This window comes from Enterobacter sp. WP_7_1 (genome assembly GCF_003688535.1).
Taxonomy (GTDB): domain Bacteria; phylum Pseudomonadota; class Gammaproteobacteria; order Enterobacterales; family Enterobacteriaceae; genus Enterobacter; species Enterobacter asburiae.
Window position 1 is genome coordinate 1 of the sequence record NZ_REFK01000007.1, and the last position, 57,671, is coordinate 57,671.

The 57,671-nt window shown below is 57.4% G+C and carries 52 protein-coding genes (1 of these 52 running past the window's edge); 38 read left to right on the forward strand and 14 right to left on the reverse strand.

Annotated elements, in window-relative coordinates; all coding sequences use genetic code 11:
• Nucleotides 1-221 precede the first annotated feature (221 nt).
• From metA to aceK, 4 genes are all read left to right on the forward strand, one after another.
• Nucleotides 222-1,151, forward strand: a complete 930-nt coding sequence (metA, locus tag BJ885_RS21000) for a homoserine O-succinyltransferase (protein WP_024906663.1) — start codon at nt 222-224, stop codon at nt 1,149-1,151.
• A 270-nt stretch (nt 1,152-1,421) separates the two neighbouring features.
• Nucleotides 1,422-3,023, forward strand: a complete 1,602-nt coding sequence (gene aceB, locus BJ885_RS21005) for a malate synthase A (protein WP_121932757.1) — start codon at nt 1,422-1,424, stop codon at nt 3,021-3,023.
• A 31-nt stretch (nt 3,024-3,054) separates the two neighbouring features.
• Nucleotides 3,055-4,359 carry an isocitrate lyase gene (gene aceA, locus BJ885_RS21010; protein WP_029742132.1) on the forward strand — a complete coding sequence of 435 codons (1,305 nt, stop codon included), beginning with the start codon at nt 3,055-3,057 and terminating at the stop codon, nt 4,357-4,359.
• Between the two features lie 51 nt (nt 4,360-4,410).
• A complete protein-coding gene (gene aceK, locus BJ885_RS21015; RefSeq protein ID WP_121932756.1) occupies nt 4,411-6,150 on the forward strand; it encodes a bifunctional isocitrate dehydrogenase kinase/phosphatase in 1,740 nt (579 codons plus the stop codon).
• A gap of 130 nt (nt 6,151-6,280) precedes the next feature.
• On the opposite strand, the gene iclR is transcribed toward aceK, so the two are convergent.
• The gene (iclR, locus tag BJ885_RS21020) at nt 6,281-7,111 is read right to left on the reverse strand and encodes a glyoxylate bypass operon transcriptional repressor IclR (RefSeq protein ID WP_038417708.1); all 831 of its coding nucleotides are present in this window, start codon (nt 7,109-7,111) and stop codon (nt 6,281-6,283) included.
• Nucleotides 7,112-7,304: 193 nt separating this feature from the next.
• Between iclR and metH the strand changes: the two genes are divergently transcribed.
• The 5 genes from metH to rluF all read left to right on the forward strand — a co-directional run bounded on the left by metH (nt 7,305) and on the right by rluF (nt 14,369).
• A complete protein-coding gene (gene metH / locus BJ885_RS21025; protein ID WP_121932755.1) occupies nt 7,305-10,988 on the forward strand; it encodes a methionine synthase in 3,684 nt (1,227 codons plus the stop codon).
• Nucleotides 10,989-11,104: 116 nt separating this feature from the next.
• The gene (locus BJ885_RS21030; protein WP_023309990.1) at nt 11,105-12,736 is read left to right on the forward strand and encodes a Na/Pi cotransporter family protein; all 1,632 of its coding nucleotides are present in this window, start codon (nt 11,105-11,107) and stop codon (nt 12,734-12,736) included.
• Between the two features lie 95 nt (nt 12,737-12,831).
• Nucleotides 12,832-13,125: a type II toxin-antitoxin system CcdA family antitoxin gene (locus tag BJ885_RS21035; RefSeq protein ID WP_032662656.1), complete on the forward strand. Its 294-nt coding sequence runs from the start codon at nt 12,832-12,834 to the stop codon at nt 13,123-13,125.
• The gene (locus tag BJ885_RS21040; protein ID WP_121932754.1) at nt 13,125-13,442 is read left to right on the forward strand and encodes a CcdB family protein; all 318 of its coding nucleotides are present in this window, start codon (nt 13,125-13,127) and stop codon (nt 13,440-13,442) included. The genes BJ885_RS21035 and BJ885_RS21040 overlap by 1 nt, the downstream gene beginning before the upstream one ends.
• A 54-nt stretch (nt 13,443-13,496) precedes the next feature.
• Nucleotides 13,497-14,369: a 23S rRNA pseudouridine(2604) synthase RluF gene (rluF, locus tag BJ885_RS21045; RefSeq protein WP_023309993.1), complete on the forward strand. Its 873-nt coding sequence runs from the start codon at nt 13,497-13,499 to the stop codon at nt 14,367-14,369.
• Here the strand turns inward: rluF and BJ885_RS21050 are convergent, their stop codons facing one another.
• From BJ885_RS21050 to lysC, 3 genes are all read right to left on the reverse strand, one after another.
• Complete coding sequence (locus BJ885_RS21050) at nt 14,370-14,642, reverse strand: DUF3811 domain-containing protein (RefSeq protein ID WP_023309994.1); 273 nt, start codon at nt 14,640-14,642, stop codon at nt 14,370-14,372.
• Nucleotides 14,643-14,692: 50 nt separating this feature from the next.
• The gene (panS, locus tag BJ885_RS21055) at nt 14,693-15,637 is read right to left on the reverse strand and encodes a ketopantoate/pantoate/pantothenate transporter PanS (protein ID WP_121426209.1); all 945 of its coding nucleotides are present in this window, start codon (nt 15,635-15,637) and stop codon (nt 14,693-14,695) included.
• Between the two features lie 93 nt (nt 15,638-15,730).
• Nucleotides 15,731-17,080: a lysine-sensitive aspartokinase 3 gene (gene lysC, locus BJ885_RS21060; protein WP_023334126.1), complete on the reverse strand. Its 1,350-nt coding sequence runs from the start codon at nt 17,078-17,080 to the stop codon at nt 15,731-15,733.
• A 374-nt stretch (nt 17,081-17,454) separates the two neighbouring features.
• Here lysC and pgi point away from each other — a divergent pair, with 374 nt between their 5' ends.
• The 5 genes from pgi (at nt 17,455) to BJ885_RS21085 (ending at nt 23,246) form a co-directional block, all read left to right on the forward strand.
• Complete coding sequence (gene pgi / locus BJ885_RS21065) at nt 17,455-19,104, forward strand: glucose-6-phosphate isomerase (RefSeq protein WP_048977787.1); 1,650 nt, start codon at nt 17,455-17,457, stop codon at nt 19,102-19,104.
• 367 nt (nt 19,105-19,471) lie between these two features.
• On the forward strand, nt 19,472-19,714 hold the full coding sequence (yjbE, locus tag BJ885_RS21070) for an exopolysaccharide production protein YjbE (protein WP_008503423.1): 243 nt from the start codon (nt 19,472-19,474) through the stop codon (nt 19,712-19,714).
• A 63-nt stretch (nt 19,715-19,777) separates the two neighbouring features.
• Nucleotides 19,778-20,416 (forward strand): YjbF family lipoprotein, encoded by a 639-nt coding sequence (locus tag BJ885_RS21075; RefSeq protein ID WP_121932753.1) that lies wholly within the window; start codon nt 19,778-19,780, stop codon nt 20,414-20,416.
• The gene (locus BJ885_RS21080; protein ID WP_121932752.1) at nt 20,413-21,150 is read left to right on the forward strand and encodes a capsule biosynthesis GfcC D2 domain-containing protein; all 738 of its coding nucleotides are present in this window, start codon (nt 20,413-20,415) and stop codon (nt 21,148-21,150) included. The genes BJ885_RS21075 and BJ885_RS21080 overlap by 4 nt, the downstream gene beginning before the upstream one ends.
• On the forward strand, nt 21,150-23,246 hold the full coding sequence (locus tag BJ885_RS21085) for a YjbH domain-containing protein (RefSeq protein ID WP_029740624.1): 2,097 nt from the start codon (nt 21,150-21,152) through the stop codon (nt 23,244-23,246). The genes BJ885_RS21080 and BJ885_RS21085 overlap by 1 nt, the downstream gene beginning before the upstream one ends.
• 77 nt (nt 23,247-23,323) lie before the next feature.
• On the opposite strand, the gene BJ885_RS21090 is transcribed toward BJ885_RS21085, so the two are convergent.
• Nucleotides 23,324-23,776: an acyltransferase gene (locus tag BJ885_RS21090; protein ID WP_121932751.1), complete on the reverse strand. Its 453-nt coding sequence runs from the start codon at nt 23,774-23,776 to the stop codon at nt 23,324-23,326.
• Between the two features lie 96 nt (nt 23,777-23,872).
• Between BJ885_RS21090 and psiE the strand changes: the two genes are divergently transcribed.
• Complete coding sequence (gene psiE, locus BJ885_RS21095; RefSeq protein ID WP_000202963.1) at nt 23,873-24,283, forward strand: phosphate-starvation-inducible protein PsiE; 411 nt, start codon at nt 23,873-23,875, stop codon at nt 24,281-24,283.
• A gap of 97 nt (nt 24,284-24,380) precedes the next feature.
• On the opposite strand, the gene malG is transcribed toward psiE, so the two are convergent.
• The 3 genes from malG to malE form a co-directional block, all read right to left on the reverse strand.
• Entirely contained in the window at nt 24,381-25,271 is an 891-nt protein-coding gene (gene malG / locus BJ885_RS21100; protein WP_008500077.1) for a maltose ABC transporter permease MalG, read from the reverse strand.
• A gap of 14 nt (nt 25,272-25,285) precedes the next feature.
• Nucleotides 25,286-26,830, reverse strand: coding sequence for a maltose ABC transporter permease MalF (gene malF / locus BJ885_RS21105; RefSeq protein ID WP_121932750.1), 1,545 nt, complete (start codon nt 26,828-26,830; stop codon nt 25,286-25,288).
• Between the two features lie 125 nt (nt 26,831-26,955).
• Nucleotides 26,956-28,146, reverse strand: coding sequence for a maltose/maltodextrin ABC transporter substrate-binding protein MalE (gene malE, locus BJ885_RS21110; RefSeq protein WP_121932749.1), 1,191 nt, complete (start codon nt 28,144-28,146; stop codon nt 26,956-26,958).
• A 370-nt stretch (nt 28,147-28,516) separates the two neighbouring features.
• Between malE and malK the strand changes: the two genes are divergently transcribed.
• The 5 genes from malK to ubiA all read left to right on the forward strand — a co-directional run bounded on the left by malK (nt 28,517) and on the right by ubiA (nt 33,639).
• Nucleotides 28,517-29,626 carry a maltose/maltodextrin ABC transporter ATP-binding protein MalK gene (gene malK, locus BJ885_RS21115; protein WP_023310005.1) on the forward strand — a complete coding sequence of 370 codons (1,110 nt, stop codon included), beginning with the start codon at nt 28,517-28,519 and terminating at the stop codon, nt 29,624-29,626.
• A 71-nt stretch (nt 29,627-29,697) separates the two neighbouring features.
• Nucleotides 29,698-31,011 (forward strand): maltoporin, encoded by a 1,314-nt coding sequence (locus tag BJ885_RS21120; RefSeq protein ID WP_029740620.1) that lies wholly within the window; start codon nt 29,698-29,700, stop codon nt 31,009-31,011.
• Between the two features lie 114 nt (nt 31,012-31,125).
• Nucleotides 31,126-32,079 carry a maltose operon protein MalM gene (malM, locus tag BJ885_RS21125; protein ID WP_023334135.1) on the forward strand — a complete coding sequence of 318 codons (954 nt, stop codon included), beginning with the start codon at nt 31,126-31,128 and terminating at the stop codon, nt 32,077-32,079.
• 180 nt (nt 32,080-32,259) lie between these two features.
• Entirely contained in the window at nt 32,260-32,757 is a 498-nt protein-coding gene (gene ubiC, locus BJ885_RS21130) for a chorismate lyase (RefSeq protein WP_023334136.1), read from the forward strand.
• Nucleotides 32,758-32,769: 12 nt separating this feature from the next.
• On the forward strand, nt 32,770-33,639 hold the full coding sequence (gene ubiA / locus BJ885_RS21135) for a 4-hydroxybenzoate octaprenyltransferase (protein ID WP_032662636.1): 870 nt from the start codon (nt 32,770-32,772) through the stop codon (nt 33,637-33,639).
• 88 nt (nt 33,640-33,727) lie between these two features.
• Here ubiA and zntA read toward each other — a convergent pair whose 3' ends face one another.
• The gene (gene zntA, locus BJ885_RS21140; RefSeq protein WP_121932748.1) at nt 33,728-35,899 is read right to left on the reverse strand and encodes a Zn(II)/Cd(II)/Pb(II) translocating P-type ATPase ZntA; all 2,172 of its coding nucleotides are present in this window, start codon (nt 35,897-35,899) and stop codon (nt 33,728-33,730) included.
• Nucleotides 35,900-35,975: 76 nt separating this feature from the next.
• A complete protein-coding gene (locus tag BJ885_RS21145; protein ID WP_029741976.1) occupies nt 35,976-36,602 on the reverse strand; it encodes a lysoplasmalogenase in 627 nt (208 codons plus the stop codon).
• Between the two features lie 129 nt (nt 36,603-36,731).
• Between BJ885_RS21145 and BJ885_RS21150 the strand changes: the two genes are divergently transcribed.
• Nucleotides 36,732-37,088, forward strand: coding sequence for a DUF2500 domain-containing protein (locus tag BJ885_RS21150; RefSeq protein WP_121932747.1), 357 nt, complete (start codon nt 36,732-36,734; stop codon nt 37,086-37,088).
• A gap of 60 nt (nt 37,089-37,148) precedes the next feature.
• On the opposite strand, the gene BJ885_RS21155 is transcribed toward BJ885_RS21150, so the two are convergent.
• Nucleotides 37,149-37,430, reverse strand: a complete 282-nt coding sequence (locus BJ885_RS21155) for a DUF1145 family protein (protein ID WP_121932746.1) — start codon at nt 37,428-37,430, stop codon at nt 37,149-37,151.
• On the reverse strand, nt 37,414-38,016 hold the full coding sequence (rsmD, locus tag BJ885_RS21160; RefSeq protein WP_029741819.1) for a 16S rRNA (guanine(966)-N(2))-methyltransferase: 603 nt from the start codon (nt 38,014-38,016) through the stop codon (nt 37,414-37,416). The genes BJ885_RS21155 and rsmD overlap by 17 nt, the downstream gene beginning before the upstream one ends.
• A 127-nt stretch (nt 38,017-38,143) precedes the next feature.
• Here rsmD and ftsY point away from each other — a divergent pair, with 127 nt between their 5' ends.
• The 6 genes from ftsY (at nt 38,144) to livJ (ending at nt 45,129) form a co-directional block, all read left to right on the forward strand.
• Nucleotides 38,144-39,604: a signal recognition particle-docking protein FtsY gene (ftsY, locus tag BJ885_RS21165; RefSeq protein ID WP_121932745.1), complete on the forward strand. Its 1,461-nt coding sequence runs from the start codon at nt 38,144-38,146 to the stop codon at nt 39,602-39,604.
• 2 nt (nt 39,605-39,606) lie between these two features.
• A complete protein-coding gene (gene ftsE, locus BJ885_RS21170) occupies nt 39,607-40,272 on the forward strand; it encodes a cell division ATP-binding protein FtsE (protein WP_025758973.1) in 666 nt (221 codons plus the stop codon).
• Nucleotides 40,265-41,320 carry a permease-like cell division protein FtsX gene (ftsX, locus tag BJ885_RS21175; protein WP_032662628.1) on the forward strand — a complete coding sequence of 352 codons (1,056 nt, stop codon included), beginning with the start codon at nt 40,265-40,267 and terminating at the stop codon, nt 41,318-41,320. The genes ftsE and ftsX overlap by 8 nt, the downstream gene beginning before the upstream one ends.
• 251 nt (nt 41,321-41,571) lie before the next feature.
• A complete protein-coding gene (rpoH, locus tag BJ885_RS21180) occupies nt 41,572-42,429 on the forward strand; it encodes an RNA polymerase sigma factor RpoH (RefSeq protein ID WP_023334143.1) in 858 nt (285 codons plus the stop codon).
• A 136-nt stretch (nt 42,430-42,565) separates the two neighbouring features.
• Nucleotides 42,566-43,831 (forward strand): 4-aminobutyrate--2-oxoglutarate transaminase, encoded by a 1,266-nt coding sequence (locus BJ885_RS21185; protein WP_121932744.1) that lies wholly within the window; start codon nt 42,566-42,568, stop codon nt 43,829-43,831.
• Between the two features lie 197 nt (nt 43,832-44,028).
• Nucleotides 44,029-45,129 carry a branched chain amino acid ABC transporter substrate-binding protein LivJ gene (gene livJ, locus BJ885_RS21190; protein WP_072163886.1) on the forward strand — a complete coding sequence of 367 codons (1,101 nt, stop codon included), beginning with the start codon at nt 44,029-44,031 and terminating at the stop codon, nt 45,127-45,129.
• 177 nt (nt 45,130-45,306) lie between these two features.
• On the opposite strand, the gene panM is transcribed toward livJ, so the two are convergent.
• Nucleotides 45,307-45,690, reverse strand: a complete 384-nt coding sequence (gene panM, locus BJ885_RS21195) for an aspartate 1-decarboxylase autocleavage activator PanM (protein ID WP_023334145.1) — start codon at nt 45,688-45,690, stop codon at nt 45,307-45,309.
• Nucleotides 45,691-46,114: 424 nt separating this feature from the next.
• On the opposite strand from panM, the gene livK reads away from it, so the two are divergent.
• The 10 genes from livK to ugpQ all read left to right on the forward strand — a co-directional run bounded on the left by livK (nt 46,115) and on the right by ugpQ (nt 56,195).
• A complete protein-coding gene (gene livK, locus BJ885_RS21200; protein WP_039264148.1) occupies nt 46,115-47,224 on the forward strand; it encodes a high-affinity branched-chain amino acid ABC transporter substrate-binding protein LivK in 1,110 nt (369 codons plus the stop codon).
• A 46-nt stretch (nt 47,225-47,270) separates the two neighbouring features.
• Nucleotides 47,271-48,197 carry a high-affinity branched-chain amino acid ABC transporter permease LivH gene (livH, locus tag BJ885_RS21205; RefSeq protein WP_008500099.1) on the forward strand — a complete coding sequence of 309 codons (927 nt, stop codon included), beginning with the start codon at nt 47,271-47,273 and terminating at the stop codon, nt 48,195-48,197.
• A complete protein-coding gene (gene livM / locus BJ885_RS21210; protein ID WP_121932743.1) occupies nt 48,194-49,471 on the forward strand; it encodes a branched chain amino acid ABC transporter permease LivM in 1,278 nt (425 codons plus the stop codon). The genes livH and livM overlap by 4 nt, the downstream gene beginning before the upstream one ends.
• On the forward strand, nt 49,468-50,235 hold the full coding sequence (gene livG, locus BJ885_RS21215) for a high-affinity branched-chain amino acid ABC transporter ATP-binding protein LivG (RefSeq protein WP_023310024.1): 768 nt from the start codon (nt 49,468-49,470) through the stop codon (nt 50,233-50,235). The genes livM and livG overlap by 4 nt, the downstream gene beginning before the upstream one ends.
• Nucleotide 50,236: 1 nt before the next feature.
• Complete coding sequence (gene livF / locus BJ885_RS21220) at nt 50,237-50,950, forward strand: high-affinity branched-chain amino acid ABC transporter ATP-binding protein LivF (protein ID WP_008500102.1); 714 nt, start codon at nt 50,237-50,239, stop codon at nt 50,948-50,950.
• Between the two features lie 256 nt (nt 50,951-51,206).
• Nucleotides 51,207-52,523, forward strand: a complete 1,317-nt coding sequence (gene ugpB / locus BJ885_RS21225; protein WP_121932742.1) for a sn-glycerol-3-phosphate ABC transporter substrate-binding protein UgpB — start codon at nt 51,207-51,209, stop codon at nt 52,521-52,523.
• Nucleotides 52,524-52,650: 127 nt separating this feature from the next.
• A complete protein-coding gene (gene ugpA, locus BJ885_RS21230; protein ID WP_023310026.1) occupies nt 52,651-53,538 on the forward strand; it encodes a sn-glycerol-3-phosphate ABC transporter permease UgpA in 888 nt (295 codons plus the stop codon).
• Nucleotides 53,535-54,380, forward strand: coding sequence for a sn-glycerol-3-phosphate ABC transporter permease UgpE (gene ugpE / locus BJ885_RS21235; protein ID WP_013099125.1), 846 nt, complete (start codon nt 53,535-53,537; stop codon nt 54,378-54,380). Before ugpA ends, ugpE begins: the two co-directional genes overlap by 4 nt.
• 1 nt (nt 54,381) lies before the next feature.
• Nucleotides 54,382-55,452 (forward strand): sn-glycerol-3-phosphate import ATP-binding protein UgpC, encoded by a 1,071-nt coding sequence (locus tag BJ885_RS21240; protein WP_029742187.1) that lies wholly within the window; start codon nt 54,382-54,384, stop codon nt 55,450-55,452.
• Complete coding sequence (gene ugpQ, locus BJ885_RS21245; protein WP_121932741.1) at nt 55,449-56,195, forward strand: glycerophosphodiester phosphodiesterase; 747 nt, start codon at nt 55,449-55,451, stop codon at nt 56,193-56,195. Before BJ885_RS21240 ends, ugpQ begins: the two co-directional genes overlap by 4 nt.
• On the opposite strand, the gene BJ885_RS21250 is transcribed toward ugpQ, so the two are convergent.
• Nucleotides 56,179-56,556 (reverse strand): DUF2756 family protein, encoded by a 378-nt coding sequence (locus BJ885_RS21250; RefSeq protein ID WP_121932740.1) that lies wholly within the window; start codon nt 56,554-56,556, stop codon nt 56,179-56,181. The genes ugpQ and BJ885_RS21250 overlap by 17 nt on opposite strands.
• Nucleotides 56,557-56,679: 123 nt before the next feature.
• On the opposite strand from BJ885_RS21250, the gene ggt reads away from it, so the two are divergent.
• Nucleotides 56,680-57,671: the 5' portion of a gamma-glutamyltransferase gene (gene ggt / locus BJ885_RS21255; protein WP_183128644.1), read on the forward strand. The gene runs 754 nt beyond the window's last position; the window shows 992 of its 1,746 coding nt (coding positions 1-992); it begins with the start codon at nt 56,680-56,682; its stop codon lies off the right edge, out of view.

The window sequence follows — 57,671 nt, forward strand, 5'->3', positions numbered from 1 at the left end:
CGATGGTAGTGTGGGGTCTCCCCATGTGAGAGTAGGGAACTGCCAGGCATCAAATAGAAGAACCCCGTACCGTAAGGTGCGGGGTTTTTTGCTTTTGTCTTTCCCCTTCCTTGAAACTTTCTCACCTTCTGCTTGCAGACTCGACATTCAAACCATTTCTGGGTATCGTTAGCTGTCTGGATGTCTAAACGTTTATACGTATGCTGTGAGGATATAAAGTTATGCCGATTCGGGTGCAGGACGAGCTACCAGCCGTCAATTTCTTGCGTGAAGAAAACGTCTTCGTGATGACGGCTTCGCGTGCGACAGGTCAGGAAATTCGCCCGCTGAAGGTGCTTATTCTCAATCTGATGCCAAAAAAGATCGAAACAGAAAACCAGTTCCTGCGTCTTCTGTCGAACTCCCCTCTGCAGGTTGATATTCAGCTTCTGCGAATTGATGCCCGTGAGTCACGTAACACGCCTTCTGAGCATCTGAACAACTTCTACTGTAATTTCGATGATATTCAGGGGGAAAACTTCGACGGACTGATCGTGACCGGCGCGCCGCTCGGTCTGGTTGAATTTAACGATGTCGCCTACTGGCCGCAGATCAAACAGGTGCTAGAGTGGGCAAAAGATCACGTTACGTCCACATTGTTTGTCTGTTGGGCGGTACAAGCCGCGCTGAATATTCTTTATGGCATCCCCAAGCAAACCCGCACTGAAAAGCTCTCCGGCGTATACGAACACCACATTCTTCACCCACATGCGTTGCTGACGCGTGGTTTCGATGACTCCTTCCTGGCCCCGCATTCGCGCTACGCCGATTTCCCGGCCCAGTTGATTCGTGATTACACCGATCTGGAGATCCTGGCCGAAACGGAAGACGGGGATGCTTACCTGTTTGCCAGCAAGGATAAACGCATTGCTTTTGTGACCGGGCATCCTGAGTACGATCCGCATACCCTCGCGTCAGAGTATTTCCGCGATGTCGAAGCGGGTCTTAATCCGGATGTACCGTACAACTATTTCCCGAAAGACGATCCGCAAAACAAACCGAGAGCAACCTGGCGCAGCCACGGGAATTTGCTTTTTACTAACTGGCTCAACTATTACGTCTACCAGATCACGCCATACGATCTGCGACACATGAATCCGACGCTGGAGTAATCTTCTGCACTAAACGATCCTAAAGCGTTTCAGCTATTCAAATCAGGCACCTTCGGGTGCCTTTTTTATTTCCGAAATGTCGCTCACCATTCAATAAAACTTTAATTCCAATAAAATCAGACAATTAATTGCAATTGGAAATTAAAATGGAAATTGTTTTTGATTTTAGAAAAAATATAGATAGTCTTAATTCTGCTGAGCGAAAACTACCCAACGATCTTTCGTTCGCATCGGGGGCGTGATTTTGGATCTTTGATGAGGAGCAGAGTAATGACTCAACAGGCAACGACGGTCGATGAACTGGCCTTTACCCAGCCGTATAGCGAGCAAGAACAGCAGGTTTTGACGGCGGAAGCGGTAGAATTTCTGACTGAACTGGTGACCCGCTTTACGCCGCAGCGTAATAAGCTGCTGGCAGCACGCATTCATCAGCAGCAGGAAATTGACGATGGCAAGTTGCCTGGCTTCATTTCGGAAACCGCTTCCATTCGTCGCGGAGAGTGGAAAATCCGCGGCATCCCTGAAGATTTACAGGATCGTCGCGTTGAGATCACCGGTCCGGTAGAGCGCAAAATGGTGATCAACGCCATGAACGCCAACGTTAAAGTCTTTATGGCCGATTTTGAAGACTCACTGGCGCCGGACTGGCGTAAGGTCATCGAGGGGCAGATCAACCTGCGCGACGCCGTGAACGGCACCATCAGCTATACCAACGAAGCCGGCAAAATTTACCAGCTCAAACCGAACCCGGCGGTGCTGATCTGTCGCGTACGCGGCCTGCACCTGCCTGAAAAACATGTCACCTGGCGTGGGGAAGCCATTCCGGGCAGCCTGTTTGATTTCGCACTCTATTTCTTCCACAACTACAAGAACCTGCTGGCAAAAGGCAGCGGCCCTTATTTCTATCTGCCAAAAACACAGGCCTGGCAGGAAGCGGCCTGGTGGAGCGAAGTGTTCAGCTACGCGGAAGATCGTTTCAACCTGCCGCGCGGCACCATCAAAGCCACGCTGCTGATTGAAACGCTGCCAGCCGTGTTCCAGATGAATGAAATTCTGCACGCCCTGCGCGACCACATTGTCGGCCTGAACTGCGGACGCTGGGACTATATTTTCAGCTACATCAAAACCCTGAAAAACTATCCTGACCGCGTGTTGCCGGATCGCCAGGTCGTGACCATGGATAAACCGTTCCTGAGCGCCTACTCGCGTCTGCTGATCAAAACCTGCCACAAGCGCGGCGCCTTTGCGATGGGCGGCATGGCGGCATTTATCCCGAGCAAAGACGCAGAGCGGAACAATCAGGTGCTCAACAAGGTGAAAGCCGACAAAGAGCTTGAAGCCCGTAACGGTCACGACGGCACGTGGATTGCCCATCCCGGCCTGGCCGATACGGCGATGGAGGTCTTTAACCGCGTTCTCGGCGACAACAAAAACCAGCTGTTTGTCACGCGTGAAGACGATGCCCCAACGGCTGAAGAACAGCTGCTGGCACCGTGCGCGGGCGAGCGTACGGAAGAGGGCATGCGTGCCAATATCCGCGTCGCGGTCCAGTACATCGAAGCGTGGATCTCCGGCAACGGCTGCGTACCTATCTACGGCCTGATGGAAGATGCCGCGACGGCGGAGATCTCACGTACCTCCATCTGGCAGTGGATCCACCATCAAAAAACGCTCAGCAACGGCAAACCCGTGACCAAATCTCTGTTCCGCCAGATGCTGGCCGAAGAGATGCGGGTGATCCAGGACGAGCTGGGCGAACACCGCTTCAGCAGCGGACGTTTTGACGACGCTGCGCGCCTGATGGAGCAAATCACCACATCAGATGACTTAATCGACTTCCTGACCCTGCCGGGCTACCGCTTCCTGGCGTAACTCACCACATAACAATATGGAGCATCTGCACATGAAAACCCGTACCCAACAAATCGAAGAGTTGAAGAAAGAGTGGACACAGCCTCGCTGGGAAGGTATCCGCCGTCCTTACAGCGCGGAGGAAGTGGTGAAATTACGCGGCTCGGTCAATCCGGAATGCACGCTGGCACAGAACGGTGCGGCGAAAATGTGGAAGCTGCTGCACGGTGGCTCCAAAAAGGGCTATATCAACAGCCTCGGCGCGCTGACCGGCGGTCAGGCGCTGCAGCAGGCGAAGGCCGGTATTGAAGCTATCTACCTCTCCGGCTGGCAGGTTGCGGCGGACGCAAACCTGGCGTCCAGCATGTACCCGGATCAGTCGCTCTATCCGGCTAACTCCGTGCCGTCGGTGGTGGATCGGATCAACAACACCTTCCGCCGTGCGGATCAGATCCAGTGGGCTGCCGGTATCGAACCTGGCGATCCGCGCTTTACGGACTACTTCCTGCCGATCGTCGCGGATGCGGAAGCAGGCTTCGGCGGCGTGCTGAATGCCTTCGAGCTGATGAAATCGATGATTGAGGCCGGTGCAGCGGCCGTTCACTTCGAAGACCAGCTGGCGTCAGTGAAGAAATGCGGACACATGGGCGGTAAGGTGCTCGTTCCGACTCAGGAAGCGATTCAGAAGCTGGTTGCCGCGCGTCTTGCTGCTGACGTGCTCGGCGTGCCGACGCTGGTCATTGCCCGTACCGATGCAGACGCGGCGGACCTGATCACCTCTGACTGCGACCCGTACGACAGCGAGTTCATCACCGGCGAGCGCACCAGCGAAGGTTTCTACCGTACCCATGCCGGCATTGAACAGGCGATCAGCCGCGGCCTGGCGTACGCGCCTTACGCGGACCTGGTCTGGTGTGAAACCTCCACGCCGGATCTGGCGCTGGCAAAACGCTTTGCCGACGCCATCCACGCGAAGTATCCGGGCAAGCTGCTGGCCTATAACTGCTCGCCGTCATTCAACTGGCAGAAAAAGCTGGATGACAAAACGATCGCCAGCTTCCAGCAGCAGCTGTCCGATATGGGCTACAAATACCAGTTCATTACCCTGGCAGGTATCCACAGCATGTGGTTCAACATGTTCGACCTGGCGCACGCCTACGCGCAGGGCGAGGGCATGAAGCACTACGTTGAGAAGGTGCAGCAGCCGGAGTTTGCCGCGGGCAAAGACGGCTACACCTTCGTGTCTCACCAGCAGGAGGTGGGAACCGGCTACTTTGATAATGTGACCACGATTATTCAGGGCGGTACCTCCTCCGTCACCGCCTTAACGGGTTCAACGGAAGAAGCACAGTTCTAATCTTTTCCCCCTCTCCCCTCTCGGGGAGAGGGTTGGGGTGAGGGGGAATATATGTCGCGTGGCCTGGAATTGCTGATTGCCCAAACTATTTTGCAGGGCTTCGATGCCCAGTATGGTCGTTTTCTTGAAGTGACATCCGGCGCGCAGCAGCGCTTCGAACATGCAGACTGGCATGCGGTTCAACAGGCCATGAAGCAGCGTATCCATCTCTACGATCACCACGTGGGTCTGGTGGTGGAGCAGCTGCGCTGTATTACCGACGGTAAAAGTCCCGACGCGGATTTTTTACTGCGCGTGAAGGAGCACTACACCCATTTGTTACCCGACTACCCGCGCTTCGAAATTGCGGAGAGCTTTTTCAACTCCGTCTATTGCCGGTTATTTGACCACCGCTCACTATCTCCTGAGCGGTTATTTATCTTCAGCTCCCAGCCCGAGCGACGCTTTCGAACCATTCCACGCCCGCTGGCGAAAGATTTCTTTCCCGACCGCGGCTGGGAAAAGCTCCTGCACCGCGTGCTAACGGATCTGCCGCTGCGCCTGCCCTGGGAGAATAAAGCCCGGGATATCGACTATATTCACACCCATCTCAACGAAAACTTCGGCGCGGAGGTGCTTAGCCACAGCCATTTGCAGGTGGCCAACGAGCTTTTCTACCGTAATAAAGCCGCCTGGCTGGTGGGCAAACTGGTTACGCCGACCGCCATTGTGCCGTTTCTGCTGCCCATTCACCGTACCGACGACGGGGAACTGTTTGTCGATACCTGCCTGACCACCGGCGCCGAGGCCAGCATCGTGTTTGGCTTCGCCCGGTCCTATTTCATGGTGTACGCCCCGCTGCCTGCCGCCCTGGTGGAGTGGCTGCGCGAGATCCTGCCGGGCAAAACTACCGCCGAGCTGTATATGGCGATTGGCTGTCAGAAGCACGCCAAGACGGAAAGCTACCGGGAGTACCTGCGCTATGTCACCACGGCCGACGAGCAGTTTATCGAAGCGCCAGGCATTCGCGGTATGGTGATGCTGGTCTTTACGCTGCCGGGTTTCGATCGGGTCTTTAAGGTGATTAAAGACAGATTCGCGCCGCAGAAAGAGATGACCGCCGCGCACGTCCGCGCTTGCTATCAGCTGGTCAAAGAGCACGATCGCGTCGGGCGCATGGCGGATACCCAGGAATTCGAAAATTTTGTGCTGGATAAACAGCAGATCGACCCGGCGCTCATGACGCTTTTGATGCAGGAAGCGCCCGCGAAAATCACCGATCTGGGTGACAAAATCGTGATTAGCCATCTTTACATTGAGCGCCGCATGGTGCCGCTGAATATCTGGCTTGAGCAGTCTGAAGGCCAGGCGCTGCGGGATGCCATTGAAGAATACGGCAACGCGATTCGCCAGCTTGCCGCCGCCAATATTTTCCCGGGCGACATGCTGTTTAAAAACTTCGGCGTCACCCGTCACGGGCGGGTGGTGTTCTACGATTACGACGAAATTTGCTACATGACCGAAGTGAATTTCCGCGATATACCACAGCCCCGCTACCCGGAAGATGAGCTTTCAGGTGAGCCGTGGTACAGCGTCTCGCCGGGCGATGTGTTTCCTGAGGAGTTTCGCCACTGGCTGTGTGCCGACCCGCGCATCGGGCCGCTATTCGAAGAGATGCATGAGGATCTGTTCCGCGCCAGCTACTGGCGCGGACTGCAAACGCGGATCAAAAATGGGCATGTCGAAGATGTGTACGCTTACCGCCGCAAGCAGAGGTTTTGCATTAGGTTTACACCCTCTCTCGCAGGATGAGGACATCATGTTTTCTCCCTCTCCCTGTGGGAGAGGGCCGGGGTGAGGGCATCAGGCCGCAGTGCAACCCCATCGCCCGGTGGAGCTGCGCTTACCGGGCCTACGGTCCGAATATCCGCCGGAACCCAACTTAGCGAATCCCACCGTACGCCAGCGTCACCTCTTTCGCCGCCTTAATCACCAGCGCACCCAGCTCGGTCACGCGGTCATCGGTCATCCGCGAAATCGGACCGGAGATGGAGATCGCGGCAAACGGCTCGCGGTGCTCGTCAAAAATGCAGGCCGCGAGGCAGCGCAGGCCCAGGGCATGTTCTTCATCATCAAACGAATAGCCGCGCTTGCGGGTCAGGGCCAGATCTTCTTTCAGATGCACGGGCGACACCAGCGTGGCGTGGGTATAAGCGTGCAGCCCTTTACGGTGCAGCAGCCCCGTCACCTGCTCCTCGCTCAGTTGGGAGAGAAACGCTTTCCCCGCCCCGGAGGCGTGCATCGGCAGCTTGCCGCCAATCGGTGCGGACATGCGCATCAGCTGCGTACACTGCACCTGGTCGATGATAATCGCCTGGTGGTCGCTCTGGTCCAGCACCGCCAGGTTTACGGTCTCGCCGGACTCCTCCATCAGCTTGCGCAGAATCGGGTGCACAATCGCCAGCAGGTTGCGGCTCTGCAGGAAGCTGCTGCCGACGATAAACGCATGCGCGCCCACCGCCCAGTGCCCCAGCTCGCCGACCTGGCGGACAAAGCCCAGCTGTTGCATGGTGGTCAGCAGGCGGTGCGTCGTGGAGTTCGGCAGTCCAGCCTGCTGGGCCAGCTCCGTCAGGGCCACGCTGCCGTGCGACTCGGCTATCCACTCCAGCAGCTTCAAACCGCGCGTGAGCGATTGAACCTGTCCGCCCTGTTGTGCGGCGGCGGTGGTGGCAGCAGGTTTTCTGCCGCGTTTAGCGGGAACGGTCGCGACCATGACGATCTCCTTTTTCTGTATCGTGGAAATCATTTTCGTTTTATTTGGTGAATTTGCAACCGTTATCCTGACTGATCGGAGGAGTGATGGTGAACATGTCTCATGTTACAGCTGTGCGACTTTTCCACCCTGCGAGATTGTGCCAGTATGGAACGCAGCCTTTTGGCCTTGTTGAGCGTTGTCGGGAGCAAGTGTGAGCAGCAAAGTAGAGCAACTGCGTGCGCAGTTAAATGAACGAATTCTGGTGCTGGACGGCGGCATGGGCACCATGATCCAGGGGTATCGTCTGAGTGAAGACGATTTCCGCGGCGAACGCTTTGCCGACTGGCCCTGCGACCTGAAAGGGAACAACGACCTGCTGGTGCTCAGCAAGCCGTCCGTTATTAAGGATATCCACAACGCCTACTTCGAAGCGGGTGCGGATATCGTTGAGACCAACACCTTTAACTCGACAACCATCGCCATGGCGGATTACCAGATGGAATCCCTGTCGGCGGAAATCAACCTGGAAGCCGCGAAGCTGGCGCGCGCCTGCGCCGACGAGTGGACGGCCCGCACGCCGGACAAGCCTCGCTACGTTGCCGGGGTGCTTGGCCCGACGAACCGCACCGCGTCGATTTCACCAGACGTCAACGACCCGGCGTTTCGTAATATCACCTTCGATCAGCTGGTTGCGGCCTACCGTGAATCGACCAGGGCGCTGGTGGAAGGCGGTTCCGATCTGATCCTTATTGAAACCGTATTCGACACCCTCAACGCCAAAGCCGCGATTTACGCGGTGAAAGAGGAGTTTGAGGCGCTGGGCGTTGACCTGCCGATCATGATTTCCGGCACCATCACCGACGCCTCCGGCCGTACCCTGTCCGGTCAGACAACCGAAGCGTTTTATAACTCCCTGCGTCACGCCGAAGCGCTCTCCTTTGGCCTGAACTGCGCGCTGGGGCCGGATGAGCTGCGCCAGTACGTGCAGGAGCTTTCCCGCATCGCGGAATGCTACGTCACCGCCCACCCGAACGCCGGTCTTCCGAACGCGTTCGGTGAATACGATCTCGATGCCGACACCATGGCGGCGCAAATCCGCGAGTGGGCCGAGTCTGGCTTCCTGAACATCGTTGGCGGCTGCTGCGGCACCACGCCGGAGCACATCGCGGCTATGAGCAACGCCGTGGCCGGACTGCCGCCGCGCAAGCTGCCCGAGCTTCCGGTTGCCTGTCGCCTTTCCGGTCTTGAGCCGTTGACCATCGGCGACGACAGCCTGTTTGTGAACGTGGGTGAGCGTACTAACGTCACCGGTTCCGCAAAGTTCAAGCGCCTGATCAAAGAAGAGAAATACAGCGAAGCGCTGGACGTTGCCCGCCAGCAGGTGGAAAGCGGCGCGCAGATTATCGATATCAACATGGACGAGGGGATGCTCGACGCCGAAGCGGCGATGGTGCGTTTCCTCAACCTGATCGCCGGCGAGCCGGACATCGCCCGCGTGCCGATCATGATCGACTCCTCCAAGTGGGAGGTCATCGAAAAAGGGCTGAAGTGCATTCAGGGTAAAGGCATCGTCAACTCTATCTCGATGAAAGAGGGCGTTGATATCTTTATCCACCACGCGAAGATGGTCCGCCGCTACGGAGCCGCCGTGGTGGTCATGGCCTTCGACGAGGTGGGTCAGGCGGATACCCGCGAGCGTAAAATTGAGATATGCCGCCGCGCGTACAAGATTTTGACCGAAGAGGTGGGCTTCCCGCCGGAAGACATTATTTTTGACCCGAACATTTTCGCCGTCGCGACCGGGATTGAAGAGCACAACAACTACGCCCAGGACTTTATCGGCGCATGTGAGGACATCAAGCGCGAGCTGCCGCATGCGCTGATCTCCGGCGGCGTGTCGAACGTGTCGTTCTCGTTCCGCGGCAACGACCCGGTGCGCGAAGCGATCCACGCCGTGTTCCTCTACTACGCCATCCGCAACGGAATGGACATGGGGATCGTTAACGCCGGCCAGCTGGCGATTTACGACGATCTCCCTGCCGAGCTGCGCGACGCCGTCGAGGACGTGATCCTTAACCGCCGCGACGACGCCACCGAGCGCATGCTGGACCTGGCGGAGAAATACCGCGGCAGCAAATCGGATGAGGCGGCAAACGTTCAGCAGGCCGAGTGGCGTTCCTGGGACGTGAAAAAGCGTCTGGAATACTCGCTGGTCAAAGGCATCACCGAATTTATCGAGCTCGATACCGAAGAGGCGCGCCAGCAGGCAGCCCTCCCGATTGAGGTGATCGAAGGCCCGCTGATGGACGGCATGAACGTGGTCGGCGATCTGTTCGGCGAGGGTAAAATGTTCCTGCCGCAGGTGGTGAAATCCGCCCGCGTAATGAAGCAGGCAGTGGCGTATCTGGAACCCTACATCGAAGCCAGCAAAGAGAAAGGCTCCAGCAACGGCAAGATGGTTATCGCCACCGTTAAGGGAGACGTGCACGACATCGGCAAGAACATCGTTGGCGTAGTGCTGCAGTGTAATAACTACGAGATTATCGACCTCGGCGTGATGGTCCCGGCGGACAAAATCCTCAAGACCGCGCGCGAGGTGAACGCCGACCTGATTGGCCTCTCCGGCCTGATTACGCCGTCGCTGGACGAAATGGTCAACGTGGCAAAAGAGATGGAGCGACAGGGCTTCACCATTCCGCTATTGATTGGCGGGGCGACCACCTCGAAAGCGCACACGGCGGTGAAAATCGAGCAGAACTACAGCGGCCCGACGGTGTACGTGCAGAACGCCTCGCGCACCGTGGGCGTGGTCTCCGCGCTGCTCTCCGACACCCAGCGCGACGATTTTGTGGCGCGCACCCGCAAAGAGTACGAAACCGTCCGCATCCAGCACGGCCGTAAGAAGCCGCGCACCCCGCCTGTTTCGCTACAGGCGGCGCGCGACAACGATCTGGCCTTCGACTGGTCCAGCTACACGCCGCCGGTGGCGCACCGTCTGGGCGTGCAGGACGTGACGGCCAGCATCGAGACGCTGCGCAACTACATTGACTGGACGCCGTTCTTTATGACCTGGTCGCTGGCGGGCAAATATCCGCGCATCCTGGAAGATGAGGTGGTCGGCGAGGAGGCGAAGCGCCTGTTTAAAGACGCCAACGACATGCTCGACACGCTGAGCGCAGAGAAAACCCTCAATCCGCGCGGCGTGGTGGGCCTGTTCCCGGCGAACCGCGTGGGCGACGACGTAGAAATCTACCGCGATGAAACCCGCACCCACGTGCTGGCGGTCAGCCGCCACCTGCGCCAGCAAACGGAGAAAGTGGGCTTTGCCAACTACTGTCTGGCCGATTTCGTCGCGCCGAAGCTGAGTGGTAAAGCCGACTATATCGGCGCCTTTGCGGTAACCGGCGGTCTCGAAGAAGATGCGCTGGCGGACGCGTTCGAAGCGCAGCACGATGATTACAATAAAATCATGGTAAAAGCGATTGCCGACCGCCTGGCGGAAGCCTTCGCCGAGTACCTGCACGAGCGCGTGCGCAAGGTGCACTGGGGCTACGCGGCGAATGAGAACCTCAGCAACGAGGATCTGATCCGCGAAAACTACCAGGGGATTCGCCCGGCGCCGGGCTATCCGGCCTGTCCGGAACACACCGAAAAAGGCACCATCTGGAAGCTGCTGGATGTGGAAGCCCATACCGGCATGAAGCTCACCGAGTCGTTCGCCATGTGGCCCGGCGCGTCAGTTTCCGGCTGGTACTTCAGCCATCCGGACAGCAAGTACTTTGCCGTGGCGCAGCTGCAGCGGGATCAGATTGAAGATTACGCCCTGCGCAAAGGGATGAGCGTGTCTGAAGTGGAGCGCTGGCTGGCGCCAAATCTCGGCTACGACGCCGACTAAAATCACTTTTCCTTACAACAAACAGGGCGCTCATTGGGCGCCCTGTCTCTTTCTTACGTTTAAACCCTTATACTGAACCTATGGAAAACGAATAACGATAAGGAGGAAAAGCTTCCGTGCTGACGTTGTTACACCTGCTCTCTGCAGTCGCACTGCTCGTATGGGGCACCCATATCGTCCGTACCGGCGTGATGCGCGTATTTGGCGCGCGCTTACGTACCGTTCTCAGCAGCAGCGTTGAGAAGAAGCCGCTCGCCTTCTGCGCGGGCATTGGCGTAACGGCACTGGTTCAGAGCAGTAACGCCACGACCCTGCTTGTCACCTCCTTTGTGGCGCAGGATCTGGTCGCGCTCGCCCCGGCGCTGGTGATTGTGCTGGGGGCGGATGTAGGTACCGCGCTGATGGCGCGTATCCTGACCTTCGATCTCTCCTGGCTGTCGCCGCTGCTGATTTTTATCGGCGTCATCTTCTTCCTTGGCCGCAAGCAGACGCGCGCCGGACAGCTCGGGCGCGTAGGGATAGGCCTGGGGCTGATCCTGCTGGCGCTGGAGCTGATTGTGCAGGCGGTCACCCCAATCACCGAGGCCAACGGCGTGCAGGTCATCTTTGCCTCCCTGACCGGGGACATCATGCTTGACGCCCTCATTGGCGCGGTGTTTGCCATCGTCAGCTACTCCAGCCTGGCGGCGGTTCTTCTGACGGCGACCTTAACCGCCACAGGGGCGATCTCCTTCCCGGTGGCGCTGTGTCTGGTAATCGGGGCCAACCTCGGCTCCGGCCTGCTGGCGATGCTCAATAACAGCGCGGCCAACGCCGCCGCCCGCCGCGTGGCTCTCGGCAGCCTGCTGTTTAAGCTGGTGGGCAGCCTGATTATTCTGCCGTTCGTTCACCCGCTGGCGAACCTGATGGACAACCTTCCGCTGCCGAAGGCGGAGCTGGTGATCTACTTCCACGTGTTCTACAACCTGGTGCGCTGCCTGGCAATGGTGCCTTTTGCCGCGCCGATGGCCCGCTTCTGCGAACGCCTCATTCAGGACGAACCGGAGCTGGATGCGCGCCTGAAGCCGAAGCACCTGGATACCTCCGCGCTGGATACCCCGGCGCTGGCGCTGGCGAATGCCGCGCGCGAGACGCTGCGCATGGGCGACGCAATGGAAACCATGCTCGAAGGCCTGCAAAAGGTGATGCACGGCGAGCCGCGTGAAGAGAAAGAACTGCGCAGACTGGCGGACGATATCAACGTGCTCTATACCGCCATTAAGCTTTACCTGGCGCGTATGCCGCAGGACGAGCTGGCGGAAGAGGAGTCCCGCCGCTGGGCGGAAATCATCGAAATGTCGCTTAACCTTGAGCAGGCCTCGGATATCGTTGAGCGTATGGGCAGCGAGATCGCTGACAAATCCCTTGCCGCGCGTCGTGCATTTTCAGGTGAAGGCCTGAAGGAGCTGGAAGCGCTGCACGAACAGCTGGTCAGCAACCTCAAGCTGGCGATGCTGGTCTTCTTCTCCAGCGACGTGCCGAGCGCGCGCCGCCTGCGTCGCAACAAGCATCGTTTCCGCATTCTGAACCGCCGCTACTCGCACGCCCACGTTGAGCGTCTGCACCAGCAGAACGTGCAGAGCATCGAGACCAGCTCCCTGCATCTGGGGCTGCTGGGGGATATGAAGCGTCTCAACTCGTTGTTCTGCGCGGTAGCGTACAGCGTGATGGAACAGCCGGATGAAGACGACGAGCGGGATGAGTATTAATCTCTGAAAGCGCCTCGCAAAACCGTTTTGCGGGGCGTGACACCTTATAAAGCGCCATTTACTCTTCAGACCTTACATTTTGAAGGGAATAGAAAATGCTCGTTTATTACGCTACACTTCGCCAATTCATGCGCATTCCGATGGGGGTTCTCATGCGCGCTACTCATGGCATCAAAAAATCAGTCAATGTGTCGTTAGCACCAGAAATCCTTGAAGAGGCGCGTCGGCTTAAACTTAATCTCTCTGCTGTACTCACGGCTGCGCTGCAGGAGCAGTTTCGGGCGCATCAGCGCGCAGAGTGGTTAGCAGAAAATAAAGCTTCTATTGAGGCCATTAACCAGTGGGTTGATGAAAACGGCTCCTTTAGTGATTCTCAGAGATCGTTCTGATGGAACAATATTTTGCTTATGAGAATGAGGGTAAGGGGAAAACTGCCTATCCCTGGCTAATCAATATGCAGCATCCCGTGGCCAATGTGATGAAGCATGTCCTGGTCGCACCAGCAGTTGAGCTTAGCCATCTGGGAGGCATTCAGCCGCCTGCGAAAGTGTGCCCTGTCGTTGAGATAGCGGGTAAGCCCTGCGCGGTCATGATGCACATGATGGCTGGCATATCGCCAAAAGAGTTAGGTGAGCGTGTTGCCGATCTTACGCAAAACCGGGCTTCATTGCGGGATGCACTCGATTTTTTGATCAACGGCTACTAACACTTTTTTGTCAGCCGCAAGGTAAGGTATATTTCGCCCTTCACAGGAGAAACTATGCTGCCAACTCAATCAACCCGATTAAACAAATACATTAGCGAGAGCGGGATCTGCTCACGTCGCGAGGCTGACCGTTACATTGAACAGGGTAACGTGTTTCTTAACGGCAAACGCGCCACCATCGGCGACCAGGTGGTCCCTGGCGATGTGGTTAAAGTGAATGGTCAGGTCATCGAACCGCGTGATGCTGAAGACCTGGTGTTTATCGCGTTGAACAAACCGGTTGGGATTGTCAGCACCACGGAAGACGGTGAGCGGGACAACATCGTTGATTTCGTGAACCACAGCAGCCGTATCTTCCCGATTGGCCGTCTGGATAAAGACTCACAGGGGCTGATTTTCCTCACCAACCACGGCGATCTGGTCAACAAAATTCTGCGTGCCGGTAATGACCACGAGAAAGAGTACATTGTGACGGTGAATAAGCCGGTCACGGACGAATTTATTCGCGGCATGGGCGCCGGGGTGCCGATCCTCGGTACCGTCACGAAAAAGTGTAAGGTGAAGAAAGAAGCGCCGTTCGCGTTCCGCATTACGCTGGTGCAGGGCCTGAACCGCCAGATCCGCCGCATGTGTGAACACTTCGGTTATGAAGTGACGAAGCTGGAACGCACGCGCATCATGAACGTCAGCCTGTCCGGCATCCCGCTGGGCGAGTGGCGCGATTTAACGGATGACGAGCTGATTGAACTCTTCAAGCTTATCGAGAACTCCTCGTCCGAAGCGAAGCCGAAGGCCAAAGCAAAACCGAAAACCCAGGCGATTAAGCGCCCGGTGGTGAAGGCGCCGCAGGCGGAAGATAAGGGGCGAGGCAAGCCGGGTAATGGAAAACGCTTTACCCAGCCGGGGCGCAAAAAGAAAGGGCGCTGATTAGCGCCTTCCACGGGTAGACGTTGTGGCCGACCAGGAAAAGGTCGCCTCTGCATCGGGTTTATAAGCCTGCTCTTTTTTCAGCTTGCGGGCTTTTTTCGCCGCGGCGTCACGCTGCGCCATCAGCTTATCGATGTACTCTTTTTTCACCTGATTGGTTTCGGCGTTCGTCAGCGTGCGGCCATGGGCGATACGGGCGCGGTCGAGAAGCGTTTTCAGTTCGCGCTGCTCGGCTTCCGTCATGTCTTTCTGGGTCAAACGTGGTGTAGCCATTGCTGAAGCCTCCTGATAGAGAGGCTTCAGTGTAAAGCAAGCCGCGTAAATTAACCCTGCTTCACCGCATCTTTTTTCGTTTGTTCATCAATCGGTTTGCCGGACCAGTAGCCCGCCAGCAGCGAGCCGGAGAGGTTATGCCAGACGGAGAACAGCGCGCCAGGCAGGGCCGCCAGCGGGGAGAAGTAAATTTTGCCGAGCGCCGCCGCCAGGCCGGAGTTCTGCATGCCTACCTCGATTGCCAGCGTGCGGCAGGTCGATTCGTCAAAACCAAACAGCTTCCCGCCCCAGTAGCCGCCCAGCAGGCCAATCGTGTTATGCAGCACCACCGCGATGATCACCACAAAGCCCACGGAGGCGATGTGCGATGCGGAACCCGCCACCACGGCGCTGATGATCGCCAGAATGCAGACCATCGAAAACGCGGGCAGATACGGTTCAACGGCCTTCACCACGCGCGGGAAAAGATGGTGAATGACCAGCCCCAGCGCAATCGGGATCACCACAATTTGCAGAATGCTGAGCAGCATGCCCATCACGTCCACCTGAATATGCGCGTCCACGTAAAGGCGGGTTAACAGCGGCGTGGCAACGACGCCAACCAGCGTGGAAACGGACGAGATCGTGACGGAGAGCGCCACGTCGCCTTTCGCCAGGTAGATCATGACGTTGGACGCCGTGCCGCTGGCCACGCTGCCTACCAGTACCATCCCGGCGGAGAGATCGGGCGGCATCTTAAAGGCCATCGCCAGCAGCCACGCCGCAAGCGGCATCACCAGGTAGTGCAGGAAGATCCCTGCTGCGACGGGCGCAGGGCGAGACAGCACGCGTTTAAAGTCGTCGATTTTCAGATGCACGCCCATACCGAACATGATCAGCATCAGCAGCGTGGCGACCCACGGACCAATGCCCGTGAAGGTGGCGGGGGTGTAATACGCGAGTACGGAGAGCAGCAGCGCCCATAACGGGAACAGCCGTGTGATGACGGATAACATAGTGGATTCCTTGCAGTATTGTCGTGTTGTTTAGTTATGAAAAAGCCGGGTCTGTGCCCGGCTTATAGGTATTGTTTATCGTGCTAACGAATTTTATTCAAACAAATTCTGATGAAGTTTCTGCACCACCTGCTCAGCCTGATCGGCAGGCACCAGGAAGCAGAGGTTGTAGCTGGATGCGCCGTAGCAGATCATGCGGATGCTGAACGGGTCGAGCACGCCGAACACCTCTTTACCCACGCCGCAGGCGCGCGACAGCTTGTTGCCAATGATGGCAACCAGCGCCAGATCTTCTTCCACTTCCACGCGGCACAGCTCAGAAAGCTCAATCAGCAGAGACTGCGTCAGCAGCGTGTCGCCGGTGGAGGTAGAGCCGGTGGTGTCCAGCGTCAGCGCAATGCTCACTTCAGAGGTGGTGATCAGATCCACCGAGATATTGTGGCGCGCCAGAATGCCAAACACTTCCGCCAGGAATCCGCGGGAATGCAGCATATTGTGGCTGTGGAGCGTCACCAGCGTCTGGCGACGGCGCAGGGCCAGGGCGCGGAACAGCGGTGGGTTTTCGGTTTTCTTGCAGACCAGCGTCCCGCCCGCTTTCGGATCTTTGCTGGAACCCACGAAGACCGGAATATCGCTGCGTACGGCCGGCAGCAGCGTTGCCGGGTGCAGCACTTTCGCGCCGAAGGTGGCCATTTCCGCGGCTTCTTCAAAGGCGATCACATCAATACGTTTAGCCGCAGAAACGACGCGCGGGTCGGTGGTGTAAATGCCCGGAACGTCCGTCCAGATATCCACGCGCGTTGCATGCAGGGCCTCGCCCAGCAGCGCGGCGGTGTAGTCGCTGCCGCCGCGACCAAGCGTGGTGGTGCGGCCTTTCGCTTCACTGCCGATAAAGCCCTGGGTGATCACGATACCGTCGGCCAGGCGTGGTGCCAGCTGCTGATTGGTCAGCTCCGCCAGCGCCTCAACGTCCGGCTCGGCGCGACCAAAGCGATCGCTGGTACGCATCACTTTACGCACGTCAAACCACTGCGCCTGAATGTTACGCTCGCGCATGATTTCCACAAACAGCAGGGTGGACATCAGCTCGCCGTGGCTGACCAGTTCGTCGGTCAGGGCGGTGGAGGTGGCCAGAGAGGCAGCTTCTGCCAGGGTGGTGATATTTTCCAGCAGACGTTCCACTTCCTCGCGGATGACGTTCGGGTTCTGCAGACGCTCAAGAATGTCGAACTGAATTTTGCGCAGTGCATCCAGCTTCACGAAACGTTCTGTCGCTTCCAGTCCTTCAGACAGAGAAACCAGCAGGTTCGTCACGCCGGCGGATGCTGAGAGCACCACCAGGCGGGTATTCGGATCGGCCAGCACCACATCGGCGCTGCGGTTCATGGCATCGTAATCGGCCACACTGGTGCCGCCAAATTTGGCGACCACAAAACTCGTCATAACAACCTCGTGTCAGGGAATGAATAAGCGACCTTGGCACAAGAGTGAAACGAAAACAGGTGCAGGCGCAAAATACGGCCCTATAAATAAAATGCGGGGGAGGTCCTGTCAATGCTGGGATTATGCGGATTTTTTATGGGGGGGTACCCCTGAGAAACAGGACTTATAACAGGGCCATATTTTATGCTCCATTTTAGCCTGTTTTGGGCGACATTTCGCCGCCCCAGGAGGGCACTTCAGCAGCTATACTTTTCGGGTCTTTTCACCTGTGTTTGATGCAGGCCAGGGCAATGGCATAAAAACCATCACAATTTTTATTTGCAGGCGCTACAATCGACCGCAGTCACAATTCTCAAATCAGAAGAGTATTGCTAATGAAAAACATCAACCCAACGCAGACCGCTGCCTGGCAGGCACTCCAGAAACATTTTGATGAAATGAAAGACGTCACCATCGCGGATCTGTTCGCGAAGGATGCCGATCGTTTCTCTAAGTTCTCCGCGACCTTCGACGACCTGATGCTGGTGGATTTCTCCAAAAACCGCATTACCGAAGAGACGCTGGCAAAACTGCAGGATCTGGCGAAAGAAACCGAGCTTGCCGACGCCATCAAATCCATGTTCTCCGGTGAGAAAATTAACCGTACCGAAGACCGTGCCGTGCTTCATGTGGCCCTGCGTAACCGTAGCAATACGCCAATCATCGTTGACGGCAAAGACGTCATGCCGGAAGTGAACGCGGTGCTGGAAAAGATGAAAACCTTCTCCGAAGCGATCATCTCCGGTAGCTGGAAAGGCTACACTGGCAAAGCGATCACCGACGTGGTTAACATCGGTATCGGCGGCTCTGACCTCGGTCCGTTCATGGTGACCGAAGCGCTGCGTCCGTATAAAAACCACCTCAATATGCACTTTGTGTCTAACGTCGATGGTACCCACATCGCCGAAGTGCTGAAGAACGTGAACCCGGAAACCACCCTGTTCCTGGTTGCCTCCAAAACCTTCACCACTCAGGAAACCATGACCAACGCCCACAGCGCGCGCGACTGGTTCCTGAAAACCGCGGGCGACAACAAGCACGTGGCGAAACACTTCGCGGCGCTGTCTACCAACGGTAAAGCGGTCAGCGAGTTCGGCATTGATACCGCGAACATGTTCGAGTTCTGGGACTGGGTTGGCGGCCGCTACTCCCTGTGGTCTGCGATCGGTCTGTCCATCATCCTGTCCGTGGGCTTCGACAACTTCGTTGAGCTGCTCTCCGGCGCGCACGCGATGGATAAACACTTCTCCACGACCGCACCAGAGAAAAACCTGCCGGTGCTGCTGGCGCTGATCGGTATCTGGTACAACAACTTCTTCGGCGCTGAAACCGAAGCGATCCTGCCTTACGACCAGTACATGCACCGCTTCGCAGCCTACTTCCAGCAGGGCAACATGGAATCCAACGGTAAATACGTTGACCGTAACGGCAACGCGGTGGATTACCAGACTGGCCCAATCATCTGGGGCGAGCCGGGCACCAACGGTCAGCATGCCTTCTACCAGCTGATCCACCAGGGCACCAAAATGGTACCGTGCGATTTCATCGCCCCGGCTATCACCCATAACCCGCTGTCCGACCACCATCCGAAGCTGCTGTCGAACTTCTTCGCGCAGACCGAAGCGCTGGCGTTCGGTAAATCCCGCGAAGTGGTTGAGCAGGAATACCGTGACCAGGGTAAAGATCCTGCAACTCTGGATCACGTTGTGCCGTTCAAAGTGTTCGAAGGCAACCGCCCAACCAACTCCATCCTGCTGCGCGAAATCACGCCGTTCAGCCTGGGCGCGCTGATTGCCCTGTACGAGCACAAGATCTTCACGCAGGGCGCCATCCTGAACATCTTCACCTTTGACCAGTGGGGCGTTGAGCTGGGCAAACAGCTGGCAAACCGTATTCTGCCAGAGCTGGGTGATGATAAAGCGATTGCCAGCCATGACAGCTCGACAAATGGTTTGATCAACCGTTATAAAGCATGGCGCGCGTAATTAAAACGTCATGAAAACGTGCCGGCTTAATGCCGGCATTTTTTTATCGGATAATTCCTGATGTCTGTTAGTTAACTCAAATTCTGAATCTGAGTTTAATCCGAAAAAGACGCTTAACCCGTTAATTGCTGCGGTTTATTTTAAGAAAATACGTAGTGGTCCATTAATATGCTTATATTATAACATATTGATTTATATCCATAATATATTTATGTTATTTGTCTTTCATTTCCATTTTAACCATTAATCCGAAAACTCCATCCCTATTTCCCCTTACGGCAAACCCACGGCACTAGTTGTGTATACTCGATTCCGCCTGAAATTCTTTTCGGGCAAATCTCCATTCATTCATTGAAGGGAAATTGTTATGAAGAAAGTACTGTATGGCATTTTTGCCATATCTGCGCTTGCGGCGACATCTGTCTATGCAGCTCCGGTTCAGGTCGGGGAAGCGGCAGGTTCGGCTGCGACGTCTGCGTCTGCGGGTAGTTCTACCGCAGCCAGCGCCAGCACCGTAAGTTCAGCCGTGGGTGTCGCGCTGGCGGCAACCGGTGGCGGTGATGGCTCCAATACCGGAACCACGACCACCACGACAACCAGCACCCAGTAATAGCGGGTGTTTTAATCATAACCACACTTCGGTGTGGTTATTTCGCCCCTTCGGAGAAGAGTCGTGAAGCGACCTGCAATCATTCTGATTTGCCTGCTGCTGCAGGCGTGCTCGGCCACCACTAAAGGGCTGGGAAACTCACTGTGGGAAAGCATGTTCGGTACACCGGGCGTACATCTGACCGATGAAGAACTTCAAAACATGCCCTATGCCAGTCAGTACATGCAGCTAAACGATGGCCCGCAGCTGTTTGTGGTGCTCGCTTTCGATGAAAACGGGCAGCAGAAATGGGTGACGCAGGATCAGGCCACCATCGTGACGCAGCATGGCCGTATCGTGAAAACCCTGTTGGGCGGCGACAACCTGCTGGAAGTGAATAACATCGCTGCCGATCCGCTGATCGAGCCGAACCAGATCGTCGACGGCGTGAGCTGGACGCGCACGATGGGCTGGACTGAACATAAGCAGGTGCGTTACGCCACGGCACGCTCGACCTTCCGCTGGGACGGCACGGACAGCGTGAAAGTCGGCAGCGACGAAACCCATGTTCGCGTGCTGGATGAAGAAGTCACCACCGACCAGGCCACCTGGCACAACCGCTTCTGGATCGACGAGGAAGGGCAGATCCGCCAGTCCCTGCAGTATCTCGGTGCCGGATTCTTCCCGGTGAAAACCACCCTGATCAAGGCGGCGAAATCATGAAAACGCTCATCCACGTTGCGCTTCTCGCCAGCCTTGCCGCGCCGCTGGCATGGTCCGCAGGAACTGTGAAGGTCTACACGCCGGACAGTGAAAAACCCAAAACCTTAACCCACGCCGAGCATCTGCTCGATCTCGTCGGACAGCCAAGACTCGCCAACAGCTGGTGGCCGGGGGCAGTCATCGCTGAACGTCAGAAGACAGCTGAAGCGGAACAACAGCACAAGGCGCTCCTTGCCAGGCTGACGGGGTTAGCGGAGCAGGAAGATGGCGACGACGCGGCGGCCATTAACAGCGTACGCCAGCAGCTGCAGGCGCTGAAGGTGACGGGCCGTCAGAACGTGAATCTTGATCCCGATGAAGTGCGCGTCACGGAAAAGGGCAACCCCACGCTTGAAGGGGAGTATACGCTCTGGCTGCCGGTGCAGCCGACGACGGTGACCGTGATGGGGCTTATCAGCAGCCCGGGTAAAAAGCCCTTTACGCCCGGTCGTGACGTGGCGAGCTACCTCGACGAGCAGAGCCTGCTTAGCGGTGCCGATAACAGCTACGCCTGGGTGGTTTACCCTGACGGGCACACACAAAAAGCCCCCGTCGCTTACTGGAATAAACGGCATATCGAACCTATGCCGGGCAGCATCATTTTTGTCGGTTTTGCCGACCATTTCTGGACGAAGGCGTATGACGGGCTTAACGCCGATATCCTTCACTCCCTGATTCAGCGGATACCGGAATAATGAAAAAAACCTATCTCTACAGCATGCTGGCGCTCTGCGTGAGTGCCGCCTGCCATGCAGAAACGTATCCGGCACCCATTGGCCCGTCTCAGTCAGACTTCGGCGGCGTCGGTTTACTGCAAACGCCCACCGCGCGTATGGCGCGCGAAGGGGAAATTAGCCTTAACTACCGTGATAACGACCAGTATCGCTACTACTCCGCCTCGGTACAGCTGTTCCCGTGGCTTGAAACCACGCTGCGCTATACCGACGTGCGTACGAAACAATACAGCAGCGTTGAGGCGTTCTCCGGCGATCAGACCTACAAAGATAAAGCCTTCGACGTCAAGCTGCGCCTGTGGGAAGAGAGCTACTGGATGCCGCAGGTGTCCGTGGGCGCCAAAGATATCGGTGGTACCGGTCTGTTTGATGCGGAATACATCGTGGCCAGCAAAGCCTGGGGCCCGTTCGACTTCTCGCTCGGCCTGGGATGGGGCTATCTCGGCACCAGCGGTAACGTGAAAAACCCGTTTTGCTCCTACAGCGACAAATACTGCTATCGCGATAACAGCTACAAAAAAGCCGGTTCCATCAACGGGGATCAGATGTTCCACGGCCCGGCATCGCTGTTTGGCGGCGTAGAGTATCAAACGCCCTGGCAGCCATTACGCCTGAAGCTGGAGTATGAAGGGAATGACTACTCGCACGACTTCGCCGGGAAGATTGAGCAGAAGAGCAAGTTTAACGTCGGCGCCATTTATCGCGTCACCGACTGGGCCGACGTTAACCTCAGCTACGAGCGCGGCAATACGGTGATGTTTGGCTTTACGCTGCGCACCAACTTTAACGACATGCGGCCGCACTACAATGATAACGCGCGCCCTGCATACCGGCCGGAGCCGCAGGATGCGATTCTGCAGCACTCCGTGGTGGCAAACCAGCTGACGCTGCTGAAATACAATGCCGGTCTGGCGGATCCGAAGATTCAGACCAAAGGCGATACGCTTTACGTCACCGGCGAGCAGGTGAAATACCGCGACTCGCGCGAAGGGATCGAACGCGCCAACCGGATCGTTATGAACGATCTGCCGGAGGGGATCCGCACGATCCGCGTGACGGAGAACCGTCTCAACCTGCCGCAGGTCACAACCGAAACGGACGTTGCCAGCCTCAAGCGCCATCTGGAAGGCGAGCCGCTCGGGCATGAAACCGAGCTGGTGCAAAAACGCATCGAGCCCGTGGTGCCGGACACCACCGAGCAGGGCTGGTATATCGACAAATCGCGCTTCGATTTCCATATCGATCCGGTGCTGAACCAGTCCGTCGGCGGGCCTGAAAACTTCTACATGTATCAGCTGGGCGTGATGGCGACAGCGGATCTGTGGGTCACCGACCACCTGCTGACCACCGGCAGCCTGTTCGGCAACATCGCTAACAACTACGACAAATTCAACTACACCAACCCGCCAAAAGACTCGACGCTGCCGCGCGTGCGTACCCGCGTGCGTGAGTACGTACAGAACGATGCCTACGTGAATAACCTGCAGGCCAACTACTTCCAGTACTTCGGCAACGGCTTCTACGGCCAGGTGTACGGCGGGTATCTGGAAACCATGTACGGCGGCGCGGGGGCGGAAGTGCTTTATCGTCCTGTCGACAGTAACTGGGCGTTCGGGGTGGATGCCAACTACGTCAAGCAGCGCGACTGGCGCAGCGCGCAGGACATGATGAAGTTCACCGACTACAGTGTCAAAACGGGCCATCTGACCGCCTACTGGACGCCGTCGTTTGCCCCTGACGTGCTGGTGAAAGCCAGCGTCGGCCAGTATCTGGCGGGCGATAAGGGCGGTACGCTGGATATCTCTAAACACTTCGACAGCGGCGTCGTGGTGGGCGGCTACGCCACCATCACCAACGTCTCGCCGGACGAATACGGGGAAGGGGACTTCACCAAAGGGGTCTACGTGTCGATTCCGCTGGATCTGTTCTCGTCAGGCCCAACCCGCAGCCGCGCGGCAGTGGGCTGGACGCCGCTGACGCGTGACGGGGGTCAGCAGCTTGGACGTAAGTTCCAGCTGTATGACATGACGAGCGATAAGAACATTAACTTCCGCTGATGCTTCACGCCGGGCGGCACTGCGTTTGCCCGGCCTGCTATTTTGTAGGCCCGGTAAGCGCAGCGCCACCGGGCGAATCACAAGCGGCGCAGTAGCCTCGCCGGGTTCCCGGCATAGACACCTTTCTCGACGATCGATTTTGTTACCACGCTCCCTGCACCAATCACCGCACCGTCGCAGATGGATACCGCCAGAATGGTCGCTCCACTGCCTATCGAAACATCATTCCCCACGGTAATATGGCCCCAGCTCTCTCGGTCGGCGTTCGGTTTTCCCTCCCGAAACATATCGTTGGCAAACATCACGCCATGGCCAATAAAGCAACGCTTACCAATAGTGACATACTCGCAGATGAAGGTGTGCGACTGGATTTTGCAGTCGTCACCGATGCGCGTATTGCCCTGGATTTCAACAAACGGGCCGACGAATACGCCATTGCCCAGCACACAGTCGTAAAGGTTAGCAGGTTCATATACGATCACATTGTCGCCACAGCTCACGTTGCGAACCCCGGTTTGTTTACGCTCCATCGGTTTTCTTCCTACATAAAACATAATTAAAAAATATAGATCCCCGTCACATTTTTGCGTTATACAGGAACCTCGCCCTGGAGAATGAGGTGCTGTATGACATCCCTGACTCGCCCGCGCGTTGAGTTTATCTCAACTATCCTCCAGACCGTGCTGAACCTCGGTCTGTTGAGCCTTGGCCTGATACTGGTCGTCTTTTTGGGTAAAGAGACGGTGCATCTGGCGGATGTACTGTTCGCCCCTGAACAAACCAGCAAATATGCGCTGGTGGAAGGCCTGGTGGTCTACTTTCTCTACTTTGAATTTATTGCCCTGATTGTGAAGTACTTTCAGTCCGGCTTTCACTTCCCGCTGCGTTATTTTGTCTACATTGGGATCACTGCGATAGTTCGGCTGATCATCGTCGATCATAAATCCCCGCTCGACGTGCTGATCTACTCGGCGGCGATCCTGCTGCTGGTGATCACCCTCTGGCTGTGCAACTCGAAGCGGCTGAAACGCGAATAAAAAAATGGCGCTCCGAAGAGCGCCTAACAACAGTCACAAGTTGGGTCAATACAATACGTCTAAAGTTGAGGGTTGCAGTGGTATAACAAAATGAAACTTAACCTTTCACACCGCCCGCCGTCAGGCCGTTGACCAGCCAGCGCTGCGCCAGCAGGAACACCACGGTAATCGGGATGGCGGAAAGCACGGCCGCCGCGGCAAAGTCGCCCCACAGGTAGTTTTGCGGGTTGAGGTATTGCTGCATACCTACGGCCAGGGTGTAGCTGTTCACATCACGCAGTAACAGTGAGGCAACCGGTACTTCGGTGATCGCAGCGATAAACGACAGGATAAATACTACCGCCAGAATTGGCACCGACAGCGGCAGCAGCACCAGGCGGAACGCCTGCCACGGGGTTGCGCCATCCAGCGCGGCCGCTTCTTCCAGCGAGCCGTCGATGGTTTCGAAATAGCCTTTGATGGTCCAGACATGCAGTGCGATACCGCCAAGATAGGCGAAGATCACGCCGCCGTGGGTGTTCAGACCGATAAAGGGTATGTACTGGCCCAGACGGTCAAACAAGGCATATAACGCCACCAGCGACAGCACGGCCGGGAACATCTGGAAAATCAGCATCCCTTTCAGGAGCGTCGCTTTGCCCGGGAAACGCATGCGGGCGAAGGCGTAGGCGCAGGTGGTGGACAGCGCCACGATACCAATGGCGGTAATGCCTGCAATTTTCACCGAGTTCCACAGCCACAGCAGCACCGGGAACGGCGGCGGCGTGACGCGGCCATCCGCATGTTCCACGCTGAAGCCCAGCGCGAGCTTCCAGTGCTCCCAGGAGATTTCGTCCGGGATCAGGCTCCCTGTCGCGAAGTTACCCGAACGCAGGGAGATGGCGATAACCATCAGCAGCGGGAACATGATCGCCGCGATGAAAATCAGCAGGCCTAAGTGCGTCGCCAGGAGGCGCAGTTTCTGAGATTTGGGTTGTACCATTGCCATGATCGATGCCCTCCTTAGTCGAATTTCATACGTGTGGCTTTCAGGTTCACAATCGCCAGAGCGCCTACCAGCAGGAAGATCAGGGTGGCAATCGCTGCCGCCAGACCGAAGTCCTGGCCGCCGCCGCCTTCGAAGGCGATACGGTAGGTGTAGCTCACGAGCAGGTCGGTATAGCCTGCTGGCGTCGTGGTGCCAAGGCGGTCCGGGCCGCCGTTGGTCAACAGCTGAATCAGCACGAAGTTGTTAAAGTTAAAGGCGAAGCTGGCAATCATCAGCGGCGTCAGCGGCTTAATGAGCAGCGGCAGCGTAATCCTGAAGAAGTTCTGGAACGGGCCCGCGCCGTCCATCGCCGAGGCTTCGTACAGATCGTCCGGGATAGCCTTCAGCAGGCCCATGCACAGGATCATCATGTACGGATAACCGAGCCAGGTGTTCACGATGATAATCATCGAGCGAGCGGTGGTCGGGTCGCTGAACCAGGCCGGTTTGATACCGAACAGGGCGCTCAGCATCATGTTGATTTCACCGAAGCTCTGGTTAAACAGCCCTTTGAAAATCAGAATCGAGATAAACGACGGTACGGCATACGGCAGGATCAGCAGCACGCGGTAAATCGCTTTGCCTTTCAGGGATTCCCACTGGACCAGACAGGCCAGCACCATGCCCACGGCCACGGTCAGGATCACCGTCAGCACCGAGAAGACCACCGTCCACACGAAGATGGCGAAGAACGGTTTCTGAATGCCTTCGTCGGTAAACACGCGGGTAAAGTTGTCCCAGCCAATGGTGACGGTATAGCCAGGGCTGAGCTTGTCATCACCCCATTTGCCGTCGGCAGTAATGGACTGATAGAAACCAATGTCGTTATTCGGACGATATTTTACGCCGCTCTGGTTGTTGGTCAGCGTGCCGTCGTCCGCCAGGGTATAGAGTGGCTGCGTACCGGAGAACTGGCGCAGCGAGCTCATGGTCACTTTGCTTTCGTCTGGCAGCACGGCGGTGAGCTGGGTCAGCGCCTGACGGTTCTGGGTAATAACGCGCAGGTTGGCACGTTCACCTTCCGGCAGGGCCTGTGCCTCTTTTAAGGCCAGCTTCTGCTCGCCGCCAAATTTGAACGCGTCGGAGACATAGTATTTGCTGCTTGCTTCGTCAGTAAGCGCTAACTTCCACTCGTTACCAGCAGGATACAGGCCGAAGTTAAAGGTCTTGCCTGCCTGATAGGAGCGATCCATCAGAACCTGCTGCGCGCGTTCCTGCGCAAGCTGGTTGGTGCTGCTGTAGTTGGTAAACGCAATGGCGATGGTACAAATCAGCGGGAACAGGACAAACAGCCCCATCCCGGCCACGCCCGGGTAGACATAGCGCCAGGCATAGGCTTTACGATTAGCGAAAATATACAGGCCAGCAGAGCTTAAAATCAGCGTCATGATGGCGAACAGATATTCCCCTTGTACGTACATTAAAACAACAAGGTAACCCACCAGCAGACACAGCAGACCTATCGCTGACCACTTCAGCGTGTCGCTTTGCCACCAGCGTTTCTTTTTAATGACATCCATGGGGTTCTTCCTCTACAACGTTTGATCTTTTCTCCCTCTCCTGGGGGAGAGGGCCGGGGTGAGGGCGTGCGGATAGCGCCAACCCTCACCCTAACCCTCTCCCAAAGGGAGAGGGGACTACGTCATTACTTAGTAATACGACCCTGAGCATCTTTCAGCGCGGCATCGACAGTCTGACGACCGCTTGCAGCGTTGATGACCGCGGTACGCGTGGCGTACCAGAACGCGGCCATCTGTGGGATGTTCGGCATGATTTCGCCTTTCTGGGCGTTATCCATAGTGGCGGCGATACGTGGGTCTTTCGCCAGCTTATCCTGGAAGGATTTCAGCGCAACGGCGCCCAGCGGTTTGTCCTTGTTCACTTCATCCAGACCCTGATCGGTCAGCAGGTAGTTTTCCAGGAACTCTTTCGCCAGCTCTTTGTTCGGGCTGGCGGCGTTGATGCCCGCGCTCAGCACGCCAACGAACGGTTTAGACGGCTTGCCTTTGAAGGTTGGCAGCAGCGTCACGCCGTAGTTGACTTTGCTCTTGTCGATGTTGGTCCAGGCCCACGGACCGTTGATGGTCATCGCGGTTTCGCCTTTGTTGAACGCCGCTTCCGCGATGGAGTAGTCGGTATCCGCGTTCATGTGTTTGTTCTTGATCAGATCCACCAGGAAGGTCAGACCCGCTTTCGCGCCAGCGTTGTCCACGCCCACGTCTTTCACGTCATATTTGCCGTTTTCAAACTTGAACGCGTAACCGCCGTCGGCAGCAATCAGCGGCCAGGTGAAGTACGGCTCTTGCAGGTTGAACATCAGGGCGGATTTACCTTTCGCCTTCAGCTCTTTATCCAGTTTCGGGATCTCTTCCCAGGTTTTAGGTGGGTTTGGTACCAGGTCTTTATTGTAAATCAGAGACAGGGCTTCAACCGCGATTGGGTAAGCGATCAGCTTGCCGTTATAGCGAACGGCGTCCCAGGTGAACGGGAACAGCTTGTCCTGGAAAGCTTTATCTGGCGTCACTTCTGCCAGCAGGCCAGACTGCGCGTAACCCCCGAAACGGTCATGCGCCCAAAAGATGATGTCCGGGCCGTCGCCGGTTGCTGCAACCTGCGGGAACTTCTCTTCCAGCTTGTCCGGGTGTTCTACGGTAACTTTGATGCCGGTATCTTTTTCGAATTTTTTGCCCACTTCGGCCAGGCCGTTATAGCCCTTGTCGCCGTTAATCCAGATAACCAGCTTGCCTTCTTCAATTTTGGCGAGCGCTGGGGCGGAAACCATCATTGCTGCAAGGGCGGACAATGCGAAAACGCGTGCGCCAGTCTTGATATTCATATCTGCCATCCTTTTTGGTGATGTGCTCGTGGATACATAAGGTGGTTCAACGTGACTCAGTCTCCTTATTTGACATCCTCTTTCCATCCTCCCAACCCCTACGCCCCACCCCCCGTTTGTGTGATCTCCGTTGCATAAATTTAAGTTATGAGTGCTGGCGCACATAAAAACCCACCGAATTTTGCAGGCGGCTTCACGAATTTTGCCTCAGCCCTCCCGCGGCGGTCGCAGAGCCTGCTCCCTCATCCTCCCGCCTCCTCCCCCATAAAAAAGGCGGGGGGTGGAGGATTCGGGAAAGTAATGGATACCCCATAGTGAACTTATCTTGAATGTTTCTGTCGGTGACAGGTTGTAACGAAGGGAGAAGGGCATGGCGAGCGTACAGCTGCGTAATGTAACGAAAGCCTGGGGTGACGTTGTGGTGTCGAAAGACATCAATCTGGACATCAACGAAGGCGAATTCGTGGTGTTTGTTGGTCCATCAGGCTGTGGTAAATCTACTCTGCTGCGTATGATTGCCGGTCTTGAAACCATCACCAGCGGCGATCTGCTGATTGGTGATACCCGAATGAACGACATCCCGCCCGCCGAACGTGGCGTCGGTATGGTGTTCCAGTCTTATGCACTCTATCCACACCTTTCCGTTGCCGAAAACATGTCCTTTGGCCTGAAGCTGGCCGGCGCGAAGAAAGAAGTCATTAACCAACGCGTGACGCAGGTGGCGGAAGTGTTACAGCTGGCGCACCTGCTGGAGCGTAAACCAAAAGCGCTTTCCGGTGGTCAGCGTCAGCGTGTGGCGATTGGCCGTACGCTGGTGGCCGAACCGCGCGTGTTCCTGCTCGATGAACCTCTCTCTAACCTGGATGCCGCCCTGCGCGTCCAGATGCGTATTGAAATCTCCCGTCTGCACAAGCGTCTTGGACGCACGATGATTTACGTCACCCACGATCAGGTTGAAGCGATGACCCTCGCCGACAAAATCGTGGTGCTGGATGCCGGCCGCGTGGCGCAGGTGGGTAAACCGCTGGAGCTGTACCACTACCCGGCAGACCGCTTTGTTGCGGGCTTTATTGGCTCGCCAAAGATGAACTTCCTGCCCGTCAAAGTGACCGCGACAGCCATTGAACAGGTACAGGTGGAGCTGCCAAACCGCCAGCAGGTCTGGCTGCCGGTCGACAGCGCCAACGTACAGGTCGGGGCAAACATGTCCCTCGGTATTCGTCCTGAGCACCTGCTGCCGAGCCACATCGCCGATGTGACCCTGGAAGGTGACGTTCAGGTCGTCGAACAGCTTGGTCACGAAACACAGATTCATATCCAGATCCCCGCCATCCGTCAGAACCTGGTCTACCGCCAGAATGACGTGGTGTTGGTAGAAGAGGGTGCCACATTCGCTATCGGCTTGCCGCCAGAGCGTTGCCATCTGTTCCGTGAGGATGGCACTGCATGTCGTCGGTTGCATAAAGAGCCAGGCGTTTAAGCAATCCCAAAAGAAGACACGAAACCGACAGGTGAAGTGTTCAAAGAAAAGCAATGATCTCAGGAGATAGAATGATGATTACTCTGCGCAAACAAGTCCCTCTGGCAATCGCCATTGCGGCAGGCATCCTGTCTGCCCAGGCAGGCGCTGTGGACTTTAAAGGTTATGCTCGTTCCGGCATTGGCTGGACCGGGAGTGGCGGTGAGCAGCAATGCTTCCAGGCAACAGGTGCTCAAAGTAAATACCGTCTCGGTAACGAATGTGAGACCTACGCTGAACTGAAACTGGGCCAGGAAGTGTGGAAAGAGGGCGATAAGAGCTTCTACTTCGACACCAACGTCGCGTATTCCGTTTCTCAGCAGAACGACTGGGAATCCACCAGCCCGGCCTTCCGTGAAGCTAACGTGCAGGGTAAAAACCTCATTGAAGCACTGCCAGGTTCCACCATCTGGGCCGGTAAGCGCTTCTATCAGCGTCATGACGTTCACATGATCGACTTCTACTACTGGGATATTTCAGGTCCTGGTGCGGGTATCGAAAACATCGACCTGGGCTTCGGTAAGCTCTCTCTGGCCGCAACCCGTTCTTCTGAAGCGGGCGGCTCAGCGACCTTCGCCGATCGTGACGCGCTGGGTAACCGTATTTATGACAACCTGGTACCGAACGATGTCTTCGACGTCCGTTTAGCACAGATGCAGGTCAACGAAGGCGGTACGCTGGAGTTCGGTGTTGATTATGGTCACACCAATATTCCTGATGATTACTACCTGCAGCCTGGCGCGTCTAAAGACGGCTGGATGTTCACTGCTGAACATACCCAGAGCATGCTGAAGGGCTTTAACAAATTTGTGCTGCAGTACGCAACTGACTCTATGACCTCCAACGGCAAGGGCCGTGCGGAAGGCGGTAGCATCAACAACAACGGTGACATGTGGCGTGTTCTGGACCACGGTGCGATCTCTCTGGGCGACTCCTGGGATCTGATGTACGTGGGTATGTACCAGGACATCAACCTGGATAACAACAACGGCACCAAATGGTGGACTGTCGGTGTTCGTCCTATGTACAAATGGACGCCAATCATGAGCACCCTGCTGGAAGTGGGCTACGACAACGTCAAGTCTCAGAAAACTGACGACACGAACAGCCAGTACAAAATTACCCTGGCACAGCAATGGCAGGCTGGTGACAGCATCTGGTCCCGTCCGGCTATCCGTGTCTTCGCAACCTACGCGAAATGGGATGAGAAATGGGGCTACGCGAACGGCGACTCCGGTGCAGGCTATGACTCTGGTATTGCGTACAGCGACACGTCCGCAAAAACCTTCAGCCGCGGCGACTCTGATGAGTGGACCTTCGGTGCCCAGATGGAAATCTGGTGGTAATTCGTTAGACCTGACGTAATGACCTAAAAAGAGGGGCGCAAGCCCCTCTATCCTTAGGGTGCTGCGCGCTATTGCCTGGCCACCGCAGTGCTCACGCTATCAGAGGTAATAACAATGAAAATGAAGAAAAGTCTCGTCGCGCTGTGCCTCTCTGCGGGGCTGATGGCCTGTGTTCCGGCGGTCTCCTTTGCGGACGTGAATTTCGTGCCACAAAATACCAGCGCTGCGCCGGCTATCCCGGCGGCGGCCCTCCAGCAGCTGACATGGACGCCAGTTGATCAATCCAAAACCCAGTCGACACAGCTTTCTACGGGCGGCCAGCAGCTGAACGTGCCGGGTATCACCGGGCCGGTTGCCGCCTACAGCGTGCCGGCTAACATTGGTGAGCTAACCCTGACGCTGACCAGCGAAGTGAACAAGCAAACCAGCGTTTTTGCACCGAACGTTCTGATTCTGGATCAGAATCTGACGCCGTCTGCTTTCTTCCCAAGCGAGTACTTTAGTTATCAGGAGCCTGGCGTCATGAGCGCCGACCGTCTGGAAGGCAAAATGCGCCTGACGCCAGCGTTGGGACAACAGAAGATTTATGTTCTGGTTTTCACGACTGAAAAAGATCTACAGCAGACCACTAAGCTTATCGATCCGGCAAAAGCCTACGCCAAAGGAACGGGTAACTCTGTTCCGGATATCCCCGATCCGTTAGCGCGCCACGTCACCGACGGCCTGCTTAAACTGAAAGTCTCAACTAACAATGCGTCCAGCGTGCTGGTCGGCCCGCTGTTTGGCTCCTCCGGCACCGGCCCTGTCACTGTAGGTAACACTGCTGCTCCTGCCTATACCGCGCCAGCTGCTACGGCAGCCGCACCGGTGGCGACCGCAGCGCCTGCCCCGGCGAAGAAAGCCGAGCCGGTACTGAACGACACCGAAGAGTACTTCAACAACGCCATTAAGCAGGCGGTGAAGCGCGGCGATGTCGATAAAGCGCTGAAACTGCTTGATGAAGCCGAACGTTTAGGTTCAACCACTGCCCGTTCCACCTTTATCAGCAGTGTAAAAGGCAAGGGGTAACCGTTTCCCCACAGTGCTGATTTGTTAGTAGTTTGGTGCGCCTGAGTGGGCGCACTTTTTTTCGTAGCCGCCAGGCTGTTGCGCCCATGTTGCGATCGTGATCGTTAAATAACGTTTGGCCCCCCTCAATCCGTGTTTCTGCGATACAATGCCATTACGTTATGTATCGGAGAGTCTGGCATGTCACACCCTGCGCTAACGCAACTGCGTGCGCTGCGCTATTTCGACCAAATACCTGCGCTTGATCCGCAGCAGCTTGACTGGCTGTTGCTGGAAGATTCCATGACGAAACGTTTTGAGCAACAGGGTAAAACGGTCACGGTGACCCTGATTCAGGAAGGGTTTGTCTCTGGCGATGAGATCGCCAGCGAGCTGCCGCTGCTGCCGCAGGAGCCACGTTACTGGCTGCGCGAAATTTTACTCTGTGCTGACGGTGAGCCGTGGCTTGCCGGGCGGACGGTGGTGCCCGAGTCCACCCTTTCCGGGCCAGAACTGGCGCTGCAGCGTCTGGGGAAAACGCCGCTGGGGCGTTACCTTTTCACCTCGTCTGAGCTTACCCGGGATTTTATTGAGATTGGTCGTGATGCCGAACTCTGGGGGCGTCGTTCCCGCCTTCGCCTGAGCGGCAAGCCGTTAATTCTGACGGAGCTTTTTTTACCGGCATCACCGTTGTACTAAGAGGAAGAAAAAATGGAGTGGAGCCTGACGCAGAATAAGCTGTTGGCGTATCACCGCTTAATGCGTACCGATAAACCCATTGGCGCGTTACTGCTGCTGTGGCCGACCCTGTGGGCGCTGTGGCTCGCCACGCCGGGCGTGCCGCCGCTGTGGATCCTGGCCGTGTTCGTTGCCGGCGTCTGGCTGATGCGCGCGGCGGGCTGCGTGGTGAATGACTATGCCGATCGTAAATTCGACGGTCATGTTAAGCGTACTGCCGGTCGTCCGTTACCCAGCGGGCAGGTCACTGGGAAAGAAGCCCGCGTGCTGTTCATTGTTCTGGTGCTGCTCTCTTTCCTGCTGGTGTTAACCCTCAACACCATGACCATTCTGCTTTCCGTTGCGGCGCTGGCGTTGGCCTGGGTGTATCCGTTTATGAAGCGCTATACCCACCTGCCTCAGGTGGTGCTGGGCGCGGCGTTTGGCTGGTCGATTCCGATGGCGTTTGCGGCGGTTAGTGAGTCCTTACCGCTCAGCTGCTGGCTGATGTTCCTGGCGAACATTCTCTGGGCCGTGGCGTATGACACGCAATACGCGATGGTAGATCGCGACGATGACCTGAAGATTGGCATCAAATCCACCGCCATCCTCTTTGGTCGTCAGGACAAGCTGATTATCGGTATCCTGCAGGTGGCGGTACTGGCGCTGATGGTCGCGATCGGTCGCCTGAACGGGCTGAACTGGGAGTTTTACTGGTCCGTGCTGGTGGCGGGACTGCTGTTTGCGTATCAGCAAAAGCTGATTGCGAAGCGTGAACGTGACGCCTGTTTTAAAGCGTTTATGAACAACAACTACGTCGGTCTGGTGCTGTTTTTAGGCCTGGCGATGAGCTATTTCTTATAAAAAAAGCCGGGTGGCGGCTTCGCCTTACCCGGCCTACGATTTAGCAAGATATTGAGGCCCGGTAAGCGTTAGCGCCACCGGGCTTTTTTTATCGGCGACGCAGCAACCGGAGCGCGTTCGCCGTCACCAGCACCGTTGCCCCGGTATCCGCCAGCACCGCCAGCCACAGTCCGGTCATGCCGAGCAGGGTCGTCACCAGGAAAATCCCTTTCAGACCGAGCGCAATGCCGATGTTCTGACGGATATTGGCTCGCGTCGCCCGCGCCAGGCTAATCATCTGCGCCAGCCCGGTCAGGCGGTTGTGGGTCAGCGCCGCGTCGGCCGTTTCCAGCGCCACGTCGGTGCCGCTGCCCATCGCTATACCAATGGTGGACGCTTTCATCGCCGGGGCATCGTTAATCCCGTCACCGACCATTGCCAGCGGCCCGCGAGCGTTCAGTTCCGTCACGGCGCTGACCTTATCCGCAGGCAACAATCCGGCTTTAAACTCCAGCCCCAGCTCACCGGCAATCGCTGCCGCCGCGCGAGGGTTATCACCGGTGAGAATAACGCCCTGCACGCCCAGCTTGTGCAGCGCCGCCACGGCTTCTTTTGCGTCATTGCGCAGGGTATCGCGCAGCGCCAGCATCCCCTTCGCGACGCCGTCCTGCAGGACGGTCACGACGGTTTGTCCGGTCTGTTCTAACGCCTCACCCCCTGGATTGGAAGACTTGCCTGCCGCGACAATCTGCACCTTTTTACCGTCAACGGTGGCCTCAATCCCTGACCCGACCAGCGCCCGCTGGGCGGTTGCCGGAGGGATGTTCAGCCCGCGCGACTGCGCTTCACGCACAATCGCCTGCGCCAGCGGGTGAGTGGACCCCTGCTCAACGGCGGCGGCCAGCGTAAGCAGCTCATCTTCACTGGTTTCCTGCGGATATACGCCGGTCACCTGCGGCTTGCCGACGGTTAACGTACCGGTTTTATCGAAGGCGATATGCTGGACCTGGCTCAGCTGTTCCAGCGCCGCGCCGCCCTTAATCAGCGCGCCGCGACGTGCCGCCGCCGCCAGCCCGGAGGTAATCGCCGCCGGGGTGGAGATCACCAGCGCGCACGGACAGCCGATCAGCAGCAGCGTCAGCCCTTTATAAATCCAGCCCTCCCACGGCGCGCCAAAGAACAGCGGCGGGACGACGGTGACCAGCAGGGCAACCAGCATGATGGCAGGGGTATAAATACGGCTGAAGCGATCGATAAAGCGTTCGACCGGCGCGCGGCGTTCCTCTGCCTCTTCAATCAGCTTCAGGATACGGTCGATAGCGCTGTCGCCCGGCTCGGAAAGCACGGTGAGCTGGACAAGACGGTCGACGCTGGTGGCGCCAGCAGGCACTTTTTCACCAGCGGCACGCTCTACCGGAATGGATTCCCCGGTCAGGGCGCTTTCATCAAAGCTCGCGGTGGCGGTAAGCAGCGCGCCGTCTGCGGGCAGACGCCCCCCTGCGGCCACTTCAATCACGTCGCCCGGGCGCAGCGTAGTGATGGCGACCGTTTCACGCGTGCCGTTTATCACACGAGTGGCGGTTTCCGGCTTCAGCGCCATCAGCGCGCTGACCCCTTTACGCGCCCGGCTCGCCGCCCAGCCCTCAAGGCGTTCGCCGATTAAGAACAGCAGCAGCACCATCGCCGCTTCCGCCGTCGCGCCAATGAACAGCGCGCCAATTGCCGCCACGCTCATCAGCGTTTCGATGGCAAACCAGCTGCCGCTTTTCATCAGGCGCAGCGCCTGACGGGCAATCGGGAACAGCCCGACCAGCGTGGTGGCGATAAATGCCAGATTGCCGAACGGATGGTTAATCTGCTCCAGACCCCAGCTCAGGGCCATCATGATGATGAGGGTAATGAGCGGCAGGTTTTCTTTCAGTGAGGAGGCTTTTTCAACGGGCGCCGTTTCGCTGCGCAGGGTATAGCCCGCCTTGCTGACGGCGGCTTCAACCTGCTTGCTGACGTCGTTATCGGCGCTGACCAGCAGTTTTTCGGTGGCAAACAGCACCTGAACGTGGCTCACGCCCGACACCTGCTTGACGGCGTTTTCCACCTTGCGGGCGCACGCCGCGCAGTCCATGCCGTTGACGACCCAGCTGAAGCGGTTCCCGCTTTCAGGAAGGGGTTGAGTTGGCGTTTCGCACGCGCCTTCGCAGCAGCAGTCGTCTTTCGACGGAGCCGGGCTGAGCTTAAGTGCCGAGAATTGAGGTACTTTTTTAGGTATTTCTGGAGTCGACATGGCAGTCTCCGGCAATGATAATTTTCTCATTAACCGCAGCATACACTCTGGAGTCGACTCCAGAGTCAAGCGCTATTTAGATATACAGCGAACGCACAATCAGGAAATGCCCGGCAAAGTAACACGCGGAGGCAATCGCGTTATCCGCCCGGAAGCGGCGGCGATAGTGGCTGCCCAGCCAGACGACATTCCCGATCAGCAGCAGCGCGGCGCCGAAGAACGCGGACATCGCCGGAGCGGTCGGACGGAAGAACCACAGCTCGCCCGCCAGCCACACCATCACCAGCGTCATGGCGATAAAGGTACAGACCGGCAAACGCATCTCTTCCAGACGCGACCAGATCACCGCAATCAGCAGTGCGCCAATCACCAGCAGCACCAGCGGCAGCGGCCAGAAGAAGGAGAGCGTCATCTGGCTGGCAAAGTAGATGGTATAGAGCAGATGCGACAGGAAGAACGCCCCAACGGCGTACAGCAGGCGCTGGCGCGGGAGCAGGGTTAAGGCATCGCCAATCAGGGATGCACACAGCCCGGCGAGCACCAGATAGCTGACGGCGTTGAACATCGGCGCTTGCCATGCCAGCAGCAGCAGGAGCAACAGCGTGACCGGTTTAAACAACCAGCGCTGCCAGGTGGGACCGCGGTACGACGCATCGACATAAAGCCATGCGGAAAAACAGACAGCGATAAATGACCAAAGCATATTAACTCCCTGTATCTGTTAAGTCTGAATAATCAGTTTCTGATCCAGTGTAGTGACGCGGGCGGGCGTTTGGCAATGGCGGGGGAGGCAAGGTATCCTTAATTCCGCAAAATCTGATGGGATTGTCGAATGAGCAAGATGCCGCTTTTTTTCATTATCGTGGTGGCGATTATCGTCATTGCCGCCTCGTTCCGTTTCGTGCAGCAGCGCCGCGAGAAGGCGGATAACGATGCCGCGCCGCTGATGCAAAAGCGCGTGGAGGTGACCAACAAACGCGAGAAACCGCTCAACGACCGCCGCTCGCGCCAGCAGCAGGTGACACCTGCGGGCACAGCAATGCGCTATGAAGCGAGCTTTAGGCCGGAAACGGGCGGCCTGGAGATGACCTTCCGCCTGGAGGCGCAGCAGTACCATCAGCTGACGGTGGGGGAGAAAGGGACGTTGAGCTACAAAGGGTCGCGGTTTGAGGGGTTCAGGACGGAATAATGCACGAACGGTCCCCTCTCCCTGTGGGAGAGGGTTAGGGTGAGGGCATCAGGCCGCCCCTTACTTCTTCACCTGCGCCTTAAACTTTTTCATCCACACCAGCAGTTCAAACACGCCGAAAATAAACACGCGCAGCTGCTGCCAGCCCGTCAACTGCGGGCCGTCTTTCGGCAGGCCGTTTTTCAGCATCACCATCTGCAGGGCGTGCATAAACGACGTGAAAATCAGCGCCACGTTAACGAAAATATTCATCGGGCGCGGGAACGGGTGCACAAGATTTAAAATCAAAAATGCCCAGACGCCCAGCATCAGCAAACGTCCCAGGTTAATCAGTACCGGCATCGGAGCCTCCTTGTGCCTGACGGTGATAAAGACGGTAAGCGACCTGGCCGGCGACCTTTTCGCGGTGCAGATCCCAGTGAGTGGGAACCGGCGGCAGACCGTTTTCCACTTCGCTTTCAACGTAAATTAGCGCGTCATCCGCAAGCCAGCCATTTTGCTCCAGCAGGGATAACGTCTCTTCCAGCAGCCCCTTGCGGAACGGCGGATCGACAAACACCACGTTATGCGGCGTGCCTTGCTGCGCAAGAAAACTCAGCGTGTTGGTGTTCACGACTTTGGCGTTGCTCGCCTTCAGCGTCGCCAGATTTTGCTGCAGCGTCTGCGCAACGCCGCGCTCCATCTCCAGCAGCGTGGCGCTGGCGGCATAGCGCGACAGCGCTTCAAGCCCCAGCGCGCCGCTTCCGGCGAAGCAGTCCAGGCAGTGGGCGTCTACCATTGACGGGGCCAGCCAGTTAAACAGCGTCTCGCGCACGCGATCGGTAGTAGGGCGTAAACCGGGGCTGTCCGGCACCGGTAATTTCCGGCCTCGCCACTGACCGCCGATAATACGAATTTGACCGGCCGGGGCGCGGTTGGGTTTCTTCATCTCAGGAAAGCTCTGTTAACAATTGGCCTGCGATTGCGGGCGGTGATGTCAATTAAGTAAAGTGTTAGACTATTTCATCATTTTTTTAGCTTCCATGTATATAGCGCCGCGAGGAGTGTAGTCGCAGATGGCAAAACAAAAAAAACGTGGCTTCTTTTCCTGGCTGGGCTTCGGTGAAAAAGAGCAAGAAACAGAACAGAAAACCGAAGAGCAACAAGCCGTTGAAGAGCAGTCACAGCCTGAAACGCCTGTAGAAACCGCCGCGGTTGTCGAAGCGGAAGAAACGGCACACAGCAAAGAAGAGATTGAAACCTTTGCACAAGAGGTGGTTGAGGTCACGGAACAGGTTCAGGAGAGCGAGAAGCCAGAACCGGTTGTCATCGACGCCGTTGCCGAAGCGCCGCAGGCCGTAATCGAGCACGAAGAGCTGCCGCTGCCGGAAGAGGTGAAAGCCGAAGAGGTGTCTGCCGAAGAGTGGCAGGCCGAAGCGGAAACCGTTGAAATCGTTGAGGCGGTGGAAGAAGAAGCGGCACTCGAGCCAGAGCTGACCGACGAAGAGCTGGAAGCCCAGGCGCTGGCGGCAGAAGCCGCGGAAGAAGCGGTCATCGTCGTGCCGTTAGAAGAGCAGGCCGAAGAAGAGAGCGTCCAGGAGCAGGAAAAACCGACCAAAGAAGGTTTCTTCGCGCGCCTGAAGCGCAGCCTGCTCAAAACCAAAGAAAACTTAGGTTCCGGATTTATCAGTCTGTTCCGCGGCAAGAAGATCGACGACGATCTCTTTGAAGAGCTGGAAGAACAGCTGCTGATTGCGGACGTCGGCGTGGAAACCACCCGTAAGATCATCGCCAATCTGACCGAAGGGGCGAGCCGCAAACAGCTGCGCGACGCCGAAGCGCTGTACGGTCTGCTGAAAGACGAGATGGGCGAAATTCTCGCAAAAGTTGACGAACCGCTTAATATTGAAGGCAAAACGCCATTTGTTATTCTGATGGTTGGCGTGAACGGCGTGGGTAAAACCACCACCATCGGCAAGCTGGCGCGTCAGTTCGAGCAGCAGGGCAAATCTGTGATGCTGGCGGCGGGCGATACCTTCCGTGCGGCGGCGGTTGAGCAGCTGCAGGTTTGGGGCCAGCGCAACAACATTCCGGTGATTGCCCAGCATACCGGCGCTGACTCCGCGTCCGTGATCTTCGATGCCATCCAGGCGGCGAAGGCGCGCAACGTGGACGTGCTGATTGCCGATACCGCAGGGCGTTTGCAGAACAAATCGCACCTGATGGAAGAGTTGAAGAAAATCGTTCGCGTCATGAAGAAGCTGGACGAAGACGCACCGCATGAAATTATGCTGACCATTGATGCCAGCACCGGACAGAACGCCATCAGCCAGGCGAAGCTGTTCACTGAAGCGGTAGGACTGACGGGGATCGCGCTGACCAAGCTGGACGGCACCGCGAAAGGCGGGGTGATCTTCTCCGTGGCCGATCAGTTCGGCATTCCTATCCGCTACATCGGTGTGGGCGAGCGTATTGAGGATTTGCGTCCGTTTAAAGCGGACGACTTTATTGAGGCATTATTTGCCCGAGAGGACTAACAATGATTCGCTTTGAACACGTCAGCAAGGCCTATCTCGGTGGGAGACAAGCGCTGCAGGGGGTGACATTCCACCTGCAGCCGGGCGAGATGGCATTCCTGACCGGCCATTCCGGCGCGGGGAAAAGTACCCTGCTCAAGCTTATCTGTGGGATCGAGCGGCCAAGCGCCGGGAAAATCTTTTTCGGCGGTCATGAGATCAGCCGCCTGAAAAACCGCGAAGTGCCGTTCCTGCGTCGTCAGATCGGCATGATTTTCCAGGATCACCACCTGCTGATGGATCGCACCGTTTTCGATAACGTGGCCATTCCGCTGATTATTGCCGGCGCCAGCTATGACGATATCCGCCGTCGCGTTTCTGCGGCGCTGGATAAGGTCGGGCTGCTGGACAAAGCGAAGAACTTCCCGATCCAGCTGTCCGGCGGTGAACAGCAGCGCGTGGGCATCGCCCGCGCGGTGGTGAACAAGCCTGCCGTACTGCTGGCGGATGAACCAACCGGTAACCTGGACGATGCTCTGTCAGAAGGGATTTTGCGTCTGTTTGAGGAATTTAACCGCGTAGGAGTCACCGTATTGATGGCGACGCACGACATCGGGCTCATTTCCCGTCGTTCGTACCGCATGCTGACCCTGAGCGACGGGCATTTGCACGGAGGCCACGGTGAATAAGCGTGATGCAATAAACCAGATTCGGCAGTTCGGGAACCGGTTTGACCGTTTCCGTAAGCCGCAGGGCGGTGGTGACGGCAATCGTAATGCGCCGAAGCGCCAGAAGGCCGCGCCAAAACCGGCCTCCCGTAAAACCAACGTGTTCAACGAGCAGGTGCGCTACGCGTTTCACGGCGCGCTGCAGGATCTGAAAAGCAAACCGCTGGCGACGTTCCTGACGGTGATGGTGATCGCCATCTCCCTGACGCTGCCAAGCGTCTGCTATATGGTCTATAAAAACGTCAACCAGGCGGCCTCACAGTATTATCCGTCTCCGCAGATCACGGTCTATATGGATAAAGCGCTCGACGATAACGCCGCGGCGCAGGTGGTTGGGCAAATCCAGGCCGAGCAGGGCGTGGAGAAGGTTAACTATCTCTCACGTGAAGACGCGCTGGGCGAGTTCCGTAACTGGTCTGGCTTTGGCGGCGCGCTGGATATGCTCGAAGAGAACCCGCTGCCCGCCGTGGCGGTGGTGATCCCGAAGCTGGATTTCCAGGGGACCGATTCGCTTAACACCCTGCGCGATCGCATCACGCGCATTAAGGGCATTGATGAAGTGCGCATGGACGACAGCTGGTTTGCACGCCTTGCTGCCCTGACCGGGCTGGTAGGACGCGTCGCGGCGATGATTGGCGTGCTGATGGTGGCGGCGGTCTTCCTCGTCATTGGTAACAGCGTACGCCTGAGCATCTTTGCCCGTCGCGATACCATCAACGTGCAGAAACTGATTGGTGCGACGGATGGCTTCATCCTCCGACCGTTCCTTTACGGCGGCGCATTGCTCGGTTTTTCCGGCGCATTTCTTTCACTGATATTGTCAGAAATTTTGGTGATGCGGCTTTCTTCTGCCGTGACTGAAGTGGCGCAGGTTTTCGGAACGAAGTTTGATATCAGTGGTTTAGGGTTCGATGAGTGTCTGTTACTGCTGCTGGTTTGCTCGATGATTGGGTGGGTGGCTGCCTGGCTGGCAACCGTTCAACATTTACGTCACTTTACTCCCGACTAATAAAAGCGTGATATAATCTTTCCCTGCACCGAGATGTTCGCTCTGCAGGGAAAGCGTCCCTGTTGTCGCTCCCCCTGTTATCATTTCCATGTCACATTTTGTGCGTAATTTATTCACCGTTGCACCTGGAACTTGTGGATAAAATCACTGTCTGATAAAAGAGTGAATGCTAATCTCGTTGCTCAAACGCTTTGGCATGGTTGTTGCCTGACGGGGACGACCTGGACCAGAAGAAACATTGAGAGGAATGAATGACCAAAGAAATGCAAACTTTAGCTTTAGCCCCTGTTGGTAACCTGGAATCTTATATCCGGGCTGCGAACACCTGGCCGATGTTAACGGCCGAGGAAGAAAAGGAGCTTGCTGAAAAGCTGCATTACCAGGGCGATCTGGAAGCAGCTAAGACGCTGATCCTGTCTCACCTGCGCTTTGTTGTTCACGTTGCTCGTAACTATGCGGGCTATGGCCTGCCGCAGGCGGACTTGATTCAGGAAGGTAACATCGGCCTGATGAAGGCTGTGCGTCGCTTTAACCCGGAAGTGGGTGTGCGACTGGTCTCCTTCGCCGTGCACTGGATCAAAGCAGAAATTCATGAATACGTGCTGCGCAACTGGCGTATCGTGAAAGTCGCCACGACAAAAGCGCAGCGTAAACTGTTCTTCAACCTGCGTAAAGCCAAGCAGCGTCTGGGCTGGTTCAATCAGGATGAAGTGGAAATGGTGGCGCGCGAGCTGGGCGTAACCAGCAAAGACGTGCGTGAGATGGAATCCCGTATGGCCGCGCAGGACATGACCTTTGATATGTCCTCCGACGACGACGCATCTGACAGCCAGCCGATGGCGCCGGTTCTGTATCTGCAGGATAAAACCTCTAACTTTGCTGATGGCATCGAAGAGGATAACTGGGAAGATCAGGCTGCGAACAAGCTGACCCATGCGATGGAAGGCCTCGACGAGCGTAGCCAGGATATTATCCGCGCCCGCTGGCTGGACGAAGACAACAAGTCCACGCTGCAGGAGCTGGCCGACCGCTACGGCGTTTCTGCGGAACGTGTCCGTCAGCTTGAAAAGAACGCCATGAAAAAACTTCGCGCCGCTATCGAAGCGTAATTTTCGCGAAGTACACCGAGAACCCCTGGATGAAAGTCCGGGGGTTTTGTTTTTTTAGCGCCCGCTCTGGCGAATTCCCTCCCCCTGGCAAACACTTACTGATGCGCTAAGCAGGCGACTTTCTCAGGGGGACAGGGTGAAAAATAACGAACTGAACGACCGGCGTTTACAGGCGACGCCGCGCGGCATCGGCGTGATGTGTAACTTCTACGCCGATAAAGCTGAAAACGCCACCGTGTGGGACGTGGAAGGCAACGAGTACATCGACTTCGCCGCCGGGATCGCGGTGCTGAATACTGGCCATCGCCATCCAAAAGTCATTTCCGCCATTGAAAAACAGCTCCACGCGTTTACCCATACGGCGTACCAGATTGTGCCGTACGAAGGCTATGTGGCGCTTGCCGAGCGCATCAACCAGCGCGTGCCCGTTGACGGTCCGGCCAAAACCGCGTTCTTCTCCACGGGGGCAGAGGCGGTCGAAAACGCGGTCAAAATAGCGCGGGCGTACACCAAGCGTCCCGGCCTTATTACCTTCGGCGGCGCGTTCCACGGCCGCACCTTTATGACCATGGCGCTGACCGGCAAAGTTGCGCCGTACAAGCTCGGTTTTGGCCCATTCCCCGGTTCGGTGTATCACGCGCAGTATCCGAATGAACTGCACGGCGTTAGCACGGCGGAAGCGTTGAAAAGCCTGGAACGCATCTTTAAAGCGGATATCGCTCCCGATCAGGTCGCGGCCATTATTCTCGAACCGGTTCAGGGCGAGGGCGGTTTCAACATTGCGCCAGCTGATTTTATGCAGGCCCTGCGCGCCCTGTGCGACACCCACGGTATTTTGCTGATTGCCGACGAGGTGCAAAGCGGCTTTGCCCGTACCGGCAAGCTGTTCTCGATGGAACACCACTGCGTGAAGCCCGATCTGATCACCATGGCGAAAAGCCTGGCGGGCGGAATGCCGCTTTCTGCGGTTTCTGGCCGTGCGGAGGTGATGGACGCACCCGCGCCGGGCGGGCTGGGCGGTACCTACGCCGGAAACCCGCTGGCGATTGCGGCGGCGCATGCCGTGCTCGACGTAATTGATGAAGAGGATCTCTGCACGCGTTCGGCGCATCTTGGCCATCACCTGGTGGAAGTGCTGAACAAGGCGAAGGAACGCTGCCCGTATATCGCTGACATTCGCGCGCAGGGCTCGATGGTGGCGGTGGAGTTTAACGACCCGCAAACGGGTCAGCCTTCGCCGGAATTTACCCGCCAGGTGCAGGAGCGCGCGTTGCAGGAAGGGCTGCTTCTTCTGAGCTGCGGCGTCTACGGCAACGTCATTCGCTTCCTCTATCCGCTGACTATTCCTGAAGCGCAGTTCCGCAAAGCGCTGGACATTATCTCCGCGTCGCTGACACGTTAAAGCCACACGCCCGGCGAAAATCCCAGCCGGGCCTGGCATATATTCATTTCAAATTAGCTATTCCAAAATCATAAAAATCGGGTATGTTTTAGCAGAGTATGCTGAAAAAGCGCGGACAGCACACCTATAACTGACATAAAGCGCTGCACAACAACATCACAACAATCGTAATAACCATAATAATGGGGAATCTCAGGATGAACATGAAGGGTAAAGCGTTACTGGCAGGATGTATCGCGTTGGCATTCAGCACCATGGCACAGGCAGACATCAAGGTGGCTGTTGTTGGCGCAATGTCCGGTCCGGTAGCACAGTACGGCGACCAGGAATTTACCGGCGCTGAGCAGGCGGTTGCAGACATTAATGCTAAGGGCGGTATCAAAGGCGAAAAACTGCAGATCGTAAAATATGATGATGCCTGTGACCCGAAACAAGCGGTCGCGGTCGCGAACAAAGTGGTGAACGACGGGATCAAATACGTTATCGGTCACCTGTGCTCTTCCTCTACTCAGCCAGCGTCTGACATCTACGAAGACGAAGGTATTCTGATGATCACCCCGGCGGCGACCGCACCAGAGCTGACCGCGCGTGGCTACAAGCTGACCCTGCGCACCACCGGTCTGGACTCTGACCAGGGCCCAACCGCGGCGAAATACATCGTTGAAAAAGTGAAGCCGAAGCGCATTGCTATCGTTCATGACAAGCAGCAGTACGGTGAAGGTCTGGCGCGTTCAGTGCAGGACAACCTCAAGAAAGCGAATGCTGACGTGGTGTTCTTCGACGGGATCACCGCCGGTGAGAAAGACTTCTCCACCCTGGTAGCGCGTCTGAAGAAAGAGAATATTGATTTCGTTTACTACGGTGGCTACCACCCGGAAATGGGCCAGATCCTGCGCCAGGCGCGCGCTGCGGGCCTGAAAACCCAGTTTATGGGCCCGGAAGGCGTGGCGAACGTGTCCCTGTCTAACATTGCGGGTGAATCAGCCGAAGGCCTGCTGGTAACCAAACCGAAGAACTACGACCAGGTCCCTGCGAACAAACCTATCGTGGATGCCATCAAGGCGAAGAAACAGGATCCAAGCGGCGCGTTCGTCTGGACCACCTACGCGGCGCTGCAGTCGCTGCAGGCGGGCCTGAACCAGTCAGCCGATCCGGCTGAGATTGCCACCTGGCTGAAAGCGAATACCGTCGAGACCGTCATGGGACCGCTGTCCTGGGACGCGAAGGGCGACCTGAAGGGCTTCGAGTTTGGCGTGTTTGACTGGCATGCGAACGGCACGGCGACCGACGCCAAATAATTTTCCCGTCGCCTTTCGCGCCGCAGGTGCGTTGGCTGCGTTATTCAACCCCGGTCACTTACTTATGTAAGCTCCCGGGGATTTCATAACTTGCCGCCTTCCTGCAACACGAAATGCTTGGGAAAATGCGGCAGATAATGTAGGCCGGGTAAGGCGCAGCCGCCACCCGGCTTTCTTTTAGCGCTTCTCCCACCCGCTCTCCTGCGCCGTAAACCCTAACGCCTGCATAAACGCCGCCATCACGCCGCGGTCTTCCACGCCCACGTCAGCCATCCACCATGAGGTCACGCTCGGGTTTTCGCGGATCACTTCTTCAATTAAATACTGTCCCACACCGCGACGACGGGTGACGTCACGTACGCGCAGCGAGTCCAGCGCCCCTTCTGTACCGCTCAGGGTTACGCGAACCGCAGCCAGCAGGCGTTCGTTAAAACGCGCGGCATAAATGCGGTGGGTCTCATCAACGCGCAGCGACGAAGGGGAATATTCCGGCCAGATCTTGCCCAGGTCGATATGATCCTGGTCGCTAAAGGTCACCAGACGCACGATAGTCAGTTTCATTAGCCACTTGTCCAAATCAGATTGAGTAGGGGCAGTGTACTCAATTTATTCACCCAGCGGCTTCCTCTTTTTATTCTCATTAACCAGGTGATTAGTTTTTTGGCAACGCGATGGGCAGTTTGAAAACACATGGATCGAAAAATAAGCAGAATTTTAACCTGAATGGTAGTGATTTATTCGGCGCTTTGTACCGTTATTTTATGCTGCAAACTGCACTTTTATTTGTTTATCTCTGCCTGATTTCAGAATATTATCTTTGCTTAATCGCCTGAAAAATAGAGATTTTAGTCTGGTTTTTGACAAAAACCTGCGCTAAACCATTAAGGGCACTGGTAAAAATAGCGTTGTTCATTAAAAGTACAGAATGCTTTTTAACCATAATAAAACAAAATATAAACACGACATCACGAATGGGGATTCAGAGATGAAAAGGAACGCGAAGACGTTAATCGCGGGGATGGTCGCACTGTCGATCTCGCATGCCGCTATGGCGGACGACATTAAGGTTGCGGTCGTGGGGGCGATGTCCGGCCCTGTTGCCCAGTGGGGTGACATGGAGTTCAACGGCGCGCGGCAGGCCATCAAAGACATCAACGCTAAGGGCGGCATCAAAGGCGACAAGCTGGTGGGCGTGGAATATGACGACGCCTGCGATCCGAAACAGGCCGTTGCGGTCGCCAACAAAATCGTCAACGACGGTATTCAGTATGTGATCGGCCACCTGTGCTCATCCTCCACGCAGCCGGCGTCTGATATCTACGAAGACGAAGGCATTCTGATGATCACCCCTGGCGCAACGAACCCGGAACTGACCCAGCGCGGCTACCAGCACATTATGCGTACCGCCGGTTTGGACTCCTCGCAGGGCCCCACCGCCGCCAAATACATCCTCGAGACCGTTAAGCCACAGCGCATTGCCATTATTCATGACAAACAGCAGTACGGCGAAGGCCTGGCGCGCTCCGTGCAGGACGGCCTGAAAAAAGGCGGCGCGAACATCGTCTTCTTCGACGGCATTACCGCCGGTGAGAAAGACTTCTCCGCGCTGATTGCCCGTCTGCAAAAAGAGAATATCGATTTCGTTTACTACGGCGGCTATTACCCGGAGATGGGGCAGATGCTGCGTCAGGCGCGCGCCACCGGTCTGAAAACCCAGTTTATGGGGCCAGAGGGCGTGGGCAATGCCTCTCTGTCAAACATCGCGGGGGATTCTGCCGAAGGCATGCTGGTGACGATGCCAAAACGCTATGACCAGGATCCGGCCAACAAGGCTATCGTGGATGCGCTCAAGGCGCAGAAGAAAGATCCGAGTGGTCCGTACGTCTGGATCACCTACGCGGCCGTACAGTCTCTGGCCACCGCGCTGGATCGCTCCGGCAGCAAAGAACCGCTGGATCTGGTGAAAGATTTAAAAGCACACGGGGCGAACACCGTGATTGGGCCGCTGAACTGGGATGAGAAAGGCGATCTGAAGGGATTTGAGTTTGGTGTCTTTAAGTGGCACGCCGACGGTTCATCCTCGGCCGCCAAATAATTATCCCACCGCCCGGTATGACGGGCGGGTATAAAAAGGTTTGCATATGTCCGAGCAGTTTCTCTATTTCCTGCAGCAGATGTTTAACGGCGTTACGCTGGGAAGCACCTACGCGCTGATCGCCATCGGCTATACGATGGTTTACGGCATTATCGGCATGATCAACTTCGCCCACGGCGAGGTGTACATGATCGGTAGCTACGTCTCTTTCATGATTATCGCCGCCCTGATGATGATGGGCATCGACAGCAGCTGGCTGCTGGTCGCCGCCGGGTTTGTCGGCGCGATCGTGATTGCCAGCGCCTACGGCTGGAGCATTGAGCGCGTGGCCTACCGGCCGGTGCGCAGCTCCAAGCGCCTGATTGCGCTGATTTCCGCGATCGGGATGTCGATCTTCCTGCAAAACTACGTCAGCCTGACTGAAGGCTCGCGCGACGTGGCGCTGCCAAGCCTGTTTAACGGCCAGTGGATCGTGGGGGCCAGCGAAAACTTCGCGGCCTCTATCACCACCATGCAGCTGGTTATCTGGGTCGTGACCTTTATTGCGATGCTCGCCCTGACGCTGTTCATCCGCTACTCGCGTATGGGACGCGCCTGCCGCGCCTGCGCGGAAGACCTGAAGATGGCGAGTCTCCTCGGCATCAACACCGACCGCGTGATTGCCCTGACCTTCGTGATTGGCGCCGCGATGGCGGCGGTGGCGGGTGTCCTGCTGGGCCAGTTCTACGGCGTGATCAACCCGTACATCGGCTTTATGGCCGGGATGAAAGCCTTCACCGCGGCGGTTCTGGGCGGTATCGGCAGTATTCCGGGCGCGATGATCGGTGGCCTGATCCTGGGCGTGGCGGAAGCGCTCTCCTCGGCGTACCTGAGCACGGAGTATAAAGACGTGGTGTCGTTTGCCCTGCTGATTCTGGTTCTGCTGGTGATGCCTACCGGTATTCTGGGCCGTCCGGAGGTAGAGAAAGTATGAAACCGATGCATTTTGCAATGGCGCTGCTCTCTGCCGCCATGTTCTTCGTGCTGGCGGGCGTCTTTATGGGCGTCCAGCTTGAGCTGAATGGCACCAAACTGGTTGTCGATACCGCAGCTGACATCCGCTGGCAGTGGGTATTTATCGGTACGGCCGTGGTGTTCCTGTTCCAGCTGCTGCGTCCGCTGTTCCAGAAGACGCTGAAAAACGTCTCCGGGCCGAAATTCGTCCTGCCGGCAATCGACGGTTCTAACGTTAAGCAGAAGCTGTTCCTCGTGGCGCTGCTGGTGGCCGCCGTGGCGTGGCCGTTTGTGGTGTCTCGCGGCACCGTGGATATCGCCACTCTGACCATGATCTACGTGATTCTCGGCCTCGGTCTGAACGTGGTGGTGGGGCTCTCTGGCCTGCTGGTGCTGGGCTACGGTGGCTTCTACGCCATCGGTGCCTATACCTTCGCGCTGCTGAACCACTATTACGGTCTCGGCTTCTGGACCTGCCTGCCGCTGGCGGGGCTGGTCTCTGCCGCGGCGGGCTTCCTGCTTGGCTTCCCGGTGCTGCGCCTGCGCGGTGACTACCTGGCTATTGTGACCTTAGGCTTCGGCGAAATCGTCCGTATCCTGCTGCTTAACAACACCGAAGTGACCGGAGGCCCGAACGGCATCAGCCAGATCCCGAAACCGACCTTCTTCGGCCTGGAGTTCAGCCGTACCGCCCGCGAAGGCGGCTGGGATACCTTCAGCAATTTCTTTGGCATCAAGTACGACCCGTCCGACCGCGTGATCTGGCTCTATCTGGTGGCGCTGCTGCTGGTGGTGATTACCCTGTTCGTGATCAACCGTCTGCTGCGCATGCCGCTGGGCCGCGCGTGGGAAGCGCTGCGTGAAGATGAGATCGCCTGCCGCTCGCTAGGCCTGAACCCGACCCGCATCAAGCTGACCGCGTTCACCATCAGCGCCGCGTTTGCCGGTTTCGCCGGAACGCTGTTTGCCGCGCGTCAGGGCTTCGTCAGCCCGGAATCCTTCACCTTTGCCGAATCCGCCTTCGTGCTGGCGATTGTGGTGCTCGGCGGGATGGGCTCGCAGTTCGCCGTGATCCTCGCGGCCATCCTGCTGGTGGTCTCGCGCGAGCTGATGCGCGACTTTAACGAATACAGCATGCTGATGCTGGGTGGTTTGATGGTGCTGATGATGATCTGGCGTCCGCAGGGTCTGCTGCCGATGACCCGTCCACAGCTGAAGCTGAAGAACGGGCAAGCGAAAGGAGAGCAGGCATGAGTCAGCCATTATTATCCGTTAACGGTCTGATGATGCGTTTTGGCGGCCTGCTGGCGGTCAACAACGTGAATCTGGATCTGCACAAGAAAGAGATTGTCTCCCTGATTGGCCCGAACGGCGCGGGAAAGACCACGGTCTTCAACTGTCTGACCGGCTTCTACAAGCCGACGGGCGGCACCATCATGCTGCGCGACCAGCATCTGGAAGGGCTGCCGGGCCAGCAGATTGCCCGCATGGGCGTGGTGCGTACCTTCCAGCACGTGCGTCTGTTCCGCGAGATGACGGTAATTGAGAACCTGCTGGTGGCACAGCATCAGCAGCTGAAAACCGGGCTGTTCTCCGGCCTGCTGAAAACCCCGGCCTTCCGCCGCGCGCAGGATGAAGCGCTCGACCGCGCCGCCACCTGGCTCGACCGAATTGGCCTGCTGCAGCACGCCAACCGTCAGGCGAGCAACCTGGCCTACGGCGATCAGCGTCGCCTGGAGATTGTGCGCTGCATGGTGACGCAGCCGGAAATCCTGATGCTCGACGAACCGGCGGCAGGGCTCAACCCGAAAGAGACCAAAGAGCTGGACGAGCTGATTGCCGAGCTGCGCGATAGTCACGACACCACCATCCTGCTGATTGAGCACGACATGAAGCTGGTGATGGGCATTTCTGACCGCATCTACGTGGTCAACCAGGGCACGCCGCTGGCAAACGGCACGCCGGAAGAGATCCGCAACAACCCGGACGTGATCCGCGCATACCTTGGTGAGGCATAAGATGGAAAAAGCGATGTTAACGTTCGACAAGGTCAATGCGCACTACGGCAAGATCCAGGCGCTGCACGACGTCAGCCTGCATATCAATCAGGGGGAAATCGTGACCCTGATTGGCGCCAACGGCGCGGGCAAAACCACGCTGCTCGGCACCCTCTGCGGCGACCCGCGCGCCACCAGCGGGCGGATTGTGTTCGATGGTAAAGACATTACCGACTGGCAGACCGCCAGAATCATGCGCGAGGCGGTGGCGATTGTTCCGGAAGGGCGTCGCGTGTTTTCCCGCATGACGGTGGAAGAGAACCTGGCGATGGGCGGGTTCTTCGCTCATCGCGATGAATACCAGACCCGAATTAAATGGGTATATGAACTCTTCCCGCGCCTGTGGGAGCGCCGCATCCAGCGTGCGGGCACCATGTCCGGCGGCGAGCAGCAGATGCTGGCGATCGGCCGCGCGCTGATGAGCCAGCCGCGCCTGCTGCTGCTGGACGAGCCGTCGCTCGGCCTTGCGCCGATCATCATTCAGCAGATTTTCGACACCATTGAACAGCTGCGTAAAGAGGGGATGACCATCTTCCTCGTCGAGCAGAACGCCAACCAGGCGCTGAAGCTGGCCGACCGTGGCTACGTGCTGGAGAACGGCCGCGTGGTGCTGGAGGATACCGGCGACGCGCTGCTGGCGAACGAAGCGGTGCGGAGCGCTTACCTGGGCGGATAGGGAAGAGCAAAAAGGCAACGCAAGTTGCCTTTTTTAGTGTTTTCTCCCTCTCCCTGTGGGAGAGGGTTGGGGTGAGGGCACCAGACGGCACCCAAACCACCCCCCAGCCCCCTTCACACAACCATCATCCCCCTGACGCCTGGCTGTCACTTATCTGTAAACAAACAGTTATTTTTCTGTAATTCGAGCATGTCATGTTACCTCGCGAGCATAAAACGCGTGATATCGCGCATCCGGCACAATAAGAGAGATGACAATGACATCGTTACGACACACAGCTTTGGGTCTGGCACTGGGTCTGGCTTTTGCGACGAACGCAATGGCTGTGACCACCATTCCGTTCTGGCATTCCATGGAAGGGGAGTTGGGTAAAGAAGTTGACTCCCTGGCGCAGCGTTTCAACGACACCCATCCGGATTACAAAATTGTGCCGGTGTACAAAGGCAACTACGAGCAGAGCCTGAGCGCGGGCATCGCCGCCTTCCGTACCGGCAACGCGCCGACGCTGTTACAGGTTTATGAAGTGGGTACCGCCACCATGATGGCCTCTAAAGCCATCAAACCGGTCTATGAAGTGTTCAAAGAAGCGGGCATCAACTTCGATGAGTCGCAGTTCGTGCCGACCGTAGCGGGTTACTACACCGATTCCAAAACCGGCCATCTGCTGTCCCAGCCGTTTAACAGCTCCACGCCGGTGCTGTACTACAACAAAGACGCCTTCAAAAAAGCCGGTTTAGACCCGGAGCAGCCGCCAAAAACCTGGCAGGACCTGGCGGAGTACACCGCGAAGCTGAAAGCGGCGGGGATGAAGTGCGGCTACGCCAGCGGCTGGCAGGGCTGGATCCAGATTGAAAACTTCAGCGCCTGGCACGGCCTGCCGGTGGCGACCAAAAATAACGGCTTCGACGGCACCGACGCGGTACTGGAGTTCAACAAGCCGGAGCAGGTGAAGCACATCGCGCAGCTTGCCGATCTGAACAAGAAGGGCGACTTCAGCTACTTCGGGCGTAAAGACGAATCCACCGAGAAGTTCTACAACGGCGACTGCGCCATTACCACCGCCTCTTCAGGCTCGCTGGCGGATATCCGTCACTACGCCAAATTCAACTACGGCGTGGGCATGATGCCGTACGACGCTGACGTGAAGGGCGCGCCGCAGAACGCCATTATCGGCGGGGCGAGCCTGTGGGTGATGCAGGGTAAAGACAAGGGCACCTACAAAGGCGTAGCCGAGTTCCTCGACTTCCTGGCGAAGCCGGAAAACGCTGCCGAATGGCACCAGAAGACCGGCTACCTGCCGATCACCAAAGCCGCGTACGATCTGACCCGCGAGCAGGGCTTCTACAGCAAGAACCCGGGCGCGGACATCGCGACGCGCCAGATGCTGAACAAGCCGCCGTTGCCGTTCACCAAGGGCCTGCGTCTGGGCAACATGCCGCAGATCCGCACCATCGTGGATGAAGAGCTGGAAAGCGTGTGGACCGGTAAGAAAACGCCACAGCAGGCGCTGGACTCTGCGGTAGAGCGCGGGAATCAGCTGCTGCGCCGCTTTGAGCAGTCGACCAAATCGTAATTCAAACCTGCCCCTCACCCTAACCCTCCCCCCATAGGGGAGAGGGGACTGCGCGGAGCCGTCTTTTCTCCCTCGCCCCTTTGGGGAGAGGGCCGGGGTGAGGGGTGAATACCTACAGAGCAAACCTATGTCATCATCCCGTCCGGTGTTCCGTTCCCGCTGGCTGCCCTATCTTCTGGTCGCGCCGCAGCTGGTCATCACCGTTATCTTCTTTATCTGGCCTGCGGGCGAAGCGCTTTGGTACTCGGTACAAAGCGTCGACCCGTTCGGGCTTTCCAGCCAGTTTGTTGGCCTGGACAACTTCACCGCGCTGTTCCATGACAGCTACTACCTGGACTCCTTCTGGACGACGATGAAGTTCAGCGCGCTGGTGACCGTCAGCGGTCTGGTTGCCTCGCTGTTTTTCGCCGCGCTGGTGGACTACGTGGTGCGCGGCAGCCGTATTTATCAAACCCTGATGCTGCTGCCTTACGCCGTGGCTCCCGCCGTCGCCGCCGTGCTGTGGATCTTCCTGTTTAACCCGGGGCGCGGATTGATTACCCACTTCCTGGCCGAACTGGGCTACGACTGGAACCATGCCCAGAACAGCGGTCAGGCGATGTTCCTGGTGGTGTTCGCCTCGGTGTGGAAGCAGATTAGCTACAACTTCCTGTTCTTCTTTGCCGCGCTGCAGTCCATTCCGCGCTCGCTGGTGGAAGCCGCGGCAATTGACGGCGCAGGGCCCATTCGTCGTTTCTTCAGGCTGTCGCTGCCGCTGATCGCCCCGGTGAGTTTCTTCCTGCTGGTGGTTAACCTCGTGTACGCCTTCTTCGACACCTTCCCGGTGATCGACGCGGCGACCGCAGGCGGCCCGGTGCAGGCGACCACGACGCTTATCTATAAGATCTATCGCGAAGGCTTCGCCGGTCTGGATCTCTCGGCCTCTGCCGCGCAGTCCGTCGTGCTGATGTTCCTCGTCATCATCCTCACGGTGGTGCAGTTCCGCTATGTCGAAAGTAAGGTGCGCTACCAATGATTGAGAACCGTCGCGGGCTGACGATTTTCAGCCATACCATGCTGATTTTAGGGATTATCGTCATCCTCTTCCCGCTGTACGTGGCGTTTGTTGCCGCCACGCTGGACACCAAAGCGGTGTTCGACACGCCGATGACGCTGATCCCAGGCACACATCTTTTCGAGAACATGAAGACCATCTGGACCCAGGGCGTGGGCGCCAACAGCGCGCCGTTCTGGCTGATGATGCTCAACAGCTTCATCATGGCGTTTGGCATTACGGTCGGCAAAATTACGGTGTCGATGCTTTCGGCCTTCGCCATCGTCTGGTTCCGCTTTCCGCTGCGTAACCTCTTCTTCTGGATGATCTTCATTACCCTGATGCTGCCGGTGGAAGTGCGTATCTTCCCGACGGTGGAGGTGATCGCCAACCTGAAGATGCTCGACAGCTATGCGGGCTTAACCCTGCCGCTGATGGCCTCGGCGACCGCCACCTTCCTGTTCCGCCAGTTCTTTATGACTCTGCCGGACGAGCTGATTGAAGCGGCGCGCATCGACGGCGCGTCGCCGATGCGCTTCTTCCGCGACATCGTGCTGCCGCTGTCGAAAACCAACCTCGCAGCGCTGTTTGTGATCACCTTTATCTACGGCTGGAACCAGTACCTGTGGCCGCTGCTGATTATTCAGGACGTTAACCTCGGCACCGCCGTGGCGGGCATCAAAGGCATGATCGCCACCGGCGAAGGCACCACCCTCTGGAACCAGGTGATGGCGGCGATGCTGCTCACCCTTATCCCACCCGTAGTCATTGTTTTAGCCATGCAGCGTGCGTTTGTCCGCGGCCTGGTCGATAGCGAGAAATAAGATGGCAGGTTTAAAACTTCAGGCAGTAACCAAAAGCTGGGACGGCAAAACCCAGGTGATTCAGCCGCTGACGCTCGACGTGGCGGACGGGGAATTTATCGTGATGGTTGGCCCGTCCGGCTGCGGCAAATCCACCCTGCTGCGCATGGTGGCGGGGCTGGAGCGCGTGACCTCCGGGGATATCTGGATTGACCGCCAGCGCGTCACCGAGATGGAGCCGAAAGACAGAGGCATTGCGATGGTGTTCCAGAACTACGCCCTCTATCCGCACATGAGCGTAGAGGAGAACATGGCCTGGGGGCTGAAAATCCGCGGCATGGGCAAAGGCCATATCGACGAGCGGGTGAAAGAGGCGGCGCGCATTCTCGAGCTGGACGGCCTGCTGAAGCGCCGCCCGCGCGAGCTTTCCGGCGGCCAGCGCCAGCGCGTGGCGATGGGGCGCGCCATCGTGCGCGATCCGGCGGTATTCCTGTTCGACGAGCCGCTGTCTAACCTCGACGCCAAGCTGCGCGTGCAGATGCGTCTTGAGCTGCAGCAGCTGCACCGTCGTCTGAAAACCACCTCCCTGTACGTGACCCACGATCAGGTCGAAGCCATGACCCTCGCCCAGCGCGTAATGGTGATGAACAAAGGCATCGCCGAGCAGATTGGCACCCCGGTGGAAGTGTACGAGAAACCGGCCACCCGCTTTGTGGCAAGCTTTATCGGCAGCCCGGCAATGAACCTGCTCGAAGGGCGTATCAGCAGCGCGGGCACGCATTTTGAGCTGGAAAGCGGGATGGCGTTGCCGATCAACTGGTACTATCGTGGCTACGCCGGGCGTAAGATGACGCTCGGAATCCGCCCCGAGCATATCGTTTTAACCTCTCAGGCGGACGGCGGCGTGCCGCTGGTGATGGACACGCTGGAGATGTTGGGTGCAGATAACCTGGCGCACGGGCGCTGGGGCGAGCAAAAAATGGTGGTGCGCCTGGCGCATCAGGAGCGTCCGAAAGCAGGCAGCACGCTGTGGCTGCACCTGCCGGAAAATCATCTGCACCTGTTTGACGGTGAAACAGGACAACGAGTATGAGCAACTGGCCTTATCCCCACGTCGTCGCCCACCGGGGCGGCGGTAAGCTGGCGCCGGAGAACACCCTGGCGGCGATTGACGTCGGCGCGCGCTACGGTCACACGATGATCGAGTTCGACGCCAAGCTGTCGAAAGACGGCGAAATTTTCCTGCTGCATGACGATAATCTCGAACGCACCAGCAACGGCTGGGGCGTGGCGGGCGAGCTGCCGTGGCGCGATCTGCTGAAGGTGGACGCCGGAAGCTGGTACAGCGGCGAATTTAAAGGCGAACCGCTGCCGCTGCTGGCGGACGTGGCGGATCGCTGTCGCCAGCACGGCATGATGGCCAATATCGAAATCAAACCGACCACCGGCACCGGGCCGCTGACGGGCAAAGTCATTGCCCTGGCCGCGCGCGAGCTGTGGGAAGGGATGACCGCGCCGCTGCTGTCATCATTTGAAATCGATGCGCTGGAGGCCGCACAGGCGGCCGTACCGGAGCTACCGCGCGGGCTGCTGCTTGACGAGTGGCGCGAGGACTGGCGCGAGCTGACGGGACGCTTAGCGTGCGTCTCTATCCATCTCAACCACAGGCTGCTGGATGAGGCGCGGGTGAAGATGCTGAAGGACGCGGGTCTGCATATTCTGGTCTACACGGTTAACAAACCCCAGCGCGCAGCCGAACTGCTGCGCTGGGGCGTGGACAGCATCTGTACCGATGCAATCGACCTGATCGGCCCGAACTTTAGTTCTGCGGATTAAGCATACTGCCATTCGACTGCGGCGGCAGCATGTGCTGCTGTCCGCTGCCTGACGACGTCATTCCCCCTAACATCCCGCCGTTTTTATTCGGCAGCGGCTGCTCGCGCATCTGCCCCTGCTGCACGCGCTGGGTGTTGGCGTTCATCTGATTTTGCAGGCTTTGCTGCTGCATCTGGGTCTGCGTTTTAAGCTGCTGGTTAAGCATCCCTTTCTGCTGCTGTTGCTGGCTCATCATCTCCGTCTGCATGCGCTGCTGGCTCGGGATAACGTAACCCTGCTGGTTCGGGTTGTTCATGGTGTTAAGCGGCTGTGCGAGCGCGGCAAACGGGATCAGCACCGTAAGAATCAATAAGCGTTTCATTGTCATTTCCTCCTTTTGAGGTCTCTCTTAAGTTTACCCTGATTTCACCATGACGATGATTTTTTAGGAGTTGTGAACCAGGCTTAAGCCGGGAATATGGACCCTATCACCTGGAGAACAATAATGATGAAACCAACGTTTTTGCGCTGGGTCGCCATCGCCGCGCTGATGGCAGGCGGTACTTTTAGCGTGGCGGCCAACCCGCCAGCGGCGCCTCCGGTCTCTTACGGCGTGGAGGAAGATGTTTTTCATCCCGTGCGGGCAACCCATGGCATGGTGGCGTCAGTGGATGCGCTGGCAACAAAAGTGGGCGTCGATATTCTCAGGCAGGGCGGTAACGCGGTGGATGCAGCGGTCGCCGTCGGCTATGCGCTGGCGGTAACGCATCCGCAGGCGGGTAACCTCGGCGGCGGCGGCTTTATGATGCTGCGCACCAAAGACGGCAAAACGACGGCCATCGACTTCCGCGAGATGGCGCCTTCCCAGGCGTCCCGCGATATGTTCCTCGACGACCAGGGTAACCCTGACAGCAAAAAATCCCTGACCTCGCATCTCGCCTCCGGCACGCCGGGCACCGTCGCGGGCTTCTCGCTGGCGCTGGAAAAATACGGCACGATGCCGCTGAACAAGGTGGTGCAGCCTGCCATCAAGCTGGCGCGCGACGGCTTTGTGGTAAACGATGCGCTGGCGGACGATCTCAAGACCTACGGCAGCGAAGTGATTCCGAATCACGAAAACAGCAAGGCCATCTTCTGGAAAGACGGCGAGCCGCTGAAGAAGGGCGACAGGCTGGTGCAGAAGAACCTTGCCAAAAGCCTGGAGCTGATTGCGGAGCACGGTCCGGACGCCTTCTACAAAGGGGCGATTGCCGACCAGATTGCGGAAGAGATGCAGAAGAACGGTGGGCTCATCACCAAAGCGGATCTGGCGGAATACAAGGCGGTGGAGCGCGAGCCAATTAGCGGCACCTATCGCGGCTACGAGGTCTTCTCCATGCCTCCGCCGTCCTCCGGCGGGATCCACATCGTGCAGATCCTCAATATTCTTGAAAACTTCGATATGCACAAGTTCGGCTTTGGCAGCGCGGACGCCATGCAGGTGATGGCGGAAGCGGA

Bases quoted from the DNA above. Each gene is read 5' to 3' on its own strand.
- metA (WP_024906663.1), top strand. From the start codon at position 222: ATGCCGATTCGGGTGCAGGACGAGCTACCAGCCGTCAATTTCTTGCGT.
- aceB (WP_121932757.1), top strand. From the start codon at position 1,422: ATGACTCAACAGGCAACGACGGTCGATGAACTGGCCTTTACCCAGCCG.
- aceA (WP_029742132.1), top strand. From the start codon at position 3,055: ATGAAAACCCGTACCCAACAAATCGAAGAGTTGAAGAAAGAGTGGACA.
- aceK (WP_121932756.1), top strand. From the start codon at position 4,411: ATGTCGCGTGGCCTGGAATTGCTGATTGCCCAAACTATTTTGCAGGGC.
- iclR (WP_038417708.1), bottom strand. From the start codon at position 7,111: ATGGTCGCGACCGTTCCCGCTAAACGCGGCAGAAAACCTGCTGCCACC.
- BJ885_RS21035 (WP_032662656.1), top strand. From the start codon at position 12,832: ATGCTCGTTTATTACGCTACACTTCGCCAATTCATGCGCATTCCGATG.
- BJ885_RS21040 (WP_121932754.1), top strand. From the start codon at position 13,125: ATGGAACAATATTTTGCTTATGAGAATGAGGGTAAGGGGAAAACTGCC.
- rluF (WP_023309993.1), top strand. From the start codon at position 13,497: ATGCTGCCAACTCAATCAACCCGATTAAACAAATACATTAGCGAGAGC.
- BJ885_RS21050 (WP_023309994.1), bottom strand. From the start codon at position 14,642: ATGGCTACACCACGTTTGACCCAGAAAGACATGACGGAAGCCGAGCAG.
- panS (WP_121426209.1), bottom strand. From the start codon at position 15,637: ATGTTATCCGTCATCACACGGCTGTTCCCGTTATGGGCGCTGCTGCTC.
- lysC (WP_023334126.1), bottom strand. From the start codon at position 17,080: ATGACGAGTTTTGTGGTCGCCAAATTTGGCGGCACCAGTGTGGCCGAT.
- pgi (WP_048977787.1), top strand. From the start codon at position 17,455: ATGAAAAACATCAACCCAACGCAGACCGCTGCCTGGCAGGCACTCCAG.
- yjbE (WP_008503423.1), top strand. From the start codon at position 19,472: ATGAAGAAAGTACTGTATGGCATTTTTGCCATATCTGCGCTTGCGGCG.
- BJ885_RS21080 (WP_121932752.1), top strand. From the start codon at position 20,413: ATGAAAACGCTCATCCACGTTGCGCTTCTCGCCAGCCTTGCCGCGCCG.
- BJ885_RS21085 (WP_029740624.1), top strand. From the start codon at position 21,150: ATGAAAAAAACCTATCTCTACAGCATGCTGGCGCTCTGCGTGAGTGCC.
- BJ885_RS21090 (WP_121932751.1), bottom strand. From the start codon at position 23,776: ATGGAGCGTAAACAAACCGGGGTTCGCAACGTGAGCTGTGGCGACAAT.
- psiE (WP_000202963.1), top strand. From the start codon at position 23,873: ATGACATCCCTGACTCGCCCGCGCGTTGAGTTTATCTCAACTATCCTC.
- malG (WP_008500077.1), bottom strand. From the start codon at position 25,271: ATGGCAATGGTACAACCCAAATCTCAGAAACTGCGCCTCCTGGCGACG.
- malF (WP_121932750.1), bottom strand. From the start codon at position 26,830: ATGGATGTCATTAAAAAGAAACGCTGGTGGCAAAGCGACACGCTGAAG.
- malE (WP_121932749.1), bottom strand. From the start codon at position 28,146: ATGAATATCAAGACTGGCGCACGCGTTTTCGCATTGTCCGCCCTTGCA.
- malK (WP_023310005.1), top strand. From the start codon at position 28,517: ATGGCGAGCGTACAGCTGCGTAATGTAACGAAAGCCTGGGGTGACGTT.
- BJ885_RS21120 (WP_029740620.1), top strand. From the start codon at position 29,698: ATGATGATTACTCTGCGCAAACAAGTCCCTCTGGCAATCGCCATTGCG.
- malM (WP_023334135.1), top strand. From the start codon at position 31,126: ATGAAAATGAAGAAAAGTCTCGTCGCGCTGTGCCTCTCTGCGGGGCTG.
- ubiC (WP_023334136.1), top strand. From the start codon at position 32,260: ATGTCACACCCTGCGCTAACGCAACTGCGTGCGCTGCGCTATTTCGAC.
- ubiA (WP_032662636.1), top strand. From the start codon at position 32,770: ATGGAGTGGAGCCTGACGCAGAATAAGCTGTTGGCGTATCACCGCTTA.
- zntA (WP_121932748.1), bottom strand. From the start codon at position 35,899: ATGTCGACTCCAGAAATACCTAAAAAAGTACCTCAATTCTCGGCACTT.
- BJ885_RS21145 (WP_029741976.1), bottom strand. From the start codon at position 36,602: ATGCTTTGGTCATTTATCGCTGTCTGTTTTTCCGCATGGCTTTATGTC.
- BJ885_RS21150 (WP_121932747.1), top strand. From the start codon at position 36,732: ATGAGCAAGATGCCGCTTTTTTTCATTATCGTGGTGGCGATTATCGTC.
- BJ885_RS21155 (WP_121932746.1), bottom strand. From the start codon at position 37,430: ATGCCGGTACTGATTAACCTGGGACGTTTGCTGATGCTGGGCGTCTGG.
- rsmD (WP_029741819.1), bottom strand. From the start codon at position 38,016: ATGAAGAAACCCAACCGCGCCCCGGCCGGTCAAATTCGTATTATCGGC.
- ftsY (WP_121932745.1), top strand. From the start codon at position 38,144: ATGGCAAAACAAAAAAAACGTGGCTTCTTTTCCTGGCTGGGCTTCGGT.
- ftsE (WP_025758973.1), top strand. From the start codon at position 39,607: ATGATTCGCTTTGAACACGTCAGCAAGGCCTATCTCGGTGGGAGACAA.
- rpoH (WP_023334143.1), top strand. From the start codon at position 41,572: ATGACCAAAGAAATGCAAACTTTAGCTTTAGCCCCTGTTGGTAACCTG.
- livJ (WP_072163886.1), top strand. From the start codon at position 44,029: ATGAACATGAAGGGTAAAGCGTTACTGGCAGGATGTATCGCGTTGGCA.
- panM (WP_023334145.1), bottom strand. From the start codon at position 45,690: ATGAAACTGACTATCGTGCGTCTGGTGACCTTTAGCGACCAGGATCAT.
- livK (WP_039264148.1), top strand. From the start codon at position 46,115: ATGAAAAGGAACGCGAAGACGTTAATCGCGGGGATGGTCGCACTGTCG.
- livH (WP_008500099.1), top strand. From the start codon at position 47,271: ATGTCCGAGCAGTTTCTCTATTTCCTGCAGCAGATGTTTAACGGCGTT.
- livM (WP_121932743.1), top strand. From the start codon at position 48,194: ATGAAACCGATGCATTTTGCAATGGCGCTGCTCTCTGCCGCCATGTTC.
- livG (WP_023310024.1), top strand. From the start codon at position 49,468: ATGAGTCAGCCATTATTATCCGTTAACGGTCTGATGATGCGTTTTGGC.
- livF (WP_008500102.1), top strand. From the start codon at position 50,237: ATGGAAAAAGCGATGTTAACGTTCGACAAGGTCAATGCGCACTACGGC.
- ugpB (WP_121932742.1), top strand. From the start codon at position 51,207: ATGACATCGTTACGACACACAGCTTTGGGTCTGGCACTGGGTCTGGCT.
- ugpA (WP_023310026.1), top strand. From the start codon at position 52,651: ATGTCATCATCCCGTCCGGTGTTCCGTTCCCGCTGGCTGCCCTATCTT.
- ugpE (WP_013099125.1), top strand. From the start codon at position 53,535: ATGATTGAGAACCGTCGCGGGCTGACGATTTTCAGCCATACCATGCTG.
- BJ885_RS21240 (WP_029742187.1), top strand. From the start codon at position 54,382: ATGGCAGGTTTAAAACTTCAGGCAGTAACCAAAAGCTGGGACGGCAAA.
- ugpQ (WP_121932741.1), top strand. From the start codon at position 55,449: ATGAGCAACTGGCCTTATCCCCACGTCGTCGCCCACCGGGGCGGCGGT.
- BJ885_RS21250 (WP_121932740.1), bottom strand. From the start codon at position 56,556: ATGAAACGCTTATTGATTCTTACGGTGCTGATCCCGTTTGCCGCGCTC.